The following is a 57,671-nucleotide window of genomic DNA, read 5'->3' as shown; positions in this document are numbered from 1 at the left end:
AACAGGTGGCCGGGGTGGACGCCGTGATCCATCTGGCCGCCCTGTCCAACGACCCCCTGGGGGCGCTGGCGCCGGAGCTCACCTACGACATCAACCACCACGCGTCCGTGCGGCTGGCCCGACTGGCCCGCGACGCCGGAGTGCAGCGCTTCCTGTACGCGTCGACCTGCTCGGTCTACGGCGCCGCCGGCGGCGGCGACCTGGTGACCGAGGACGCCCCGCTGCGCCCGGTGACACCGTACGCAGAGTCCAAGGTGCGGGTGGAGGACGACCTGCACGCGCTCGCCGACGGCGACTTCAGCCCGGTGTTCATGCGCAACGCCACCGCCTTCGGCTACTCGCCCCGGCTGCGCGCCGACATCGTGCTGAACAACCTGGTGGGCCACGCACTCCTGTCCGGCGAGGTGCTGGTGCTCTCCGACGGCACCCCCTGGCGCCCACTGGTGCACGCCGCCGACATCGCACGGGCCTTCGCGGCCGCACTGGTCGCGCCCCGCGAATCGGTGCACGACCGGGCGTTCAACATCGGCAGCGAGATCAACAACGTCACGGTCGCCGAGATCGCCGAGCAGGTCGCCGAGGCGGTCACCGACTCGCGGGTGGTGATCACCGGGGAGACCGGAGCCGATCCGCGGTCGTACCGGGTGGACTTCTCCCGGTTCCGCGCCGCGGTGCCCGGCTTCGACTGCGAGTGGACCGTGAAGCAGGGCGCCCTCGAACTCGCCGACGCCTACCGGAAATACGGGCTGACCCGGGAGGACTTCGAGCGACGCTTCACCCGGCTGGCCGTGCTGCGCGCGGCATCCGAATCCGGCGCCGTCGACGACACCCTGCGGCGGCGCCGATGAGCGCGGCCGGCGAAGAGATGTACGCGCTGGTGGAGCGGTTGTACCCGCTGTGCCGGAGCATCACCGGCGACGGAGTGCGCGCCACCCTGGAGATCATCGACGAGTACGTGCCGCTGCAGGTGCACGAGGTGCCGACCGGAACCCAGGTGCTCGACTGGACGGTGCCGCAGGAGTGGAACATCCGGGACGCGTACATCGCCGACACCGCCGGCAACCGGGTCGTCGACTTCGCCGCGTCCAGCCTGCACGTGCTCGGCTACAGCGTGCCGGTGTCGGCGACCATGTCGCTGGCCGAGCTGCGTGGGCACCTGCACACCCTGCCGGACCATCCGACCTGGGTGCCGTACCGCACCAGCTACTACAAGCCGGAGTGGGGCTTCTGCCTGGCCCAGGAGACCTTGGACGCCATGCCGGACGGCGAGTACGAGGTGCGCATCGACTCCACCCTCGCCGACGGCCACCTCACCTACGCCGAGCACGTGGTGCCCGGGCAGGTCGCCGACGAGGTGATCGTCTCCTGCCACGTCTGCCACCCGTCGCTGGCCAACGACAACCTGGCCGGCATCGCGGTGGCGACGTTCCTGGCCCGGGCGCTGGCGGAGCAGACACCGTGGTACACCTACCGGTTCCTGTTCGCACCCGGCACCATCGGGGCGATCACCTGGCTGGCCCGCAACGCGGAGCGGGTGAAGGGGGTATCCCCCGCTCATGGGGATACCCCCGCGCGAGCGAAGCCGAGCGTGGGGGAGGAGCCGGGGGCTGGGGGAAGGGTCAAGCACGGGCTGGTGCTGGCCTGCGCCGGTGACCCGGGCCGGCTGACGTACAAGCAGAGCAGGCGCGGCGATGCGGAGATCGACCAGGTGATGCGGCACGTGCTGCTCGCCTCCGAGCGCCCGCACCGGGTCGTCGAGTTCACTCCGTACGGCTACGATGAGCGGCAGTTCTGCTCGCCCGGGTTCGATCTCGGCGTGGGTTCGCTCAGCCGGACCCCGTACGCCGGCTACCCCGAGTACCACACCTCGGCCGACAACCTGGACTTCGTCTCCCCCAAGGCGATGGCAGACACGCTCGTCCTGTGCCGCGAGGCATTCACCGTGCTGGACCGCAACCGACGGTACGTCAACCTCAGCCCCTACGGCGAGCCACAGCTGGGCCGACGTGGCTTGTACGACTCGCTCGGCGGCCGCAGCGACGCGAAGCAGGCCCAGATGGCCATGCTCTGGGTGCTCAGCCTCTCCGACGGCGAGCACAGTCTGCTGGACGTCGCCGAGCGGTCCGGATTGCCGTTCGACACCGTCGCCGCCGCGGCCGACGCCCTGCACGGCGCCGGGCTGATCAAGGCATGACGCCGATGACCACCGGGGGGGAGAGGGCGACGGCATCGGCGGATCCGGCCAGAGGCGCCCGGCGGACCGCCAAGCGGGCCGTCGTCGGCCGGCTGTCCTGGGGGCTGGCCGACCAAGCGGCCTCCAGCATGACCAACTTCGCGGTGGGGATCTACGTGGCCCGCTCGCTCGGACTGGCTGCGTTCGGCGTGTTCAGCCTGGCCTGGGTGACCTACGGCGTGGTGCTCAGCGTCTCCCGCGGGTTGGCCACCGACCCGCTCGTGGTGCGTTTCAGCGGTGTGTCGGACGCCTCCTGGCGCGGGGCGGTGGCCCGGTCGTCAGGTACCGCCCTCGGCGTCGGCGCCGCCATCGGCGGGGCATGTCTGGTGATCGGGCCGGCTCTCGGCAGCCGCGTGGGGCCCGCGTTCGCCTGCCTCGGCGTCATGCTGCCGGGGCTGCTGTTGCAGGACGCCTGGCGGTACTCGTTCTTCGCCGCCGGTACCGGGCGCAAGGCGTTCGTCAACGACCTCGTGTGGGGCGTCTCGCTCGTCCCGGCCATGGTGGTGGCGGCCCGCGCGGGCAGTGTGCCCGCCTTCGTACTGGCCTGGGGCGCGTCCGCCGCGGTGGCCGCGGTGTACGGCTGCTTCCAGTCCGGGATCATGCCCCGCATGACCGGAGCGCGCGAGTGGCTTCGCGAGCACCGTGACCTCGGCTACCGGTATCTGGTCGAGAACACCTGTGTCAGCGGCGCGAGCCAGCTGCGGGCGTACGGGCTCGGCGCGATCGTCGGGGTTGGCGCGGTGGGTGCCATCCGGGGCGCCGAACTCCTGCTCGGCCCCTTCCTCGCCGTGCTGATGGGGCTGTCACTGGTCACCGTCGCGGAGGCGGCACGGGTGCTGCGGCGGGCCCCGCACCGGCTGGGCCCGTTCTGCCTCCTGCTGGGCGGCGGGCAGGCCGTCGCCGCGCTGCTCTGGGGCGCCGCGCTGCTGCTGATGCCGGACCGCGCCGGCGCGTTCGTCCTGGGGGACGTCTGGCACTCCGCCTCCCAGCTCATCGTGCCGGCCACGCTCGGCGTGGCCGGCGCCGGCCTCGGCACCGGCGCGGCGGCCGGGCTGCGCGCGCTCGCCGCGGCCCGGCGCAGTCTGCGCAGCCAGTTGATCGCCTCGGCCTGTTACGTCACCGGCGGGCTCGGCGGGGCAGCCGTGGCCGGCACGGTCGGCTCGGCCTGGGGCGTCGCCGCCGCGACCGTCGGCAGCTCGGCCGTGTGGTGGCTGCAGTTGCGCTCCGCCCTGCGCGAGCGCCACCAGAACCCGATCAGTGAAGTGAGGACGTCATGACCACCCCGCCCCGGTTGAGCATCGGCCTGCCCGTGTACAACGGCGAGGAGTACCTCGCCGAGTCGCTCGACGCCCTGCTCGGCCAGACCTACGAGGACTTCGAGCTGGTCATCTCCGACAACGCCTCGACCGACGGGACCCAGGACATCTGCCGCCGGTACGCCGCACGGGACTCGCGCATCCGGTACCTCCGGTTGCCCCGGAACATCGGCGCTGCGCCGAACCACAATTACGTGTTCACCGAGTGCCGCGGCGAACTGTTCAAGTGGGCCTCGCACGACGACCTGTACGCCCGGGACCTGCTGCGGCGCTGCGTCCAGGCGCTGGACGAGCGGCCGGACGTGGTCCTCGCGCACAGCGGCCAGGCGGTCATCGACGGCGACAGCCAGGTGAAGGTCCCGTACGCGTACGGGCTCGCCACCGACTCGCCGCACGCGCCGGAGCGCTTCCGCAGCCTGCTGTTCGAGCCCGGCGGCGACGACTTCTACGGGGTGATGCGGGCCGACGTGCTGCGCCGGGTGAAGCCGCACGACAGCTACCACCACGCGGACCGCACGTTCGTCGCCGAGATCACCCTGCACGGGCGCTTCCACCAGGTGCCGGAACTGCTGTACTTCCGCCGCGACCACCCCACCCGCGCCGAGCGGGCGAACCCCAGCAAGCGCTCCCGCTGCGTCAACCTGGACCCGCGCCGGGCAGGCCCGCTGCACCCGACGCCCCGGCTGCTCGCCGAGTACGTCTGGGGCTTCGTGACGGCGATCCAGCGGGCGCCGTTGTCCCCCGCCGACCGGCGCGCGTGCCACCGCCACCTTCTCGCGTGGATGGCCAGCCGGGTGCGACCGGGCGCCGGCGAGCGGGTCGAGGACCGCGCCCCGGTCGACCCGTCCTTGCACACGGTCTCCGTCGACGCCCTCGTCGCCGGCCGCGAGGGGAGGCCGGCATGACGTCCGCGAACGAGACTCCGGTGCGCGTCGGGGTGTTCGGCCTGCTCGGCTCCGGCAACCTCGGCAACGACGGGTCGCTGGAGGCCGTGCTCGGCTACCTCCGCACCGCACACCCGGAGGCGGTCGTGGACGCGCTGTGCGGCGGACCCGAGGTCGTCACGACCCGGTACCGGATCCCCGCGACGCGGCTGCACTGGTACCGCGGGGAGTACCGGACGGCGTCGCGGGCGGGCGCGATCGCGGCGAAGGGTCTGGGCAAACTCGTCGACGCCGTCCGCACCGCTGCCTGGGTACGCCGGCACGACGTGGTGATCGTGCCGGGCATGGGCGTCCTGGAGGCCACGCTACCGCTGCGGCCGTGGGGCTTCCCGTACTCGCTGTTCCTGCTCTGCGCGACCGCCCGGCTGTTCGGCACCCGGGTGGCGCTGGTCAGCGTCGGTGCCGCCGCGATCGGCGACCGGCCGACCCGAGCACTGGTGCGCTGGTCGGCGCGGCTGGCCACCTACCGGTCGTACCGGGACGCCCTGTCCCGCGACGCGATGCGGGAGATGGGCGTGGACACCACGCGCGACGAGGTCTACCCGGACCTCGCCTTCGCCCTGCCGACGGTGCCGGCGAACGCGCCCTCCGGCCCGCCGGGCCCGGTTTGCGTCGGTGTCATGGCCTTCCACGGCGGCAACGACGACCGTGCCCGGGCCCAGGAGATCCACCGGCGCTACCTCGACGGGACGATCCGCTTCGTCCGCGCGCTGGTCGCGGACGGCAGGCCGATCCGGCTGCTCACCGGCGACGGGTGCGACGAGCCGGTGGTCGCCGCGATCCTCGACGCGGTGGACTCGCCGCTGGTCACCGCTGCCGAGGCGGCCTCGCTGGCCGACCTGATGAAGGAGGCGGCGGCTGCCGACACCGTGGTGGCGACCCGCTACCACAACCTGGTCTGCGCGCTGAAGGTCGGCACGCCGACGCTCGCGCTCAGCTATGCGGCGAAGAGCGACGCGCTCATGGCCCGGATGGGGCTGGAAGCGTACTGCCACCCGGCTCGTGAGGTCGACGCCGACCGGCTGCTGGAGCAGTTCCGGGCGCTGGAGAAGCGATCGGCGGAGCTGCGGCGGACCCTCGCCGAGCGGAACCTGGCCGCCACTCGCCACCTCGAACGCCAGTTCAACACTTTGACCGCGGCCCTCTTCCCGGCGGCCGGCCACGCCCACACCCATGCCCTGCGGGAGGCTCCATGAAAGCGCTCGACGTCCCGGCGATCGCCGGCGCGTACCTGTTCGAGCCGACGCCGTACGCCGACGAGCGCGGCTTCTTCTGCCGCACCTTCGACGCCGACGTGGTCCGTTCGGTGGGCCTCGACCCGGACGCCTTCGTCCAGGACAGCCTGTCCCGCTCGGTCCGTGGAGTGCTGCGCGGCCTGCACCTGCGCTCCGGCGCCGGCGAGGCCAAGCTGGTGCGGTGCTCGTACGGGAGGATCTTCGACGTCGTCGTGGACCTGCGGACGGACTCGCCGACCTACCGCAACCAGGCGTATTTCACGCTGTCCGACGAGACGCAGGTGACCCTGTACGTCCCGGCGGGGTGCGCGCACGGCTTCCAGGCTCTGACCGAAACCGCCGACGTCTCGTACCGGATCGACCGCCCGCACGATCCGGCCGAGGACGTGACGATCGCCTTCGACGACCCGGAGCTCGCCGTTCCCTGGCCGCTGCCGGTCACATCGATGTCCCAGCGGGACCGCGAGGCGCCGAGCCTCGCCGAGGTTCTGCAGCGAAAAGAGAGTTGAGGACGGCGTGAACGACAAAGCCACCGAAGCCGCCGAAGCCGCCGCAGAGTTGCTCCTGCCCCGGTCGCGGAGGGCGAACGAGCGGCTGCACGCCGTGATCCCCGGGGGCGCACACACCTACGCCAAGGGCGATGACCAGTACCCCGAGGACCTGGCGCCGGTCATCAGCCACGGCCGCGGTGCCCACGTGTGGGACATCGACGGCAACCGCTACGTCGAGTACGGCTCCGGTCTACGATCGGTCAGCCTCGGCCACGCCCACCCCCGCGTGATCGAGGCGGTGCGGCAGGAACTCGACCGTGGCAGCAACTTCGTCCGGCCGTCCATCCTGGAGGTCGAAGCCGCGGAACGCTTCCTGACCACGGTGCCGACCGCCGAGATGGTGAAGTTCGCGAAGAACGGCTCCGACGCCACCACCGCTGCGGTGCGCCTCGCCCGCGCCGCCACCGGGCGCCCGCGGGTGGCCCTCTGCGCCGACCATCCGTTCTTCTCCGTCGACGACTGGTTCATCGGCACCACGCCGATGTCCGCCGGTGTTCCGGAGGCGACCAACAACCTCACCCTGACTTTCCCTTACGGCGACCTGGCCGCCACGGAGGCGCTGCTCACCCGGTACCGGGGCGAGGTCGCCTGCCTGATCCTCGAACCCGCCACCCACACCGGATCCTCCCCAAGCTCTCACCTTCGTTCGAGCAAGGCAGACCCCACCACCGAGTACCTCGCCGGACTACGTGAGCTGGCCGACCGCCACGGCTGCGTACTGGTCTTCGACGAGATGATCACCGGCTTCCGCTGGTCCGAGGCGGGCGCCCAGGGCCTGTACGGCGTCGCCCCCGACCTCTCCACGTTCGGCAAGGCGCTGGGCAACGGATTCGCCGTCTCCGCGCTGGCCGGGCGCCGCGAACTGATGGAACAGGGCGGACTGCGTCACTCCGGCGACCGGGTGTTCCTGCTGTCCACCACACACGGTGCGGAAACGCACTCCCTGGCAGCGATGATGGCCGTGCTCACCACCTACGCCGAAGAGGGCGTCACCGCGCGGCTGCACGCCCTCGGCGAGCGGTTGGCCGCCGGTGTCCGCGAAGCCGCGGCCGGTATGGGAGTCGGCGACCACGTCATCGTCCGGGGCCGAGCGAGCAACCTGGTCTTCGCCACCCTCGACGAGAACCGGCAGCCGTCGCAGCAGTTCCGCACGCTGTTCCTGCGCCGACTCCTCGCGGGCGGGGTGCTGGCCCCGTCGTTCGTGGTGAGCAGCGCGCTCAGCGAGGCCGACATCGACCACACCGTCGATGTGGTGGCCCAGGCGTGTGCGGTCTACCGGAAGGCACTGGACGCCGCCGACCCCACCCCCTGGCTGGGCGGACGACCGGTGAAGCCCGTGTTCCGCCGCCTGGCTTGACGTGACGTGTCCTCAGCGGCGCTCCCACCGGCCGGCGTCGGCCATCCGATCGTCCAGCCGGTCAGCCGTCCGGTCGACCAGCCACGCGGTCGCCGGTATCACCGCCAGCGCGGTGCACCAACCGCCGAGGACGTCGGTCGGATAGTGCGCGCCCAGGGCGACCTGCGCCCAGCCCATGGCGGCGCCGGCCACCAGCGCCGCGGCGAGCACGAGCAACATGCCGGCCGAACTGCCGAGGCCGAGCCGGCCGGTCGCGAGCAGCGCCAGCACGAGGGTGAGCGCGGTGGCGAAGGCGGTGTGCCCGCTCGGGTAGGACAAGTTCCCGTCGTGGATGGTGCGTCCCACCAGAACCTTGAGCAGCGTCGCCGTCCCCACGGTCATACCGGTGCCGGCAACGACGAGCACCGCTGCGCGAGGGTGCCGAAGCAGCAGGCACCCCGTCACGGTGACCAGGACCAGCGTCGCCGCGCCCGCCGGCTCCCCCAAGAAGTCCATGGCCAGCGCGACGTGCCTCCACGCCGGCCCCGCCCCGTCCACTGCCCTCCAGATCCGCGCGTCCGCCCCGCCGGGCTGGCTGTCGTCGGCGTACAGGAACCCGAGCGCGACGACCACCAGCGCGGCGAGGACCGCATGCAGTCCGAGCCACACGCGCAGCGACGGGGGCAGCACCGCGGGCGCCGAGCGGCGGGTCACACGCCCACCGCGTCCGGTCGACCCGTCGTGCGGTGCCGTGGTCGGTGGAAGGTGTTCGTGTTCCGGGTCTCGACTTCCCGGGGCGAGGTGGGCGTGCGGTCCCTCATCCGACCGATGGGCAACCATGAATCAGCGGCCTCCTGTTTCCCCTGCGTCAGGCCCTCGTGAAGACTGCACGGCCTGCTGTGGTGACCTTTTGTCCACCCTGCGCGGCAGTGGTTCGTGTCCCGGTCCGCTCCCCGTGGGGTCCCGCGCCCAACGACCGGTGGATCGGCTTGCTGATGCCCGCGCCGGCGGTCGCGCCCCACGACGGTGGGGCCTTGTTTCCGGACGACTCCGGTGACCGTGTGTCCGGGCACACCACGGCCCAGGCGTTCCGTCAGCACCCCGGCTCCCACGGACGGGTCGGAATCGGCATCGCCGCGACCACCACCGCCCGGGCCGACGGGCGCGTGCCCTCCCAGCTGCCTCCCAGCCTGCCCCAGGAACCCGCCGATCCGGCGTTTCGCACCAGGGGCCGACCGGCCGTCCGCCATGCGGTCCGGGCCTGCACCGCATCCATCGCGTCAAAGCCACGTCGACCAGGGCTTCTGCCGGTGCCGACTCCCCACCAACGAGCCCCCCGTCGTGTCTGACATGGCCCCCACGGGAGCCATCGGCCTGTGCAGCCCCGAACTCGTCAGCCTCTCCATGACCCTGGTCAAGGGCATCGGAATCGGCCTCCACTCGCCACCCTAGCCAACAATGCGGTTGCGGCACACCGCCGTTGGAGGGTCCGAGGGTCAACTCTCCTCGACATGTGGCCCGGATCGCTATGTGGCCCGGATCGCTTTTCCGTGCCGGAGCCACGGATGCCTCGGTGGCCTTCTCCCCCTCGCTGGTGGTATTGACGAACCGGCTGTTGGGGAACGAGGTGTTGCGGGGCGGCGGAGGCGCAGTGGGCGGCGGCCCGGCTGACCGAGGAGCTGGGAGACCCGTTGCCGCGCTGCAGGCCGTTAGCCTGTCGGTATGTCAGAGCGTGTCATGCCCGGTCGCACGGACGGCTTGATCACCCTGGGCGCCGCGGACGCTCTGTGGGCCGATGTGACGGCCGACAGTGCCGTGCCGACGGTCTCTGGGGCATTCACCTACTCCCCCGCCCATGCCCGCGCGGGGTACGTCCTGCTCGGCGGCCATGCGGTGACGACCGTGCGGGCGAGCGGCGGTCAGTGGCGTGTTCCGGAAGTCGAGGTGCGCCGGGCAGCCGCGGAACTGAACGCGGTGGGAATGGATCGGCAGGACCTGGTCCGCATCGGTCCGTTTCGTGGGACGTCGAGGCAGGAGTGCAACGAGGAAACGCCGCTGCGTTGGCGCCAGCGCATCGCGCGGGAACTGCAGCAGCTGGGCGGCCCCGAGCGGGCAGCACGACGTGACGACGGCCGGCCGCACCACCTGGCGGGGATCGACTGGCGACAGCTGCTCGTGGAGCAGGCCCCCGACGGGACGCAGCGGACGTGGTGGCTGCCGCGCGCTGCGGTCAGGCTGCTGGACGCGGCTGAGCACACCGAAAGGCAGTGGGTGCGAGCCGAGCGGACCCGCCAGGCAAGCACAGCCGTCACCGAGTCGCCCTCCCGGCCCCGGCGGGCCCGAAGCGCCGGCGGCCAGCAGACGGCGGAACCCGGGGGGCCCACCGCCGCGCTGCGCCCGTACAACGGGGAGCTGGAAGGCCAGCTTTACTCGGTGCTCAGCAGAAAGCCCGGTACCTCCCGCAAGGTGGCCGGGTGGGCGTGCGCCGTCTGCCACACCGCGCACGCCGCCGTCCTCGACCACTGCCACGAACACGGCTACGTCCGCGCCCCCGTCTGCCAGTCCTGCAACACCCTGGAACGCCCCGACCACCTGTACGGCAACGACATCCGGGTGGCGAACCGCTACACACGCCTCTTCCGCATCGACGCCGACGATTGGCTCCGCCACTGGCACCGCTGCCCCGGCTGCCGCGCGCGCACCACCCTGCCCCTACCGCACCTCGCCGGATGGACCGCCCACATAGCCTGCCGCTCGCTGCGCCCGACCCACCGCGCCCCCCGCGGGCGCACGCCCTGCGGCATCCTGCGCGTGTCCTGGACGGGCAGCCAGAACACGCCCCGTTCCTGCCTGCTCACGGTCGCCGTCGACTGCTGCCCCTCCGGCGAGCACCGTGTCCTGGCGCGAGTCCCCTACCGCGAAGCCGCCGAGCGGTTTCGCACCTGGTTGGCCGAGACGGCCCCTGCCGTGGCCGCCGCGGCCGGGCCTGACCGTCTGGACGGCCTCCCCGCCCAGTCCCGGCCGGTCATCGTGGACACCAGCGGCGGGGGCCTGGCACTGTTCTGAGCGAGCGCCGAGAGACCCGACGTCCCGACGCCACCTGGCAGCCGCCGGCCCCGACACACCCCGCACGTCCCAGCGACATGGCGCCGCCGGTGCCCGCGGTCACCGGGCCGACTGCCGGCACTGCGCCGATGGCGGGGGCACCCGCGGTGAACGCCGTCGCGATCTTGATGGTGCACTCCGTGGCGGACCCCCCTTGAGTCTGCGGGAGCGTCTTCCGTACCGCACCATCACGGTCGCCCCATGCCCTGCATTCGCCGTGGGGTGTGTGCGGAGACGACCGCCGGGAGGGTTGGGCCCGTTCGGCCCTCCCAGGGACATGCGCGTGGCGCGTAGAGGTGGGGCATGGCCGCCACCGTGCTCGTCCCCGAGGACGGGGAGGAGATCCGCGAGCTGCTGCGCCGTTGCCTGGAACGCACCGGTGACGAGGTGCTGACGACAGGGTCGGGCGCCGAGGGCGTACGGCTGCTCGGCGACCGCGGGATCGACCGTCCGTGGCGCGGGGCCCGCGTTCGCGCCGGAGACAGTGGCGGCCTCGGCCTCGCCATGGCCAAGGAGCCGGTCACCGCGCACGGCGGCAGGGTCACCGTGGGCTCCGGACCGGGCGGCGGGACGCGGATGACGCTCCCGGCTGCGCGGGGCCGTGACCGACGGGTCACGGCTCGTTTCCGACCCCAGCGCGGGGTCGGGAGTTACCTCTCAGGCAAATACCCCCGGGGGTATTTGACGCTGTCCTCCCGACCACCGTACTCTCGCCGGAGAGATACCCCCCGGGGTAATTGAGGAGGCAACGAAGTGGCTCGTGAAGTGACCCCGGAAGGGTTTGCGGCGGCCTGGGTCGACGGCGCGCTCGTGGTCGACATCCGGAAGGCGGACGAGCACGCCGCCGGACACGTGCCCGGCACCCGTCTGATGGCGCTGCGCACCCTGCCCACACGGTGCGGCGAACCGCCGCTCGGCCGCCCGGTGTTCGCGAACTGCGCCAGCGGCAACCGCAGGAGGACCGTCGCGGACCGACTGAACTCCCGCGGCTTCGACGCCTACTCGGTGACCGGCGGCACTGGTACGTGGGTCCGCGCCGGCCGCCCCGTCGCGGCCGGTTCATACGCGCACGCCGCCTGACCCCCGTCCACCCCCGCACACCGGCCAGCCGGAAGGGAGCACCACCTTGGCCGCCATACCCTCTCCCTCCCCCAAACGCTCGGCTTCGCTCGCGCCCGGGGGGACCCCCATCACCCCGATCTCCGGCCGCCACCGCGTCGCCATCATCGGCGGCGGTAGCGCCGGCATCAGCGTCGCCGCCCGCCTGCGCCGCGCCGGCGTCAGTGACATCACCCTGGTCGAACCGTCCGACACGCACTGGTACCAGCCGCTGTGGACTCTGGTCGGCGGCGGCCAGGCACCCCTGCGCGTCACCCGCCGTCCTGAAGGGTCGGTCATCCCGGACGGCGTGCGGTGGATCCGTCGCCGCGCCCTGGCCGTCGACCCCGAGAGCCGCACCGTGACCCTGTCCGGCGGCGCCGAACTCACCTATGAACACCTGGTGATGGCACCGGGACTTCAGCTGGACTGGGACGGCGTCCCCGGCCTCGGCGAGGCCGTGGGACACGATCGGGTGAGCAGCAACTACGCGCCGGAGTACGCCCCGCGCACCTGGGAGCTGGTCCGCGAGATGCGCTCGGGCACGGCCGTCTTCACCCACCCGGCGACCCCGCTGAAGTGCGGAGGCGCACCACAGAAGATCGCCTACCTGGCCGCCGACCACTGGCGCAGGCGCAAGGTCCTCGACGACATCCGTGTCGTCCTCGTCCTCCCCGATCCGGCGATGTTCAAGGTGCCCGCCTGGTCGCAGGTCCTGGAGGAGGTGGCCGCCCGCTACGGCATCGAGGTGCGGCTGCGCTCCGAGATGACCGCCGTCGACGGCGACGCCCGCAAGCTCACGATCACCGACCACGCGCACGGCACCAAGGAGACCCTCGGCTACGACCTCCTGCACGCCGTGCCGCCGCAGAGGGCCCCCGACTGGGTCAAGGCGAGTCCGCTCGCCGACCCGGCCAGCCCGCAGGGCTTCGTCGCCGCCGACAAGCACACCCTCCAGCACCCCTCCTACGGCAACGTCTTCGCCCTCGGCGACGTGGCGAACCTGCCCACGTCCAAGACCGGTGCCGCGGTGCGCAAGCAGGCCCCGGCAGTGGCCGGCAACCTGCTCGACGTCATGAACGGGCGCTCCCCCTCGCACCGGTACGACGGCTACACGTCCTGCCCGCTGGTGACGGCCCGGGACCGGATGCTGCTCGCCGAGTTCGACTACGACCTCAACCCCACACCCTCCTTCCCGCTGCTCAATCCCTTCAAGGAGCGGCGCTCGATGTGGCTGTTCAAGCGGTACGGTCTGCCGCCGATCTACTGGCACGGCATGCTCACCGGCCGCCTCTGACTGGTCGGCCCTGGCCTCCCCCGGCCCGGGCCGACCACCACACTCCGCCCTCCGACAAGGGCGGACCAGACCCTTCTGCATCCCCCAGACATTTGATCCCCGTCCCACGTGGAGGTCACCGGACCATGTTCTTCGCCCAGTACTACCTCGACTGCCTCTCCCAGGCGTCGTACATGATCGCCGACGAGAGCACGGGCAGGGCCGTCGTCGTCGATCCCCGCCGCGACGTCTCGGAGTACCTCACCGACGCCGCCGCCCACGGTTTCACCATCGAGGCCGTGATCAACACCCACTTCCACGCCGACTTCCTCGCCGGCCACCTGGAGCTCGCCGACCGCACCGGCGCCTGGATCGGCTACGGACAGCACGCCGTGGCCGAGTACCCGATCCACAAACTGGTCGACGGCGAACGCATCAGCCTCGGCGACGTCCAGCTCCAGATCCTCGAAACCCCGGGCCACACCCCGGAGTCGATCAGCGTCCTGGTGTACGAGCACTCCGGCGACGCCGTCCCCTACGGCGTGCTCACCGGTGACGCGCTGTTCATCGGCGACGTCGGCCGGCCCGACCTGTTGGCCTCCATCGGCGTGACCGCCGACGAACTCGGCAAGATGCTCCACGACACCATCCAGAACAAGCTGATGGCCCTCCCGGACGCCGTGCGGGTCTTCCCCGCCCACGGCGCCGGCTCCGCCTGCGGCAAGAACCTCTCCACCCAGCGCCAGTCCACCATCGGCGCACAGCGCGCCACCAACTACGCGTGCCGGCCGATGAGCGAGGAGGAGTTCGTCGAGCTGGTGACGGCCGGGCAGCCGTCCGCGCCCGCCTACTTCGTCTACGACGCCATCCTCAACCGCAAGGAACACGGCCTGTTCGACGCGTCCGCCGCCCCCCTCCCGCTGACAACCGAGGAGTTCATGCAGCGACGCGCGGCTGGAGCCGTCGTGATCGACGTCCGCCCCCCGCAGGACTTCGCGCCCGGGTACCTGCGCGGCTCGGTCAACGTCCCCGCCGACGGCCGCTTCGCCGAGCAGGCGGGCATGGTCGTCGCCCCCGAGCAGGAGGTCGTCGTCATCGCACCGCAGGACCGGGAGGAGGAGGTGGTCACCCGGCTGGCCCGGATCGGCTTCGACAAGGTCGGCGGGTACCTGCGCGAGCCCGAGGGAGCCTTCCCGGCCCTGGCCGACGAGATGGAGCAGGCCAGCCGCCTGACCGTCGACGAACTCCGCCGGCTCCTGGACAGCGACGAACCGCCGCTGGTGCTGGACGTGCGCAACACCGCCGAACGTGAAGAAGGCTTCATCGAGGGTTCGCTGCACATCCCGCTGGCCGAACTGGCCCGCCGCATCAACGAGATCCCGGCCGGCCGGCCCCTGGTCGTGCACTGCGCAGGCGGCCACCGCTCCTCCATCGCCGCCAGCCTCCTGCGCCACAAGGGGCACACCGACGTGTCTGACCTACTCGGCGGCTACGGCGCCTGGCTCGCCCTGCCCGCACCCGCCGACGTGTGATCCCCCGCGCGACGGGCGGCGACCGCTGCAGCGGTCGCCGCCCGTCGCCACACAAGGACGCTTCACGGACCACCGGGAACACTCGATACCCGACCAGCCCACCGACACCGGAGGCGGAGCGACGCGCCCGCCAGGACGTCCAGGAGCGGCTCCTCCACCGCTTCCCGGATCTCCCCTCCGAGGCACTGGCGACGGCAGTGGCGGAGGCGTTCGCGTTCTTCGCCGACGCGCGCGTACGGCACTGCGTTCCCGTCCTGGCCTACGCACGTGCCTCGGGGCAGCTGTCCGAGCCCTTCACCGCCCTGGGTGTGAGTGCGAGAGGTGGCAAAACGTGAAACCGACCCCGAAGTGCGTCCTGGACCGATCCCGCCCCTGCAACGCCTGCATCGCCCCGGACTCGCGCAGCTGCCCCTACCCCTATCTGCTCGCAGGGGACGACACGATGGACCCGGACACCGACACCGACACCGACACCGACACCGACACCGACACCGACAACACCGACGACGATTCCGCGCAGGCGGAGAAATGAGGCGCAGGACATGGACGCGGCGAGCTGGGACGAGCGCTACCGCGGCGGCGAACTGGTGTGGAAGGCCGAACCCAACCGGTTCGTCACCGAGGAACTGGCCGGCCTGAAGCCGTCCGGTCGGGCGGTGGACCTGGCCGCCGGCGAAGGCCGCAACGCGGTGTGGCTCGCGGAGCGGGGCTGGGAAGTGGACGCCGTCGACTTCTCCGCCGTAGCCCTGGAGAAGGCTGAGCGGCTGGCCGCCGACCGGGGGGTAGGGCTGCGCACCGTCCACGCCGATCTCACGCTCTGGGCGCCTGCGGAGGCGACGTACGACCTGGCGCTGATCGCGTACCTGCACCTGCCGTGGCCGGACATGGCCCGGGTGCTGCCCCGGGCCGCCGCTGCCGTCCGCTCGGGCGGCACCCTGCTGCTCGTCGGCCATGACGCGGCCAATCCCGAGCGGGGATACGGCGGCCCACAGGATCCGCGCGTGCTCTACACCGCCGAGCAGGTCGCCGACCTGTGGCGGCCCTACGCCGACATCCTGCGGGCCGAGACCGTCACCCGGCCGGTGGCCCACGCCGAGGGCGACAACCGCACGGCCCTCGACGCGCTCGTCCACGCCGTGCGGAGATGACGCCGGCCCGCGCTGTCCGGCCGCTGTACCGGGTTTGGTCGCCAGGTACCAGTCGGCGAGCTTGGCGCTGTCCTCGGCCAGTCGTCGGCGAGTCGTCGGCGAGTTCGGTGAAGGCGACGAACGCGGTTGGTGCCCGCCGGGGTGAAGTCCGCCGGGTGGCTGAAGAAGCACCCGCACCGGACGGCGTAGTCGGACAGCAACCAGACGGGGCCGTGGGCGGTCCCGGCCTCGAAGTCCGGCGCCGTGTCGCCGGTGGGCGGCAGGCCGACGGGGTGCAGCCGGGGCCGTTCGGTCCTCGTGCCTGATTGCGAGGCGGTATGCCCAGCCGGGCATGTTGCCAGGGCGTTCGTGGCGGGCAAGCGGGTCCCGGGGGTGGTAGGCCCGACCGAAGACATACCCGGGTGGGTACTCCAGTGGGGACCAGCGGCCCCTGTCTGGCCGCCATCTCCCGCACCACAGTGAGGTCATGGGCAAACACATCGTGATTCTCGGCGGCGGGACCGCCGGCACCATGACGGCGAACCGCCTGTGCCGTACGTACGACGACCGGCGCGAGTGCCGGATCACGGTCGTCGACCAGGACGACGACCACCTCTACCAGCCCGGCCTGCTGTTCGTGCCCTTCGGCCTCGCCCAGCCCGACCACCTCGTCCGCCCCCGTCCCCGGCAGCTCGACGCGGCCGTCGACTACAAGCAGGCGCGGATCGAGCGGGTCGACCTGGACGCACGGACGGTGCACCTCGCCGGTGGCATCAGGTTGCCGTACGACGTCCTCGTGGTCGCCACCGGAGCGAGGCTGCTGCCGGAGGAGACCGAGGGGCTGACCGGTCCCGGCTGGGGTGAGAAGGTCTTCACCTTCTACGACCTGCCCGGAGCCGTGGGCCTGCACGAAGCCCTGGAACGCTTCGAGGGCGGCCGCCTGGTGATCGATGTCGCCGACCTGCCTCTCAAGTGCCCTGTTGCACCACTGGAGTTCGCCTTCCTCACCGACTGGTACCTGCAGCGCCGAGGCATCCGCGACCGGGTCGAGCTCACGTACGCTACCCCGCTCGACGCGGCCTTCACCAAGCCGGTCGCGGCGAAGGCGCTGGGCGGACTCCTCAAGGAGAAGGGAGTCGAACTGGTCACGGAGTTCACGCTCGGAGAGGTCGACGGCGAACGCGGGCGGCTGGTGTCGTACGACGAACGGGAGGTGCCCTTCGATCTGGCGGTCGTGGTGCCCCTGCACGGCGGAGCAGAGTACGTGGAGCGCTCCGAGGGCCTGGGTGACGAACTGGGGTTCGTCCCCGTCGACCCGCACACGCTGCAACTCCCGGGTCATCCTGCGGTGTTCGCGATCGGGGACGCGGCCGGACTGCCCGCCTCCAAGGCCGGATCGGTGGCCCACTTCGAGGGTGAGGTGCTGGTGCACAACATCGGCCGTCACCTTGCCGGGCAGCCGCTGGACGCCTCCTTCGACGGGCACGCCAACTGTTTCGTGGAGACCGGCTTCCACAAGGCGCTCCTCATCGACTTCAACTACGACACCGAGCCGCTGCCCGGCCACTTCCCGGGCCCCCTCGGCCTGCCGCTGCTGAAGGAGTCGCACGCGAGCCATCTCGGCAAGCTCGCCTTCGAGTGGCTTTACTGGCACAGCCTGCTGCCGGGCCGGGAACTGCCCGGCATCGGCTCGGCCATGCCCGAGCACGGCAAGAACCGAGCATCGGCCTGAGAACCGCGTGCCCGTCCGAGGCCACGTGTCCGTCCCAAGGGAGAGGGATCGTCATGCCCACCACCACCTACGCCGGCAGCGCCGTCCCCGTCGACGACGAGGGTTTCTTCACCGACCCGGCCCGCTGGACCGAGCCGATGGCCGAGCAGATCGCCAAGGAGGCCGGCATCGACACGCTGACCGACCGGCATTGGATCGTCATCCGCTTCATGCGCGAGCAGTACGCGGCCAAGGGCACCGGCCCCACCGTGCGCGTGCTCGGCAAGACCTCCGGCGTCAGCGTCAAGGAGCTCTACCAGCTGTTTCCCAAAGGACCGGCGAAGACGGCCGCGAAGATCGCCGGTATCCCCAAGCCCCGCGGCTGCATCTGAGAGGGAGCACAAGCTGCCATGGCCGACACCGCAACGATCGAGAAAGTCTCCATCATCGTCTCCAAGGGATCCCTGGAGGGGATCTACCCGGCCCTGATCATGGCCAACGGCGCCCGCGCCGAGGGCATCGAGGCCGACTTGTTCTTCACCTTCTTCGGCCTGGACGCGATCGCGAAGAAGCGCTGGGAGCACATCAAGTTGGCCACCGTCGGCAACCCTGGACTGCACCTGCCAACCCTGCTGGGCGGCATGCCAGGGGTCCCGGACCTGGTCACCCGGTACATGGAACGCAAGATGGACAAGCTCGACATCCCACCGATCCCGGAGTTCATCGAGATGATCGCCGACACCGGGGCAGGCATCTACGCCTGCAAGGCGTCCGTCGACCTGTTCGAACTCGACAAGGACGACCTGGTCGAGCAGGTCCACGGCATCATCACGGTCGGCGAGTTCTATGAGCACGCGGCCGGCGGCCAGATCATCTATACCTGAGATGGCCGGCGCAGGCGCCGGGCACGGGCTGCCGGGCGGGATGCGGCGCGTGCCGGCGGTGGTCGCTCAACCCTAGGGCGACCAGCGCGAACGCCAGCAGGTATCCGCTACTGATCCGCTGCACGGTGGCCCGCGAGCTGCCGAAGTCCCAGCCTCGCGCCCGCCGCTGGAGTCCGCGTGACGCGCGGGTGGCCCCGTCGGGGCCCGCCGCCTGGCGCGGCCTTCGGCATGCTGGAGCCCGCCCTCAGCTCCTACTGCGTACGGGCCCGGTAGGGGATGTTCCTCCGGCTCGCGACCCTTCGGGCCGCGGGGCCCCGCGGGAAGCGCGTGGAGGAAACACCGGTGGACGCCGTGCCGTCCGGGGCCGTCGCCCGGGTGGACCGTGGCGGTGGTGGCCGGTGCCGCCCGGTTCGTGGTGGTGCTGGACACCACCGTCGTGAACGTCGCCCACTTCCTGATCCCGAGGTGGACTCCGGTCGGCCCATGCACATCGCCTCGTCGCCCTCCATCCCCGGCGCGGCCTCAGCCCCTCAGGTCAGCCGAACTCTCTGAGGAACCATCTCGACCGCTGTCCCCCATGCGCCAACTCATGCTTCTATGGCGGAAGTTGTGGCGTTACGGGGAAGCCGTGAAGAGTTCACGCACGGTTCTCGGCACTCGGTCACAGCAGCGGAAACTCGAAGAGCCCACTCGGCGCTTCCGGACACATGGGGCGCCACCCATACGAGGGGAGAACGACCAACGATGTTCAGCCTGGTACGGAACAGAGTGCGGACGGCCGCACTCACACTCTCGGCCGTCACGGCCCTCGCCTTCGGCACAACCGGAGCCTCAGCGGCCCCCGCTCCTGCTCCTGCTCCTGCTCCTGCCAAGCAGGGTCCGACCTCGGTGGCGTACATCGAGGTGAACAGCAACAGCATGCTCAACGTCGGCAAGTACACGCTCGCCAACGGCGGCGGCAACGCCTTCGACGTCGCCGTGATCTTCGCGGCGAACATCAACTACGACACGAGCACGAAGGCGGCGTATCTGTACTTCAACGAGAACGTGCAGCGCGTCCTCGACAACGCAGCCACGGAGATACGGCCGTTGCAGCGGAAGGGCATCAAGGTCGTACTCTCGGTGCTCGGCAACCACCAGGGCGCGGGATTCGCCAACTTCACCTCTCAACAGGCGGCTTCGGCGTTCGCGAAACAGATGTCGGACGCCGTGGCCACCTACGGTCTCGACGGCATCGACTTCGACGACGAATACGCTGAATACGGCAACAACGGCACGACCCAGCCCAACGACAGCTCGTTCGTGTACCTGGTGACGGCATTGCGAGCGAACATGCCGGACAAGATCATCAGCCTCTACAACATCGGCCCCGCAGCATCGCGCCTGTCCTACGACGGCGTCGACATCTCCTCCAAGTTCGACTACGCCTGGAACCCGTACTACGGCACCTGGCAGGTCCCCGGCATCGCACTGCCCAAGTCGAAGCTGTCCCCGGCGGCGGTTGAGATCGGCCGCACCGCACAGAGCACGGTCGCCTACCTCGCCCGCCGCACCGTCCGCGAAGGGTACGGCGTCTATCTGACGTACAACCTCGACGGCACCGATCGAAGTGCCGACGTCTCCGCATTCACCAGGGAGTTGTACGGCAGTGACGCCGTCTACACGCCGTAGGGTGCCCGCGCGCCCCGGCAGCCGCCGCTCCCCTCAGCGAGCCCGCCTCGCCCCATAGCGCCACGCCTCGTACGGACGCGACGACAACGATGTCAAGGATGCGGATCGCACGCCCGCCTGCTGCCCCACGACGGGGCGGCAGGCGAGCCCATCCCCACCCGCGAGATGCGCGATGACCAGCACGGCCAGACCGGTCACGAACGCCCGACGACCCCACCACCCGGAGAGGTCGGCGGGGCCGATGCGGAGCCCCACCACTCACTCATCACACAAGGACAACTACTGTGAGCAGGAGCCGGGCATCCTTGGTGCAGCTCACGGAAGACTACTGATGGCCAAACCCCCTCTCGGACCCCTTCCCGAAAACGAGCACCTCGGTGGACGCGATGCCCATGGGTGCCAGGAAGCTGGCCTCCAAACTGCAGCCGAGGCTCGCGAAGAGGTCCACGCAGGTCTGGCGCGGCATGGCAGCCGGGTAGGAGTCGTGCCCTGCGCCGCCCTTCGTCGCCCATGCGTGCACCGAGGCCGGATCCAGACAGGTCTCCGTCATGACGTCGAAGACGATCCGGCCACCGGGTCGCGTCACGCGCGCCATCTCGAAGAAGTAGCGGGAGGCACCGAGGAAGGTCACCGTGTTGAAGACCTTGTGGGCGTGCACGAGGTCGATGCTGTTGTCAGGCGTCGGAGCGAGCGTGAATCCCGCGACCGGCTGGGCGACCACACCGAAGGTGTCCACCAGATAGTCGGCCCAGGGCGCCGCCGTCTCGTAGACCTCGTAGCGGCCCGGTGAACACTCCCTCAACGTCTTCTCCAGATACCGCCCCGACCCTGGCCCGATCTCCAGAACCGTCTCGGGTCGGGCGGCGAAGACGCCCAGAGCACGCAGCTCGTCGATGGTGGACTGGGTGGCGCCCGGCGTCCCGCTCATGACCTCGTCGATGTAGTCCCCGATCGGCAGACCGGCCGCCCGCGCGGCCCGCATCGTCGCCTCGAACGGGATGAAGTCGTCAACGCCACCACGGTTGTTGATACTGCGTACGATGTCGAACCCGGCACGCCGCAAGAGGCGCCTGGCCCCCGACTTCACCACAGACATTCCCTTTCCTGCCGCGCCCATCAGCCCTGCCCCTCCCGCTGCGCCGTTGCCACCGCGAGCCGGGGCGCGGCGAACCCCGTTCCACAGGTGAACCGCAACAGCGGCCCGAACGTCGCCGCCGCTGGGGTCCCGGTGGAGTACAAGCTGGGTACCGAGGACCTGACCCCGGCGTCGAGGTGCGGACACCTGGCCCTACGGACCAGTCGGGTCCGCAGGTCGGGGGCCAGGAAGTCGACCGCTTCCGGGCTCACCCGGCGGCCGGTGGCCACCACGACGTGGCCGGTGCACAGACTGCGCGTACGACGCTGACCGTTCCGCATCGTCACTTCGACGCCGTTCCCCTCGGCTCGCGCGCCGATGACGTGCTGCCTGGGGGACATGGGTGCCACACCCCCCGGACACGGCGTGAGCCACCACGACCCGAACGGCGCGAGCACCCGCCGCCACGGCTTCAGCCGCACCTGCTGCGACACACACCGGAAGGCGGTCCCGTGACGCACCACCCCGTACGAGCCCCACGACCGCCCCAGCGGCGTGTCCGGCTGCCGATGCGGAGGCGGCGTCGACCCGCCGCCGAACCCATCGGATACCAACTGCCCGCCGGACCCACGCCCGTCACGGACGAACGGCTCCACCGGCACCTGGTCGTGACCGCTCAGCCGGCTCTCTCCCACCTGCCGGCAGTAGACGTCCGGCGTGAAGCCACGCCGCCGCCCACCGAGCATGGACACACTCGGCGGGGACTTGAGCAACTTCCCCTCGGACATGTTCCGGTCCCAAGCCACCATCGGTGAACCTAAGACCCTGACGTTCAGGCCACCCGCCGTCAGGCGCGCGGCAGTGGACAGGCCGCGCGGGCCCGCCCCCATCACCACGACGGGCGCGAGTGCGCGCGTCGTACCAGATATGCGAGACAAGTGACTTCCCCCTGGCGCGGGACTCGCATAGAGCCCGCTCCGGAATGGCGAATGGAACCGCCCTCGTCGTCGAAGAGCGGGTGGACACCAAAAGCCGTACGCGTGCCGCGACGACAGATCAGACAGCGGCGTACGGCAGGGGAAGGAACGGCGGGCCACGGCGAACCACCGCGCCCACGAGCAGAGTCGATGCGGGAGGAGCCCGGGTCGGCCCGGGGATCAGGTGCCGGGCAGCACCGGCCCCGGTCAGCTCGTACGAGGTGCAGACGGGGGCGAGGAGCCTGCGCAGCAGTGCGCGCAACGCGCCCCACTCTTGCCCGGCGACGTACCGCACCCGGCGCCGGCTCCTGTCGAGGCCGTGCAACAGGACCGCGCACAGCAGGGTCAGCGCAACATGGCCGACCACCACGCTCCATCCGGCATGCACGGCTGTCGGCAGCAGGGCGTGCGCCCGGAATTCGACCGCGCTGTCGGCGAGTACGAACCAGTATCCGACAGCGGCCTGACAGCCGAACGCCAACGCCACCTGTTCACGAAGGGACTTGTCGCCCCCGGCCCCCGGCAGCGCCACGGCGAACAGGAAGCACACGGCCAGCACCTTGACCAACCACGACGGGCTCGACGCGAAGGCCAGATGATGGACGATCCCCGTGACAGCGGTTCCCAGCACGGAGAAGATCGCAGCTCGGGCAACAGCCACCGGCACCACCCGCGGCATGCGACCGCGACGGCGCAGACCGGATGCGCGTGTCGAACCCCCCATCACCTACTCATGATGGGGCATATGTCGCGCGCTGTCACCACCGCGCACAGTGGTCGCGGCACGTCGTTAGGACCGGTCGGACCACGACAGGGCGGCTTTCGGCCGACCGCACCCGCGTCCCACGGACTGGTCCGAGGGTCACAGGTCCACAGCTCCACAACTACGAGTCAGCAACCTGGTTCGACGCCAACGACCGTTAGATCGCACCCGACTTCAACACCTACGGCCACTGCCAGACCAAGCAGGACTACCTCGACCTCATGGCCCACCTGGAAGGCCCGGAGCACACCACGCCCCCCGAGGGCTACCAGGCCCCCTTCTACACGGCCGACCGCGAAACCGAGATACGGGCAGCGCACCCGCACTTCCATACGCGGCTGGAAGCGGAGATCGCCGCCGGACGCTGGACTCCCCCATTCGCGAGGAAACGGAGGCCTGACCGACTGGGCTCAAGCCACACACGGGTCTGCCACAGGGTTGGAACCGGGGCAGACCTATCGCCTACTGAGCCGCGAAGCTCACGAACGCTGTCCAGGCAGCAGTGGCGACCGAGAAGGCAGGTCGGCTTGTGTCTTTGGAGTCACGGACGCAGATAGCACGGACGCAGTCGGCGACCTCGACGCACTCTCCGCCAGCCCCACCGCTGTAACTGCTCTTCCGCCAGGACAGTTCCTCCGCCGCACTCGGGGTCTCGTTCACTTCACACCTCTCCAAGCAGCTTCTCGATGAAGTCCAGCGACTCTCGCGGGGTGAGAGCCTGAGCACGGATGATGCCGTACCGCGAGGCGATCCCCTGAACTTCTCGCCGGTCACTGACCATTGTGCTGCGTCCCTGAGCTTCCAGGTAAGCCACCTGATCGCCTCCGGCCCGATACAGCAGGGTGAACGGACCGTCCACCCCAGCGTTGTCCTCCCGGTCGAGCGGCATGATCTGGATCTCGACGTTCCGGAAGGCACCGACCAGCATCAACTGCTCCAGTTGACCCCGCATGACCGTCCAGCCACCCAAGGGCCGACGCACAACCGCCTCATCGATCACGAAGCTCAGCAGAGGCGCAGGTCTGCGCTCGAAGACATGCTGCCGCGCGAGTCGGGCCGCGATCCGCTGTTCCACGGTCTCCTCGTCCAACAAAGGACGCCACATGCCGAACACCGCCCGCATGTACTCCTCCGTCTGAAGCAGTCCAGGCACCGCCTGAGTTGCGTACACCCACAGCTCAACCGCCTCCCCCTCCAACCGCGCCGCGTCCCGGAAGAACGCCGGATACTGGGCCCGAGCCACCTCCTCCTTCATCTCCTGGAGGACCCCGCCCGCGTCCAGCACCTGGTCCGCCTGGTCGATGAACCTCGGTGGCGGCACCCGGCGCCCCTGCTCGTACGCGGCGATGGTGGAGACCGAGTACCCCGTCACCGAGCCGAACTCGGTCCGCTCCAGGCCCGCCCGCAGCCGGAACCGCTTCAACTGGCGCCCGAAGACCCGCAGGACACCGGTACCGGCGTCCGGTCCCGGCCGCCGCTCGTCACCGTCACCGTCGCCGCACTCGGACGCCTCGTCCATCAGCCCCGTCGGTTCGCTCATCCCCGTACCACCTCCCCCGGTCAACGCGTCCCCGCGCCGGCCGTCACGCTCCGTCCCGCCTACACCCGCGTACCGCACGCCTACAGCCACTCTCCGTGTGCGCGTCGTATCTGTTCACGCTAGGACGGCATCGACAGCGTGGACCACATGAACAGCCGAACTTCCCCCGCACGGCGTCCCGAAGCCGGAGCCGGAGCCATGGATGCATCCGAGACCAGGACCGAGGCGGCGTCCGAGTCCGGGACCGCTCGCCCCCTCCACGAGTTCGCGATGGCCTTCACCTCCTCCCCGCGCGGCGCGCGCCTCGCCCGCAGGCTGGTCTCCCACCGCCTCGACGCGTGGGGGCACCCGTACGGCAGCCGGGTCAACGACACCCTCACGCTGATCACCGCCGAGCTGACCGCCAACGCCGTACGGCACGGGCACGTCGTCGGACGGGACTTCCACGTCCGGCTCATCCAGGGCACCGACACCCTGCGAGTCGAGGTCACCGACACGCGGACCGAACGCGTCCCCCTGCTCTCCGACCGGGAACCGCCCGGCGACGCGGAGGCCGGCCGGGGTCTGCTGATCGTGGCGGGGCTGGCGACCCGCTGGGCGGTCGCCCCGCGCGTGGGCGCGCCGGGCAAGACGGTCTGGGCGGAACTCTGTCCGATGTGAGGTGCACGCGACTCGGCCATCGTCGACCGGTTTCACGCCAACGACCGGGACGGCCAACCCTCGTGGGCGCCCGGTGTCAGTGGCGGGCGTTAGTGTCGTTCGCCCGGCAGGGAGCCGGTCAACCCAGGGGGAGCACGAGAGCATCATGCCCGACCACCACACCGGATACCGGATCTCCGTCGTCGACGAGGACCCGCTGCGCGCCCGCAAGGAGGCGCGCGAACTGCTCTCGGCGCTCGCCGAGGCGGACTCCACGGCCACGCTGGACCTGCCCGAACCGGGCAGCCTGGCAGGGGTCGGTGACAAGGGTGCCCCGTCCGCCGAGACCGTCGGGCTGCTGCTGAGCGCCGGTTCGTTCGTCGCCGCGCTGGTGCAGACGTGGCTGGCCCGGGTCCCCCAGCGCACCCTCGTGGTCAAGCGGCCCGACGGGGCGACCCTGCACATCACCGGCAAGGAGGCCCGCGAGGACGACACGCTGGTCGAGCGGTTCCTCGCGGACGACGGCGACGACGGCACCACGGCGGGCTGAGCGGCCATGACCGACAACGACCGGCACGCGTTGCTCGTCGGCGTCTCCACGTACGACAGCGAGAAGTACCGGGACCTCCCGGCCGTACGGGCAGACCTGCACTACATGCGGGCGGTCCTGGAGAACACCGAGATCGGTATGTACAACGAGTGCGCGTCGGCCGCCGAGCCGACGCGCGCGGAGATGCTGCACGCCGTGGAGACGTTCCTGGAGGCCCGGCAGCCCAGCGAGACCGCGCTGCTCTACTTCAGCGGGCACGGCGAGTACTGCGAGCAGGACGGGCAGCTGTACTTCCTGACCCGGGACACCGACCCGGCCGACCTGCCGGGCACGGCCGTACCGGCGGAGTTCCTGGAGCGGATGCTCCAGTCCTGCCGGGCCGCCTCCAAGCTCGTCCTGCTGGACTGCTGCTCCAGCGGTTCCGTCGTCCAGGGCTGGACCGCCAAGGGCCCGTCGGGGGAACCGGACCGGCCCGCGCCGAGCACCCTGCTGCGGCCGACCGGCGTGTACTTCATCACCGCGTCCGACGCGCTCCAGGCGGCCTCCGCGATGGCGCCGCCCGGGTCGAGCCTCGGCACCTCCCGGTTCACCGGGGAGATCGTCGAGGGGCTGCGCAACGGCCGGATCAAGGAGGGCGGCTGGATCACCCCGGACGACCTCTTCGACTACCTGACCGCCCAGATGACCCGCGACGGAGTACCGGAGGAGCAGCGGCCCACCAAGTCCACGATCAGGGCCACCCGTTCCCTCCCCTTCGCCCGGTCGGTGGCCCGGCCCGTGCGCCTTCCCGCGCTCCCCCACGACGCCACCGAGGCCGCCCGGCGCTCCCCCGCCCTGCTGAAGGCCCGGGAGCTGGCCGAGGCGGACGAACGGGACGGCGTCGACCGGCAGCAGCTGCTGCGGTACTACGCGGATTGCCTCACCGCGCAGGCGGCGGCCGGCATGCGACCCGACCGGGACGCCGGCCGCGACAAGAAGTACTTCCTGCTGGCCCGGGGCGAGGAGACCGTCCAGTCGGGCCGCGGACCGCACATTGTCGCGCCCCGATCCCTGCCCCGGCCCCAGGACGGGCGGACCGGCTCGGGCACCGAGGCGGCCAGCCGGCAGGAGTACTGGTACGGCTATCCGGCGATCACGCTGCCCGCGCGGGACGGCGGCCGGGGGCGGCGCGCGACGGTGGAGCTGGCGCCGCTACTCATCCAGCAGATGGAGCTGGCGCCGGACGAGGAGGGCCGGGACGTGCTCCGGCCCAGCGGGGTGCCGTCCCTGCACAGCGGGGTCGTGTCGGAACTCCTGGACGCGGGCGACGCCGCCGACCTGGTCGCCCGCTGGCAGCCGGCCTGGCAGGAGGGCAACGACGCCCAGATGCTGCGCGCCGTACGGGAGTTGCTGGAGGAGCTGGGGCTGCCGGAACTCGAACCGCTGGACCCGTCCGCGCTCAGCGACCGCACCGTGATGCAGGCCCTGCGGCCCGGCGCGCACAACGCGGCCGTGCTGCTGGTGCCTTCGGGCGCGGAGGCCATGGCCACCCAGGCGCTGGTGGACAACCTGCTCCAGATCTCCACCCGGACCGCACAGATCGCGGGCACCGCCCTGGACGCGCTGCTGAACGGCGGGGCCCGGCAGGCGCCGGCCACGACCGCCACCCCGGCGAACCCGGTGACGCCCATCGCTCCGGGACCGTGCAATGAGAGCCAGGAGCAGGTGATCTCCTCGGCGATGACCCAGCCGCTGACGGTGGCGACCGGGCCGCCCGGCACGGGCAAGAGCGAGGTCGTCACCGCGGTCGTCACCACCTGCGTCGCCGCGGGGCAGTCGGTGCTGGTCGCCTCCACGAACAACGAGGCCGTGGACGTCGTCGCCCGGCGCTGCGACGACATCGCGCCCGGCCTGCTGATGCGGACGGGCAACAAGGAGGCGCTGGAGCGGGAGGCGGCCGCACTGGAACGGCTGCTCGCCGAACCGCCCGGGGCACCGCGGCGCGGATCGGCCACCGTGGGCGGCGAGCTGCGCAACACCCGGGGGGCGGCCGACCGGCTGCGGGCGGAAGCGGCACACCGCGTCGGCGAGGAGGAGCGGCTGCTGGACCTGTTCCGCGACCGGGAGGAGCGAGCCACCGCGCTGGAGCTGCCCCTGTCCCTACTCGAAGGGGCCTGGGCGGCGGACGCGGACGGCGTGGCACCGCTGGGCCGGTGGGCGGAGCGGGCACGGAAGACGGCCGGGGCCCGCTGGTGGCAGCTGGGGGCATGGCGGCGTGGGCGCGCGCTCGCCGCGCTGGTCTCGGCGGTGGCGGAGCACCCCGAGGGGGCAGGTCCGGCATGGCCCGACTGGGCGGCGGAACGACCGGCGCCGCCGGGGCTGCTGGAGTCCCTGGCCGGGGTCGTGTCCGTGGAACGGGAGGTGCGGGAACTCGTCCGCAGGCACGAGGAGTGGGACGAGGAGGGGCTCAAGGAGTCCCGGCTCACGACGGCCGGGGCCCTGTCCGACCTGTCGGTGGAGCTGTCCCGCGCGCTGTCCGCCGAGACTCTCGGCCGGGCCACCGGGCTCATGAACCAGCGGCTCCAGGCGCTGCGCCGCCGCTCCGGCTACCAGCGCAGCCAGAAGAACCTGATGGCGCACATCAAGGGATGGGCCGTCAGCACCCACTCGGTGCGGCAGCTGGAACTCGCCCCGCAGCTGTTCGATCTCGTCGTCATCGACGAGGCGAGTCAGTGCTCCATCCCCGCGGTGCTGCCGTTGCTGTTCCGGGCCCGCCGGGCACTGGTCATCGGTGACCCCATGCAGCTCGGGCACATCCCCGGCGTCTCACCGCAGCAGGAGCGGCAGGCACGGACGCGGGCCGGACTCAGCGCCGCGCAACTGGAACACCACCGCCTCACCTACCACGTGCACTCCTCCTACCACGCGGGCGAACAGCACGGCGACCGTGCCCTGCTGCTCGACGAGCACTACCGCTGCCACCCGCGGATCGCGGACGTCGTCAACGGCCACTGCTACGGCGGCCGTCTGCGCGTGCTCACCGACGTACGGCGGCAGGTGCCGGCGCACGACCCGGTGGGAGCGGGCGTCCCGCCGCCAGTGCTCGGCTGGGTCAACGTGCCGTTCGGGGAGTCGGCGCGCGGCGGCGACGGGCAGTCCTGGCGGAACACCGTGGAGGCGGAGGCCGTCCGGCGCGTGGTCGACGGACTGCTGGCGGGACTTCCGCCGGACGCGACGGTCGGAGTGGTCACGCCGTTCCGGGCGCAGAAGGAGAACCTGGCACGGATGTGGCGGGACGACGACCGGGTCCGGGTCGGCACCGTCCACACCTTCCAGGGCGGACAGCGCGACGTGATGGTGCTCAGCCCGGTGGCGGCGCCCAACACACCGCCCCGGACCACGCACTGGGTCGCGAGCCAGGTCAACCTGTGGAACGTGGCGATCACCCGGGCCAAGTCGCAGCTGATCACGGTGGGCGGCCATGCCTTCTGGCAGGACCAGAGCGGCCTGCCCGCCCTCCTCGCGGCACGCTCGGCACCGCTGGGAGCGGGCGACGACGGCACGACGGCCGAGGCCGACCGGCCCGGCCCGGTGACCGAGGCCCGCGCGGACCTCGCCGACCGGCTCCAGCAGTACCTCACCGGGCGCGGCGTCACCGATCTGGAGCGGGCCGTGCCGGTGGGCGGACACCCGGTGGACCTGCTGTTCACCGACGCCGGGGAGAACACGGCGGTGCTGATCGACCCCGGCCCGGGGCCCGGCGAAGACCCGGCACGTCACCTCCGGCTGACCCACGTGCAAGGCGACCTGCTCACCGGACTGCCCTCGGGCGGCTGTGGTGCCAAACCCGGCCCGGTGAGCCGGACGGTGCGGGTGCCCGCCTGGCGGATCCTGGCGGGCGAGACCGCGCTGGCACCACTGTTCGGCTGAGCCCCGGACCGGATTACTTCTTCGCCTTCGTCCTCTTCGCGGGCTTCAGCACCGCGCGCTTGGCACGTCTGGACGATCGTCCCGGAGACCGAGCCGGGCCTGGCCGGTGTCGCGTGCACGCTGGACGACCACCTCGCCGGCATGGACGAGGGCCTGCGCAGGCTCGCCGCCGGCACGGGCGAGCGCGAAGTGGTGCTCACCGGTCTGCTGGCCCGCATCGCCGAGTTCGACGCCCTGATGCACGACCACCTCAGGCTGGAGGAGCGCACCATGGTGCCGGTCCTGCGGGAGAAGGTGACCGCCGAGGCGTACCGGGCGATGCTCGCCTCCCTCGCCTTGGGACACGACCCCATGGACTTCGTGCCGACGATGCCGCTGCTGCTGGAGCAGGCGGTCCCCGACGCCCGGGAGTTCATGCTCGGCGGCATGCCGCCCGCCCTGCGGGCCCGTTACGATGCCGAGTTCGAGCCCGCCTACCGGGCGCTGGTCGCATCCTTGCCCTCCGGCTGAACCCGCCCGGCACAGCTTTCTTCACAGGTCTTCAACACGAAACGGTGTATCTGGCATGAGACTTCTGGTCATCGGAGGAACGGTCTTCCTGGGCAAGGCCTTCGTGGCCGGCGCCCTCGCCCGCGGCTGGGAGGTCACCACCTTCCACCGCGGCCGCTCCGGCGCCGACCTGCCCGGCGTGGAGACGATCACGGGCGATCGCGAGAACGAGGCCGACCTCGCGCGGCTGGCCGCCGCGGGGCCCTGGGACGCGGTGGTCGACGTGTGCGGGTACGTGCCGCGCACGGTCGGCGCCTCGGCCCGGGCGCTGAGCCCGCAGGCCGGCACCTACCTGTACATCTCCTCCATCAACGCCCTCCAGCCCTGGCCCGCGGCCCCAGTGGACGAGTCCTCGCCGCGTTTCGCCTGCTCCCCCGACGCCGGACCCGACCACGGCCAGTACCCCGCGCTGAAGGCCGGCTGCGAGCGCGCCGTCGAACGGGACTTCGACGGCCGGGCGCTGGTGCTGCGCCCCGGCGTGGTCATCGGCCCCGGCGACCGCATGCGGCGCATCCCCTACTGGCTGCGGCGGGCCGCCCAGGGCGGGCCGATGCTCGCCCCAGGCTCCCCCGGCCGCACGATGCAGCTGATCGACGCCCGGGACATCGCGGCCTTCGGTCTTGACCGCATCGCGGCGGGCGGCTCCGGCACCTACCTCACCACCGGCGAGCCCTCCAACGCCACCTGGGGTCAGCTCATCGACTGCGTGGTGTCGTTGACGGGCGCCGGCACCGAGCCGGTGTGGGTGGAGGACGCGTTCCTCGCCACCCAGCAGATCCCGCCGTTCGTGACCGTGCCGTTCTGGGCGCCGCCCATGGAACAGCTTGCCGGCGTCTGGGGCTTCTCCTCGAAGAAGGCGCTGGAGGCCGGGCTGCGCTGCCGCCCCTTCGCCGAATCCGTGCGCGACACCTGGACCTGGATGACGGAACAGGGCGGCATGGAGGAGGCGTTCGCAGAGTACCGCTACCCGGACCAGACGCTGACCCGTGAACGGGAGGCGCAAATCCTGGCAGCCTGGGACGCGCGCGAGTCCGGCTGACCTCCGGCGGGCCGGAGAGACCTGTCGGGGAGACCGAATCCCAGCGCCACGTCGCGGCGGAACACCGGGCGCAGCATCCGGGCAAGCACATCGGCCCGGCCAGCCGCCCGCCGAGCGCCACGGGGACGAACTCGGCACCGAACCCGACCGCGTCCAGCCGCCGTTCGGCCTCGGCCGACAGCTCAAACCTCTCGTCCGCCGCGAGCAGGGCGACGAATCCGACCGGGTTCGCGGCGTCGTCAGGGTCCCCGAAGGCGTTCTCCACTTCCGTGATCCGGCGCCGCACCCCGGCCTCGGCTTCCGTCACTGCCTGGCTCACCAGAAACTCCTCGTCGGAAGCCACTCGCGCAGCTTCGCCCATTCCCTCGCGAGTTCCCGCTCCACCGCGCTCAGCGGGACATCGGGCCGCAATCGCTCCGGATGCCCGGGCAGCGGCTCGGCGAGCGCCTCCCGCTCACCGCCCTCGGGAAATCCGCCCAGCAGCGTCTCGCCGAACGCCACCAGCCCGCGCCACACGCCCTTCGTCCCGCGTACGGCCCACCGGGCCACCCAACGCCTGACACCTCGGAAAGCCAACCGGCTCACCCCCAATCCCCCGCCACCCTCACTTCACCGGCTAGCCCCCCGCTCGACCACGGGACTCGGCCGGCTCGTGCGGGGCCGAGGCTTGCTCGCAGGTGCCCCCGGGGAACACGAGAAGACCTGGCCGCCAAAGCGACCAGGTCTTATGACGATGTGTCCCCGACGAGGACGATCGGGCTGGTGTCGGGGGCGTCGCGCAGGCGGTGAAGGCGACGGTGTAGCGGACTGCGATACCCCCGGTGATGACGATGGCGAGACCGATCCCGGCGCTCGACGGCCTCCATGACGGCCGGCATCGCGAATCAGATCGGAAGGTCGTCGGGCAGCACTCGGAACACCTTGTGCCGGCCCCATGGGCGCACAGCCCGGAACACGGTTTGCACCGCGGTCGCTACACCCTCCTGAATCCGCAGGTCAAGCGACCTTCGCAGACGATCGACACCGTTCATCCGCTGGCCGGGCGGAAACAGGTCGAGTAGCCGAGGAACGCCGCAAAACCGCAGGTCAGGCGTCCTTCTTCACCGGCTCCAGAATGGCGACACACTCCACGTGGTGCGTCATCGAGAGCACGTCGGGGAAGCGGGATGCCGCATGAGCGCAGGTCAGCGCGGGTGTCAGCCACATTGCGTGGCCTGGGAAACGCCCGGAGCGTCAAATGCACCGCGAAGGGCCACCGCTCGCAGCACCGTCACGGCACTGAGGTCACCAATTCCCGTAGTCCTCCTCCAGCCGTGCCAGAGGCTCGCGTGGTCGGGCTGCAAGCTCGGCCTGGTGTTGTTCGTGCCACAACAGGCCGAGCTCTGCGCCCAGTTCAGCGATCACGTTGACCGAAGGCCAGTGATCCTCCGGTCGCTGATGATCGCTGCGCGGGATGCGTCCCCCGCCACGTCTCCCCGCTCACCGTGCACGAGCTCGTCAGCTGCGCCGAGGGGCAGGTTCTCGCCGAGCGGTCGACATCTCACATGCCGAGGAGCCCCGACTCCATGGCCCGGACGACCGCCAGAGTCCGGTTCGGGCAGTTGAGCTTGGCCAGAATGATGCCGACCGTGCGCTTGACCCCGTGTTCGGAGACACTCAGCGATCGGGCGACCTGCCGGTTGCTGAGCCCCTCGGCGATCAGGCGCAGCACCTGATGTTCACGTGCCGTCAGGGATATCGCCGACGCGCGCTTCGAGGTGCTTCCGTCCCCGACCTGGTCGGACGCCGTAACGGACCGTCGGGCCAGGGTCGCAGACACATGGAAGCGTCCGGCCTGCACATCGACGATCGCCGCACGCAGGGACTCGGGGCAGAGATCCGCCCAGTCCAGGAAGCCGCTCGCGTGATCGGCCCAGGACTGCTCGACCACGTCCGACGAGTCCACCAGGATCAGTACGGGCGTGTTTTGCCTGCGCAGCCTTTCGGAGATCTCGTCAGGTACGGACTCCAGGGCAGTACTGTCCGAGATGACCAGCCAGCCGTTGGAGAAGGACGAGAGATCTTCGGCATTCGTCACGGATTGAACGGTCAACTGGATGTCGAGTGAACCAAGCATTCCCTCGATACTGTATCGACGGATTTCTTCTTCGATGATCAGCGCTATAGCGGTACGTGACCAAAGCCGTCCGGTGCGCAGGGAAGCTCGTTCGTCACGTACGTCAGGCGCCACGTCATCTATCCGAATGCTGTAGTTCTCGCACTTCCTGTCACTCGATATCGGTTGCCAAAATAACCTGTTCTTTACGCTGCCCATGTCAACGATTCCCCCGTTACCCATGTCACTTCCCCCGTTTATTTATGCCGCAAATCCGGAAGGTTTACTTCCTGATACGTGAGCATGGCACGGAGTGACGCTGACTGTCTACTCCACAGTGATCAGCCCCGTTCGATCCCTCGGGGCTGCGGGGCTGTTTGCCGCGTTCGTTGGTCCCGACCTGATCGCGTATGCGCCTATGCCGGGTTCATCCCGACGATTCGGGGGGCGTGCGGTGCACCGGGAGAGGGTGGGGGCGGCCTCGACGGCCCGGACGTCGTGCGTCATGGGGGCCTGTCGGGTGTGGCCGGCGACATGCCCGTGGACAGTCGGGCAGAGGGTTTCGGGCGCGGAGTCGGTCTCGGACTCGGACCCGGCGTGTACGAGCGGGAGCGCGACGGTCGGCTTCACCCGGCTGTGGAGGGGAGCGGGACATCGTCGGCTCGGACCGCACCGTGGGCGGCCGGGCGCGCGCGGGAAGGCGGCGAGCGGCCCGGCGGGGGCGGGGCGGTGATCGTCCCGCGCCGGCGGCGCCCGCGGTGACACCGCGGGCGCCGCGTGTTCAGGCGGGCTGGACGGTGATGGTGCAGAGGCGCTTGGTCGCGCGGGTCAGGGCCACGTACAGGTCCCTCTCCCCGCCGGGGCGAGCCGTGACGATCTCCTCAGGGTCCACGACGACGACCCCGTCGAATTCGAGGCCGCGTGCTTCGGACGCGGGCACGATGCGTGCGTGGTGACCGATGCCCCGGGCCGTCAGTTCGTTCACCCTGCTGTCCGCGCAGATCACACCCAGGAGCTCGCCCGGATACGTGGTGCTCTGCGCGCGGAGTTCCTGGACGGCGGCGGTCACCAACTCGTCCGGGGGGGTGGTCACGGTGCGAGGGCTCTCACCGCTCCGCAGTGACCGTGTGGGCTTCTGGTCGGGGGCGATCCGCGTGAGCAGATCCCGGACGCTCTCCAGGATTTCCTGCGTGGTGCGGTAGCTGACGGTCAGGTTGTAAAGCTTGAACCGAGGTCTGACATGAGGGCTCAGCGCCTCCTTCCAGTCGCATGCGGTCGCGACCGGGCCCGCCTGGGCGAAGTCCCCCACCAGCGTCATCGCCCTCGCCGGGCAGCGGCGGACGATCATCCGCCACTGCATGGCGGTCAGTTCCTGGGCCTCGTCGACGACGACGTGCCCGTACGTCCGCTCCGGGGGGCCGTCGACCAGGCTCGCCGCCTCGTCCAGCAAGGCCACGTCCGCATCGGTCCACGGGTCGTCCTGGCCGCGCAGCAGAAGGGACCGCTCCTGGGCGGTCAGGCGGGGCAGGTACTCGGCGAGAGCGTCGGCATCCGTCAGGAGCGCCTTCACGAGGTCAGCCGGTACCAGCCGTGGCCACAGCGTCTCGACCGCCCGGTCGACGCCCGCGTCGTCGAGGAGATCGTCCCGGATGGCGTCCAGGTCCAGCTCGTGGACCGGCCCCGGGTCGTCTGCGCCTTCGGCACGGCGCTGAGCGACGCCCGTGAACCGGTCGAGGTTGATGCCCGTCATCCTCTCGGCATCGGCGTCGATCTGTTCGAGGACCTCGCTCATGTCCCGTTGCATCGCGTCGGTGACGGTGTCGACCAGGAGTTCCTTGAACGCCTGGCGCGCGGAGTTGTGCCCCGGTACGGCTCGGACGGCGGCCTCACGTGCCATGGCGACCTCCTCGCCGGAGAGATGGACCCGTTCCTGTCCGACCCGCACGGTGAAGTCGCCGGCAGGAGCCTGGTGGACGCGCAGCAGACCGGCCAGCGCGTCGGCGAGGTCGGAACCGCCCTTGAGACGCGCCCTGTCGAACGGGTCCACCGCGTCCGTGGAGACCCCGGCCAGTTCCTGGCAGGTCGCCAGGACGACATCGTTCTCGCCCAGCGAGGGGAGAACCTGGGAGATGTAGTCGAGGAACCGGGCGTTCGGCCCCACCACGAGGACGCCCTCCTCGGCGGCGCGCGGGAAGGCGTACAGGACGTAGGCCGCCCGGTGCAGGGCGACCACGGTCTTTCCGGTGCCAGGGCCGCCCTGGACCACGGTCACCCCACGGTGGGCGGAGCGGACGATCTCGTCCTGCTCGGCCTGGAGCGTCGCGACGGCCGCCTGCATCATGCCCGTACGCCGTGCCGACAGAGCCTCGGTCAGCGGACCGTCCCCCACGACGTCGTCGTCGGTGGGGGCGGTCCCGTCCAGGAGCTCGTCGCTCACCGAGATGACCGTGCGCTCCTCCAGACGCAGGTGCCGGCGCCGCCGCAGATCCATCGGGTGGACCGGTGTCGCCTCGTAGAAAGGACGTGCCGTATTCGCACGCCAGTCCACGAGCAGAGGCAGGTCGTCCTCCTCCGTCTGCAGTCCGATGCGGCCGATGCGCAGGGCCGTGCCGTCCGTCCAGTCGATGCGCCCGAAGACCAGCCCCTTCTCGGCGCCCTCCAACCGGCCGATCTCCTTGGACAGCCGCTCGGCGGCGATCTCTCTCTCGTATACCTCACCCGCACTTTCCGCCTTGGCCCTCAGCACGCTCGCCCGGCTCTCGCGGGCCTCGGAAAGCCGCTCGGTGAGCAGCGCGTACAAGGAGGAGACGTAATCCCGCTCCGCTTCCACCGCACGCACAGCGGGATCATCCATGGTCGACAACCGGGGGCTCCTTCGGGTCGGGCGAGACATACGGGGTGAGATCTTCCGCCGGGAATCGGACCGCTCCGCCGGGCGACGGACGGGTGGACTCGCAGCCCGCTCGCCGCGGTGCGGCCCGGCGGCGGGTGACCGACAGTCCCTTCGCGGCGGCGGCCGTCCGAGTTCCCTCCGCGTTCCCGCCCGGGTTCCCGTCCGCGTCCACCCCGTCAGGCGGTGGAAAGAGGCTCGGCGCTGCGGGCCCCTTCGTACTCCGGTTCCGGTGCCGGGTTCCTCTTCTTTCCGGCAGCGGGCAGGGCGATCATCAGCACGACCACCGCGACGAGCGTGATGAGCATGATCCAGACCGCACCGACGTGCATGGCGTGGATGAACGCCCGATCGGCGGCCCGTGCGAGAGCGGGCTGATCGATCGTGGCGGCCACATGGCGGGCCTGTTCCGCGGAGACCCGGGAGTTGTCCCGCACCGCCTCCGGGACAGCTCCCAGCGAGGGTTCGATCGCGTCTCGGTACGCGATCGACATGATCGTGCCGCCCACCGCGATCCCGATCACGCTGCCGACCTGCCGCGCCGTGTTGGTGACGGCCGACCCGGCACCGGACCGCTCCAGCGGCAGGCTGCTGAGCAGTGCGCCGGTCACCGGGGCCATCACCATGCCGACGGAGAGGCCCTGCGCCAGCAGCAGGAGAGCGATCCAGACGAGCGGGGTGTGCAGATCGAGGAATCCGACCGCGCCCATGGTGAGCGCCGCCACCGTGAGCGCCGGCACGGCGACGGGGCGCAGTGACAATCGGCTGACGAGACGTGCGCCCAGGGGCGCGCCCACGACGGCGCCGACGGCCGTCGGAACATTGGCCAGACCGGCCTTCATCGGCGAGTAGCCCAGCGCTCCCTGCATGTAGAACGCGTTGTAGAAGGTGATGGCGGCGACGGAGAAGAACAGCAACGCCATGGATGCGTTGCCACCGCCGAACATCCTCTGGGCGAGCAGCCGGGGATCGAAACTCGGTGCCTCGGTCCGCAATTCGACGAGCACGAAGACGACCAGCAGGACGATCCCGGCCGCGGTCGGCGCCCAGACGTCCCAACGGGTCCAGTCGTCCACCTGCCCCGCACGGATCACGCCGTAGGTCAGCGCCGCGAGTCCGGTGATGGACAGCAGGATCCCGGCCGGGTCCATCGGCCGCACGGAGGGGCTGCGGAAATTGGGGACCAGAAAGACGATACCGGTCAGTGCCACCACGATGATCGGGACGTTGACGAGAAAGACCGAACCCCACCAGAAATGGCCGAGCAGAAGTCCCGCCAACACCGGGCCCGCCGCCATTCCGACACCGGTGGATGTCGAGGAAATGGCGATCGCGGTTGCCCGCCCGGCGCCGGTGAAGGTCCACAACAGAATGGCGAAGTTGGCCGGCATGATCAGTGCGGCGCCGACTCCCATCGCGGCCCGCGCGGCGATCAACTGGCCCGCATCGCCCGCGTACGCCGCCCAGATCGAGGCCCCGGCGAAGATCACCAGGCCAACGGCGAGCACATTCCGGTGGCCGAAGCTGTCGCCCATCGCACCGGCGGTGAACATCAGGGTCGCGAAGACCAGGGTGTAGGCGCCGGTGGCCCATTGCAGCTCGGCCGGGCTGGCACCCAGACCCTGGACCGGGTCGGCGAGGGTCTCCAGAGTGATACTGAGAACGGTGTTGTCCAGCCAGATCAGCAGCGAACACACCATGAGTACGGCGAGAATTAACCGTTGCCTGGATTTCGGCAACGTCGGAGGCGCGGTCATGACCACCTTCGAATATCGATCGGCGGAAACTTGAACGACGCGACTATAAACAGGCCCTACAACACTGTCAAGCTCAGAATTTCTCGCCGACACGGTTGCAACCGGGCGGCCCTTATGCCTCCGGCGGATTTGCACACCGCGCCATCCTGTGCCTCCACCGAATTTGCGGATCGAATAGTTTTCTGCCTCCGGTGGATTTCCGAGCCGGAGGAATTCACCTCCCTCGGTGGTTGCGGCCGAGGCAATTCTTTGCCCTCGGTGACCTGAACTGTCGCGCGGCGTCCCCGCAGCGGACGGACGAGCCCGAGCCCGAGCGCGCCGCGCGGGCGGCGTGCTCGGGCTCGGGCTCGGGCAGAGCTGTCAGGCGCTTCGTTCCCCCGTTGCGACGGTCCGGCCCTCACCGGCCGCCGAGCGAGTCCAGCCAGCGCCGCAGATGCGCGGCGGTCTCCGGCGCCCGCTCCTCGATGATCGAGAAGTGATCCGCCTCGATGTACTCGATCGGTCCACGGTGCTGCCAGTCCGGGACGGGATCAGTGTCTCCGAAGGTGCTCAGCGTCAGGGTGGCCCGCAGATTCAGTGTGGGTGCGGCGATCGGTTCGGCCTCGCGATCGGGGTAGATGCGCACATAGCCGCCCATGGCGAGCAGGCCGTGGTCGTCCACGGGGGTCAGAGCGTTGTTCCGGGACAGGATCTGCCCCAGCGCGTCGGTGAGCACGCGGCGGTTGAGTTCGATGTCGTCCGGGGAGTAGGTGTCGATCATCGCGACGCCCGCCAGCGTGCCTCCGTCGTCCTCGATCCGCCGGGCGACCGCATGGGCGATCGCGCCACCGGCCGAATAGCCGATGAGCGCAACCGGGCTTCGGTCGAGCTCCGCCGCGACGCTCGCGGCGAGGCTCTCGACCGCCGCCGTCCAGGTCGGTGGCAAGTCGTCACCCGTGCGCGTGCCGGGCAGCCGCAGCGCGCTGACCCGCCGCTCGCCGCCCAGTTCACGGGCGAGGCGCGCGAACTGGTGGGAGCCCGATCCCGCGAGGAACGAGGGGATGCAGACCAGTGCCGGTGCCGTGTCGCCACGCGCCAGGAGCTGCGCGGCCGGGCGCCGGGTGGCGGCCTCCTCGGCGGAGTACCGGGGCATCAGGGCGGCGCTCGCGCTCAGCAGCGGCATCGCCCCTGCCAGCTCACCGCGGCGATGCGCCGCCGACACCAGCTCGGTGATCGTGCCGCGCACGCCGGCCGGTACCTGCTCGGCCACGCCGGTGCCGGACTCCTCGATCCTCGACCGCACCAGTTTCGCCACATCGGCGGCGGTCGGATGGTCGAAGATCAGCGTCGACGGCAACGTCAGCTCGGTCAGCTGTGCCAGCCGGTTCCGGAACTCGACGGCACCGAGGGAGTCGAACCCCAACTCGGTGAACGGCGCGTCCGGGTCGATCGCGTCACCGGAGAGGTGGCCGAGGACCGCGGCCGCGACGTGGCGTACCTCGCGCAGGACCGCGGCGTCCAGGTCGGCGTCGGGCAGGGTGGCCAGCTGCCGCGCCAGGCTGACACCGGCGTTCCCGGTGACCCGGGGGACCCGGATCATGCCGCGCAACACCGCGGGTAGTGTGCCGCCGCGGGCCAGGGCGGTGAACGCCGCAGTGTCCAGCAGCGCCGTCATCGGTGTCGCCCGGTCGGTCTCCAGCGCGTGGTCGAACAGCGCCATCCCGGAATCCGGGTCGATCGGGACCAGGCCCAGCCTGGCCCGGATCTGGCGGGCGTACTGCTCGGCACCGTCCCCGCCGAGCGTTCCTGCCATGCCGACGGTCCACAGCCCCCAGGCCAGGGAGTGCGCGGGCAGGCCCGCGCCGCGCCGCAGGCGTGCCAGGGCGTCCAGGGCGCTGTTCGCGGCGGCGTAGTTGCCCTGTCCTTGTCCGCCGAGCAGCGGGGCCGCGGACGAGAAGAGCACGAACGCCGACAGATCCAGATCGCGCGTCAGCTCGTGCAGATGCAATGCCGCGTCGATCTTCGGCGCCAGCACCCGTGTCGTCCGCTCGGCGGTCAGGGTGTCGAGTGTGCCGTCGTCCAGGACGCCCGCCGCGTGGATGACTGCGGTCAGCGGCGCGTCGGCGCCGATGCCGGCCAACAGGTCCTGGACCGCGGCGCGTTCGGTGACGTCGCACGCCACGACCTGGACGTGGGCGCCGTGGCCGGTCAGCTCGGCGGTCAGTTCGGCGGCGCCGTCCGCGGCAGCGCCGCGTCGCGACACCAGCAGCAGCCGCCGTGCGCCGTGCGCCGTGACCAGATGCCGGGCGACGATCGCACCGATGCCGCCGGTACCGCCGGTGATGAGCACGGTGCCCCGGTCGAACGACGGCGGCGCTCCCGCTCCGGTGGCGGGCAGCGACCGCAGTCGCGGTGCCAGGAGCCGTCCCCCGCGCACGGCCAGGTGCGGTTCGTCCTGGGCCACGGCGTCGGCGAGCGAGGTGAGCGGCAGGGCGTCGCCGTCGTGGTCGATGAGCAGGAAACGGCCCGGCTGCTCGGCCTGTGCGCTGCGCACGAGGCCCGCCACGGCGGCCCCGGCCAGATCGGGCTCCTCACCGGGCAGCCCGGCGGCCGTGCGGGTCACGATCACGAGCCGGCCGGGATGAGCGGCGCCTGTCCAGCCCTGCAACAGCGCGAGCGTCGTCAGGACACCGGTGTGGACGTCCGCCGCGCCCGCCCCTGTCCCCTGGGGCGCCTGCCATACCACCGTGTCGGGAACGTCCCCCAGCCCGGCGAGTCCGGCCAGATCGGCACAGCTCGTCACGAGCTCCGGGGCGTCGACGGACGCCGGGTCACCCAGTACGACGACGCGCCCCGCGTCCGCCTCGGGGGCGGCAGGCACGGCGACCCATTCCACGTCGAACAGCGGTGCCGCGCCGCGCAGCTCGGCCAGCGCCTGCGGCTCGATCGGGCGGGACCGCACCGATTCCACGCTCAGCACGAGGGCACCGGTCGCGTCGGCCGCGTCCACGCGCAGGGTGTCCGGTGCGATGCGGGCGATACGGACGCGCAGGGCGCCCACGCCGGACTGTGCCACCTGGACACCGTCGAAGGCGAAGGGGAGGGGCAGCCGGCCGTCGGGCCCGCCCTCGACGAGGGGTCCGACCGCCGCGTGGAACACCGCGTCCAGCAGTGCCGGGTGCAGCCCGAAGTCGGTGGCGCGCGCCGCGCTGTCGGTGTCGAGCGCCAGGTCGGCGAAGACTTCCTCCCCACGGGTCCACGCGGCGCGAACACCCTGGAACACCGGGCCGTACCCGAAGCCGAGGTCGCCGAGCGCGCGGTACACCTGCTCCCCGTCGACCGGCTCGCCCGCGGCCGGAGGCCACGCGCGGGACCAGTCAGGTGCCAGGACCGGTGCGGCGGGCGTGAGCAGGCCATGGGCGTACGGCACCCAGGCGTCGGCGACGCGGGCGTGGACGGCCACGGTCCGGTGCCCGGCCGCGTCGGGTTCGCCCACGGCGAGCTGGAGGTCCGCGGTGCCGTCGGCCGGGAGGACCAGCGGCGCCGCGAGGACCAGTTCGGCCAGCCGTGGCACGCCGAGCTGGGCGCCGGCCGCCAGGGCCAGTTCCACGAATCCGGTCCCTGGCATCATGACCGTGCCCAGGACCGTGTGGTCGGCGAGCCAGGGGTGCGTGCGCAGCGAGAGCCTGCCGGTGAACAGCCATTCGTCCCTGCCGGCGAGCTGCATCTGGGCGTGCAGCATCGGATGGCCGACGGAGTCGGCGCCGGCGAGCGGCGCTGCGGCCTCCGCGGGCAACAGCCAGAAGCGTTCGTGCTGGAAGGGATAGGCGGGCAGCGTGATCCGTGCCTGCGGTCGCGGTCCGAAGTAGTCGGACCACCGCACCGGCCGACCCGCGCAGTGCGCGGTGGCCAGCGCGGCGACCAGCTGTCCGGGTTCGTCGACGGTGCGGCGGGACGCCGCGACCACCGAGGCGCGCGCCGGGACGTCGGCCGCCGCGGTGGCGCGGGTCATGGCCGTCAGCACCGCGTCCGGGCCGAGCTCGACGAACAGGCCCACGCCCGAGTCGAGCAGGGACCGCACCGCCGGGGCGAAGCGCACCGCCTCGCGCACCTGCCGTACCCAGTACTCGGGCGTGCCCACCTCGGCGCCGGCGAACGCGCCGGTGACCGTGGAGCACAGAGGGATGCGCGGCTCCCGGTACGTCAGGCCGGCGGCGATCTCCGCGAACTCGGCCAGCATCGGGTCCATCAGGGCGGAGTGGAACGCGTGGCTCACCCTCAGCCTGCTGGTCCTGACGCCTTCGGCCACGAGCCTCGACTCGACCGCCGAGACCGCGTCGGCGTCTCCGGAGAGGACCACCGCGTCGGGGGCGTTCACCGCGGCCAGGGAGACCGCGCCGACTGCCGGACCGGCGTCGGCCGCCGCCAGCAGCTCCAGGGCCCGCCCCTCCGGCACCGCGGCGGCCAGCATGCTCCCGCCTCCCGGCAGCGCCCCCATCAAGCGGCCTCGGGCCGCGACGAGGGTGCACGCGTCCGGCAACGACCACACACCGGCCACGTAGGCCGCGGCCAGCTCGCCGATCGAGTGCCCGGCGACCACGTCCGGCGTCACGCCCAGCGACTCGACGAGGCGGTACATCGCCACCTCGAACGCGAACAGCGCGGGCTGGGTGTACTCGGTGCGGTCGAGCAGCGTCTCGTCGGCCGCGCCGAACATCACGTCCCGCAGCGCGTGCCCCAGGTGGGCGTCGAACTCCGCGCACACCTCGTCGAGCGCCGCCGCGAAAGCGGGGAACGCCCGGTACAGCCCGGCGCCCATCCCGGTCCGCTGGGCGCCCTGACCGGTGAACAGGAACGCGGTCGTCGCGGTCCGGCCAGCGTCGTCGGCGATGCCCGGTCCCGGCTCGTCGGCCGCCAGGCGCGCCAGGGCGGCGAGCAGTGCTTCCCGGTCCTGGCCCACGGCGGCCGCGCGCCGGTCGAACCGCGCGCGGTGCAGTGCCAGCGTCACCGCGACATCGGTGAGGTCGAGCTCCGGACGTTCGCTCAGCACGTCGTGCAGACGGCGCGCCTGGGACCGCAGCGCGGCAGGTGTCCGCGCGGACAACAGCAGCGGCACGGCCGGCGGGCGCGGTGGATCGACCGGCCTGGGCGGGGCCGGAGGCGCCTCCTCCAGGATCACGTGCGCATTGGTCCCGCTGATCCCGAACGACGACACCCCCGCCCGGCGCAAGCGACCGCCGGCGGGCCACGGCTCGGCCTCGGTCAGGATCCGTACCGCGTCCGCCGGCCACTCCACGTGCGGTGACGGCTCGTCGACGTGCAGGGTGGGCGGCAGCGTCTCGTGCCGCAGCGCCTGGACCATCTTGATCACGCCGCCGACACCGGCAGCGGCCTGCGCGTGCCCGAGGTTCGACTTCAGCGACCCGATCCGCAGCGGCTCGGCGCGGTCCTGGCCGTAGGCGTTGATCAGTGCCTGTGCCTCGATCGGGTCACCCAGCGTGGTGCCGGTGCCGTGCGCCTCCACGGCGTCCACCTCGGCCGCCGACACCCCTGCCCTGGCCAGTGCCTGGGCGATCACCCGCTCCTGGGAGGGCCCGTTCGGTGCGGTCAGGCCGTTGCTCGCGCCGTCCTGGTTGACCGCGCTACCGCGGATCACGGCCAGCACGGGGCGCCCGTTGCGCTGCGCGTCGGACAACCGTTCCAGGGCGAGCACGCCGACGCCCTCGGCCCACGCGACACCGTCCGCGGCGCTCGAGAACGCCTTGCAGCGCCCGTCCGGTGACAGGGCCCGCTGCCGGGAGAACTCCTGGAACAGCATCGGGGTGGACATGACCGTCACCCCGCTGGCCAGGACCAGCGACGTCTCCCCTGCGCACAGGGCCTGCACCGCCAGGTGCAGGGCCACCAGCGACGACGAGCACGCCGTGTCCACCGTCACCGCGGGTCCTTCCAGACCGAGGGCATAGGACACCCGGCCGGAGACGACGCTGCCGCCCGATCCGGTCGCCAGATAGCCTTCCGCGGCACCGTCGGCGGCCTCGCGCGCCGTGTAGCCGTAGTCCTGGTACATGACGCCGGCGTACACCCCGGTGTCGCTGCCGCGCAGGGAGGCCGGGTCGATACCGGCGTCCTCGAGCGCTTCCCAGGACGCTTCGAGCAGCAGCCGCTGCTGCGGGTCCATCGCCGCTGCCTCACGGGGGCCGATGCCGAAGAAGGCGGCATCGAAATCACCCGCGCCGCGCAGGAATCCCCCTTCCCGTGTGTACATCTTGCCGGGAGTGCCGGGGACGGTGTCGTACAGGTGGTCGATGTCCCAGCCGCGGTCATCGGGCATCGGGCCGATCGCGTCCACGCGCCCGGCGATCAGGTCCCAGAGCTGGTCGGCGTTCTCCACGCCGCCGGGGTACCGGCAGCTCATGCCGACGATCGCGATCGGCTCGTCGGCCCTGGCCCTGGCCCTGGCCCTGGCCCTGGCCGTGGCGGGGCGCGACCTTGCCGGCGCCGCGCTGTCGACCCTGGTGCGCAGGAAGTCCGCGACGGCGGCGGTGGTCGGATAGTCGAACACCAGCGTGGACGGAAGCGGGACACCGGTGGCGGCAGTCACCTTGTTGCGGAACTCGACTCCGCCGAGCGAGTCGAAGCCCAGTTCCGTGAAGGGCGTTTCGGGGTCGACGGCGTCGGCCGACTCGTGGCCGAGCACCCCGGCGGCGATCGCGCGGACCTCGTCGCGGATCAGCGCCTCCCACCGATCGGCGGGGGCGTCCAGCAACCGCCGGCGCAACGGGCTGTCGGCGGTCCGGCCGCGCGACGGCACGTGGATCAGACCGCGCAGCACGGCGGGCAGCGTGCCGAGCCGGCCCAGCGCGGTGAGCGCCTGCGTGTCGAGCAGCGCGGTCATCAGCATCGGTTCGCCGGTGGTCAGCGCGTCGTCGAGCATCCGCATGCCGGTGTCCGGCTCGATCGGGGGCAGGCCCAGACGCGTGCGGATCTGACGGGCCAGGTGTTCGGCGCCCGCCTCGTTCAGCGCCTCGGCCATGCCGCGCTTCCACAGCCCCCAGGCCAGCGAGTGTGCGGGCAGACCGGCACTGCGGCGCAGCTGGGCAAGGGCGTCCATCGTCGCGTTCGCCGCCGCGTAGTTGCCCTGGCCCTGCCCGCCGAGCAGCGGCCCGGCGGAGGAGAACAGCACGAACGCCGCCAGGTCCATGTCGCGGGTGAGTTCGTGCAGATGCCAGGCGGCATCGGCCTTCGGGGCGAGCACCCGGTCCACCTGCTCCGCGGTCAGGGTCTCGACGGTGCCGTCGTCGACCACGCCTGCGGTGTGCACGACAGCGGTCACCGGTTCGTGCACGGGTACGGATTCCAGCAGCGCCGCCACATCGGAGCGCTTGCTGACATCGCAGGCGGCGACGCGTACGTGGGCGCCCAGCGCGGTCAGTTCGGTGACCAGCTCCGCGACCCCCGGCGCGGCGGAGCCCCGGCGCGAGACGAGCAGCAGCCGGCGCACCCCGTGCCGGGTGACCAGGTGGCGTGCGGTGACGGCGCCCAGTCCGCCGGCGCCGCCGGTGATCAGGACCGTGCCGTCACCGAAGGGCTCGCCGGCCGGCGCGGCGGTGGCCGCACGGACCAGCCTCGGTGCCACCGTGGCGCCGACACGGATCGCGAGCTGGGGTTCGTCCATGGCGGCTGCGGCGGCGATCCGCCGGTACGGGTCCGCGAGGTCGTCGTCGTCGAGGTCGACACTCACGATGCGCCCCGGATGTTCCGACTGCGCGCTGCGCACCAGGCCACGGACGGCCGCCGCCGCGAGATCCGGCGTCTCACCGGGCAGACCCGCCCCGTTGCGGGTCAGCACGATCAGCGTCGAGTCGGCGCAGCCCGGTTCGGCGAGCCAGTCACGCAGCACCGCCAGGGCGCTGTGCACGGCGGTGCGGACGGTCGCCGGGACGTCGGCGCCGTCCGCCGCCGCCGTCCCGGGCGACCAGACGACGGCCGCGCCGGTGGTGTTCCCGCCTGCCACGAACGCCGTGACATCCTCGAACGTCTCGGCGCAGCCCTCGACGGGCCGCCCCAGGGCGACCAGGGGCCGGTCCGGCACCTCGGTCGCCGTCACCGGCGTCCAGGCGATCGTGTGGAGCGGGGCGCGGGCCCCGGCGAGAGCGCGCGCGTCGGCGGGGCGGGCGAGCACGGCGTCGATCGACAGCACGGCGGCGCCGGTGGCGTCGCAGGCGTCGATGCGCACTTTCTCGGAACCCGACCGGATGATGCGGGCGCAGACCGCGCTCGCGCCGCGCCGGAAGACGCGGACGCCGCCGAAGGAGAACGGAAGCGGCAGCCTGCCGTCGGGGAGGTCGTCGGCGAGTACGTCGATGGCGGCGTGGAAGATCGCGTCCAGCAGCGCCGGATGGACCCCGAAGGCCGCCGCCGGGCCCGCCGTCGTCTCGTCCAGGGACACCTCGGCGAAGACGTCGTCACCGCTGCTCCAGGCGGCGCGCACGCCCTGGAAGCTCGGGCCGTAGCCGAATCCCAGGTCGGCGAGCCGGTCGTACAGCCGCGTTCCGTCGATCGGCTCACCGTCGGCCGGCGGCCAGTCGGGGTCGGTCCAGGCCGGTGTCACACCGTCGGCGGGAGCGAGGACGCCAGTGGCGTGCAGCGTCCAGTCCGGCTCGCCCGGGTGGGACGGCGCGGTGCCGGTGGCGGCACGCGAGTGGACCGACAGGCGCCGTCGGCCGGTGTGGTCGGGCTCGGTCACCGACACCTGTACGTCCACGGCGGCGGTCCCGTCGAACACCAGCGGTGCCTCCAGGACGAGTTCGTCCACGACGGGCAGGTCCAGGCGGCTGCCCGCCACCGACGCGAGCTCCACGAACCCGGTGCCGGGCAGCAGCATCGAACCGAACGCCGTGTGGTCGGTGGTCCACGGCTGGTCGGTGGTGGAGAGCCTCCCGCTGAAGAGCCATGCGTCACGCCCGGCGAGCGGCGCGGCGACGCGCAGCATCGGATGGTCGAGCGTGGACAGCCCGGCGCGGCCCAGGTCACCGAGCGCGCCGTCCTCGGGCTGCACCCAGTAGCGGCGGTGCTGGAAGGCATAGACCGGCAGGTCGAGGTGGGTGACCGGCCCTGCCGGTGACAGCGGCGACCAGTCGACGGTGACGCCCGAGCAATGGGCGGCGCCGAGCAGCCGAAGGAACTGGCCGGCCTCGTCGACGCCCCGCCGTGACGTCGCCTCGACCAGCGAGCGCTGCGCCACCTCGTCGTTCAGCGTGTGGCGGGTCAGCGCCGCCAGCACCGCGTCCGGGCCCACCTCGACAAACCGGCGCACCCCGGCGTCGGCGAGCGACCGCACCGCCGGGGCGAACTGCACGGCCTCGCGCACCTGCCGCACCCAGTACTGCGGCGTCAGCAGCTCGGGACCGGCCGGCACACCGGACAGCGTGGAGCACACGTCCATGCGGGGCTCCCGGTACGCGACCGACCCGGCGACCTCCTCGTACGCGGCGAGCATCGGCTCCATCAGCGACGAGTGGAAGGCGTGACTGACCGTCAGCCGGTTCGTCCTGACGCCCTCGTCCTTCAGCCGCTCCTCCAGGGCGGCGATCGCCGCCGTGCCGCCCGAGAACACCACGGCCGTGGGCCCGTTCACGGCCGCCAGCGAGACCGGCCCGGTCGCGAGCAGGTGCCGCGCCCGCTCCTCCGGCACCGCGGCGGCGAGCATCGCTCCGCCGGTCGGCAGCGCGCCCATCAGCCGCCCGCGGGCGGCGACGAGCCGGCACGCGTCGGCACGCGACCACACCCCGGCCACGTAGGCCGCGGCCAGCTCACCGATCGAATGCCCGACCACCACGTCCGGCGTCACGCCGAACGACTCCAGGAGGCGGTACATCGCCACCTCGAACGCGAACAGCGCGGGCTGGGTGTACTCCGTCCGGTCGAGCGGGGCGCTGTGCCCGGTGTCGCCGGCCCGGCCGGACATGACCTCGCGCAGTGACACCCCCAGCAGGGCGTCGAACTCCGCGCAGATCTCGTCGAGGGCGGCGGCGAACACGGGGAACGCGGCGGCCAGCCCTTCGCCCATGCCGACGCGTTGCGCGCCCTGGCCGGTGAACAGGAAGGCCGTGCCGCCGGTGGCGGCGGCACCCGACACGAGCTGCGGGGACTCCGCGCCCTCGGCCAGGGCCGTGAGGCCGGCGAGCAGAGCGGCCCGGTCGGCGCCGAGCACCGCGCCGCGCCGCGCCAGCTGAGCGCGCCCGGTGAGCAGGGCGGCGGCGACATCAGCGTCATCCGCCTCGGGGTGCGCGGCGAGCCAGTCCCGCAGCCGGCCCGCCTGCGCCTGGAGCGCGGCTTCCGACTTGGCGGACAGCAGCCACGGCGCCGGCAGCGCCGGCCGGCCCGGCTCCGGCCGCTGTGCGTCGTCCGCCGGTCCAGTGCCACGGGCGCGTGGCGCCTCTTCGAGAATCACGTGAGCGTTGGTCCCGCTGATCCCGAAGGACGACACACCCGCCCGGCGCGGACGGCCGAGCTCCGGCCACCACTGAGTCCGCGTCAGCAGCCTCACGGTGCCCGCCGACCAGTCGACCTCGGGGGTCGGCTCGTCCACGTGCAACGTCGGGGGCATGACCCCCTCGCGCATCGCCATGACCATCTTGATCACGCCCGCGACACCCGCCGCGGCCTGCGTGTGACCGATGTTCGACTTCACGGAACCCAGCCACAGCGGGTTGTCGTCCGCCCGGGCCTGGCCGTACGCGGACATGAGCGCCCGCGCCTCGATCGGATCGCCGAGCCGTGTACCCGTACCGTGCGCCTCCACGGCGTCCACCTCGGACGCCGACAGCCGCGCGTCGGCCAGCGCGGCCCGCATGACCCGCTCCTGCGACGGCCCGTTCGGTGCGGTCAGCTGGCTGCTCGCACCGTCCTGGTTCACCGCCGAGCCCCGCATCACCGCCAGCACCCGGTGCCCGGCGCGCTCCGCGTCCGACAGCTTCTCCAGCACCAGCACGCCCACGCCCTCGGCCCAGCCCGTGCCGTCCGCCGACGACGAGAAGGCCCTGCACCGCCCGTCCGGCGACAGCCCGCGCTGCCGGGAGAACTCCACGAACGTGCCGGGTGTCGCCATCACGGTCACACCGCCGGCGAGCGCCATCGAGCACTCACCCTGGCGCAGCGCCTGCGCGGCGAGGTGCAGCGCGACGAGCGAGGAGGAACACGCGGTGTCGACCGTCACCGCCGGCGCCTCCAGGCCGAAGGTGTAGGCCAGCCGGCCCGACGCGACGCTGCCCGCGCTCCCGGTCAGCATGTAGCCCTCGAAGCCCTCGGGGGTGTGGGGGCGGGAGCCGTAGTCGTCGTACATGACGCCCATGTACACCCCGGTACGGGTGCCCCGCAGCGTCGTCGGGGCGATGCCCGCGTGCTCGAAAGCCTCCCAGCTGGTCTCCAGCAGCAACCGCTGCTGGGGGTCCATCGCCGCCGCCTCGCGGGGGCTGATGCCGAAGAACTCGGCGTCGAACCGGTCCGCGTCGTACAGGAAGCCGCCTTCGCGAGCGTACGAGGTGCCGAGGTGGTCGGGGTCCGGGTGGTACAGGTTCTCCAGGTCCCAGCCACGGCCGTCCGGGAAGGAACCGACCGCGTCACGTCCGGCGCTCAGCAGCTCCCACAGGTCCTCCGGGGAGGCGACACCGCCCGGCAGCCGGCAGGCCATGCCCACGATCGCGATCGGCTCGTGTGCGCGCTCCTCCAGATCCTGCACCCGCTGCCGGCTCTCCCGCAGATCGACCGTCGCCCGCTTGAGGTAGTCGCGAAGTTTCTGCTCGTTGTCCATGTCTACCTGCCGAGTTCGTTGTCAAGTGCTGCGAAGAGTTCGTCGTCGGTCGCCAGGGCGATGTCGGAGCCGTCGGGGCCGCCGTCCACCGTCCGGAGGAGACCGCGCAGTCGCGTGGCGTACGTTCCCGCCGGGCCGTCGCCGTCCGAGGGTCCGGCGGCCGAGAGCGCGGCCTCGAGGGCGTCCAGGGCCGCCTGGACCGGGTCCGCCGCTTCACCGGCCAGCTCGCCCCGCAGGTGTTCGGCGAGAGCCTGAACGGTCGGGTGGTCGAAGACGAGCGTGCTGGGCAACCGCATTCCGGTGACGGTGTTCAGCCGGTTGCGCAGTTCGACCACGGTCAGGGAGTCGAAGCCCAGGTCCAGCAGTCCGCGCTGGACGTCGATCGTCCGCGGGGCCGGGTGGGCCAGCACGATACCGACCTGCTCCCTGACGAGGTCGAGCAGTCGCTGCCGCTGTTCCTCCGCGTCCAGGCCCGAGAGCCGTTGCGCGAGGGGGATCTCCGCCGGGGCGGAGGCTCGCCGGCCGGTGCGGGGCCCGGTGCGCACCAGGCCCCGGTACAGCTCGGGCAGAGCGTCCCCGAGGCTCCGCAGGGCCGCGAGGTCGAGGGCCACCGGTGCGAGCACCGGTGGCGCCTCGGCTCCGGCCAGGGCCGTGTCGAGGGCGGCGAGCGCCCGGGCGGCCGGCATCGGCAGGATCCCGTTGCGTGCGAGCCTGGCCCGGTCGGCACGGTCGAGGTCGTTCGCCATGCCGTCCTGCCACATTCCCCAGGCGAGGGACACGGCGGGCAGGCCCTCGGCGCGCCGGTGTCCGGCGAGCGCGTCCAGGAAGGTGTTGCCGGCGGCGTAGCCGGCCTGTCCGGCGTTGCCCACCAGACCGGCGACGGACGAGAAGAGGACGAAGTGCGTCAGCTCCAGCCCGGCGGTCAGCTCGTGCAGGTTCCAGGCGGCTGCCGCCTTCGGCCGCAGGACCCGGGAGAGGCGCTCCGGGGTCGTGGCCTCCAGCATGGCGTCCTCGACGACTCCGGCCGCGTGCACGACCGCGGTGAGCGGGTGCTCGTCCGGGATCGAAGCGAGCAGCGCGGCCAGCGCGTCGCGGTCGGCCGCGTCGCATGCCGCGACGCGTACGTCCGCGCCGAGCGCCGTCAGTTCGGCGACCAAATTCCGCGCCCCGCCTCGCCGGCTGGTGAGCAGCAGGCGACGGGCGCCGTGGGCGGTCACCAGGTGCCGGGCGACCTGGGCCCCGAGGGCGCCGGTGCCCCCGGTGACCAGCACCGTGTGCTCCGGGTCGAACGCGCCGCCGGTGTCCGGGGCCGGGTTCGGGACCTTGGCGAGCCGGGTTACGCAGGCCAGCCCTCCGCGCAGTTCGATCTGCGGCCGGGGGTCGGCCAGGGCCGCCTCGAGCAGGTCGCCGCCGGCCGGGCGGCCGTCCGTGATCACGTGCTGGAAACGTCCCGGGTGTTCCGACTCCGCGGTCCGCATCAGCCCGGAGAGCGCGCTGTGCGCCAGTTCCCCGGTGCTGACCACGGCGAGCCGCGCTCCGGCCGCCGGGTCGGTGGCGAGCCACTGCCGCAGGACCGTCAGCGTCTCCTCCGTGACCCGGCCGGTCTCCTGCGGGGTGGCCGGGCGTACCGGAAGGACGACCACGTCGGGTACGGGCGCGCCGTCCGCCGTCGAGGCCGCCAGGCCGGCGAGGTCGGCGTGGTGCCGGGCGGCGAGTCCGAGGGTGGTCCCGCCGAGGACCGCGAGGCTCATGTCACCGCCGGTGGCAAGTTCCACAGCGGCCCGCTCCACCGCGTAAACGAGCGGCTCCGAGGGGCGGGTCGGCGAGGTCCCCGCCGGCAGGGCCCGCACGGCGAGCGAGGCGACGGTGGCGACCGGCGCGCCCGTCCCGTCGGCGACGGCGACCGTGACCGTTCCGTCCGGGCGGGGTGACAGCTTGACCCGCAGGGTGCCGGTCGCGGTCCCGGTCAGCTGGACGCCGCCGAAGGAGAAGGGCAGCCGTAGTGCGGCAGGCTCCTCCAGGAGCAGCGCGTGCAGCGCGGCGTCGAACAGGGCCGGGTGCAGGGCGAATCCCTCATCGAGGTCGACGGGCAGCCGTACCTCGGCGTAGAGGTCCTCGCCCGAGCGCCATGCCGCCCGGAGGCCCTGGAAGGCGGGTCCGTAGCCGTAGCCCCGGTCGGCGAGGCGGTCGTACAGGTCCTCGACAGGCTGGGGTTCGGCGCCGGCCGGGGGCCACGGGACGAGGTCGGGGCCCAGGGTGCCGGGGACGGCGGCCACCACGGTTCCGGTGGCGTGCCGGTCCCAGACGTCGCCTTCCTGGTCCCCGCGCGAGTGGATGGCGACGGGCCTGCGGCCGTCCCCGTCAGGGCCGCCGACCGTGATCTGGAGCTGGAGCGCGCCCTCGTCGGGGAGGACCAGGGGCGCCTGGAGGGCGAGTTCCTCCAGCCGCTCGCAGCCGAGTGCGGCGCCCGCGTGGAGCGCGAGCTCGACCAGGGCCGTGCCGGGGACCAGCAGGGTGCCGGCGACGGCGTGGTCGGCGAACCAGGGGTGGCTACGGGCCGATATCCGGCCGGTGAACAGGACACCGTCGGAGTCGGCGAGCGGGACCGCGGCCCCGAGCAGCGGGTGCCGTGCGGCGTCGAGCCCGGCCGAGGTGACGTCGCCGCCGGGCCCCTCCATGAGCCAGTAGCGCCGGCGCTGGAAGGGGTAGGTCGGCAGTTCCGCTGCCGGTCCCGTGTCCTCGCCGAACAGAGCGCGCCAGTCCACCGGCACAGCCCGCACGTGTGCGTGGGCCAGGGCGGTGACGGCTGTGTGCGGCTCGGGGCGCCCGCCGCGCATCACCGGGACCAGGAGCGATCCCGCGTCGAGGAAGTCCTGCCCCATGGCGCTGAGCACACCGTCCGGGCCGAGCTCCAGGAAGGTCCGTACGCCTTCGGCCTCCAGGGCGCGGGCCGCGTCCAGGAAGCGCACGGGGCGGCGGGCGTGCCGGACCCAGTACTCGTACGTGGTCAGCTCCTCGGCGCCGGCGAGCTGCCCCGTCAGGGTGGAGACGACCGGGATGGCGGGCGCGGCGAAAGTGAGCCCCTTCGCGACCATCTGGAATTCGTCCAGCATCGCGTCCATGTGCGGCGAGTGGAAGGCGTGGCTGACGCGGAGCCGCTTGGTCCTGCGTCCCAGAGCGGAGAGTTCGGCTCCGACGGCCTCCACGGCCTCCTCGTCGCCCGAGAGCACCACGGAGGTGGGGCCGTTGACGGCGGCGATGTCCAGCAGGTCCTCCCGCCCGGCGAGCAGCGGCAGCACCTCCCGCTCCTCGGCCTCCACGGCGAGCATCGCGCCGCCGCCGGGCAGCGCCTGCATCAGCCGGCCGCGGGCCGCGACAAGCTGCGCCGCGTCCGCCAGGGAGAGGACGCCGGCGACGTGCGCGGCGGCCAGCTCACCGACGGAGTGTCCGGCGACGAAGTCCGGTCGCACGCCCCAGTCTTCGAGGAGCCGGAAGAGCGCGACCTCGGTGGCAAAGAGGGCGGCCTGCGTGAAGCCGGTCCGGTCCAGCGGCGCCGGGTCCGTGCCGAAGAGGACGTCGAGCAGCGGCTTCTCCAGCCACGGGTCGAGCTCCTCGCACACGGCGTCCAGCGCCGCGGCGTAGGCGGGGTAGGCGGTGTACAGCTCCCGTCCCATGCCGAGTCGCTGGCTGCCCTGGCCGGTGAAGAGGAAGGCCGTACGGCCTTCCACGGGGGTGCCCCGCACGGCCGGTGCCGCGCATCCGTCGACCGCTTCGGTGACCGTGGAGGCCACCACGACGGCGCGGTGCGGCAGTCCGGCCCGTCCGAGAGCCAGGGTCCGGCCCGCCGACGCCAGGTCTCCACGCGCGGCGCCGGCGAGGGCAGCGCCCACCCGGTCCGCCTGCGCGAGCAGAGCCGCGTCGTTGTGCGCGGACAGCGGCAGGGGCACGACCGGCATCGGCGCGGCGGGCGGGGCCACCCCCTCGGCCGGCGTCTGCTCCACGATGACGTGGGCGTTGGTACCGCTGATGCCGAAGGAGGACACGCCCGCCCGGCGCGACCGGTCGGACTCGGGCCACGGCACCGCCTCGGTGAGCAGTTCGACCGCCCCGGCGGACCAGTCCACGTGCGGGCTGGGCTCGTCGATGTGGAGGCTCCTGGGGAGCACCCCGTGCTCCATCGCCATGACCATCTTGATGACCCCGGCCACGCCGGCGGCGGCCTGGGAGTGTCCGATGTTGGATTTCAGGGAGCCCATCAGGAGGGGCGCCGTACGCTCCTGCCCGTACGTGGCGAGTACGGCGCGGGCCTCGATCGGGTCGCCCAGCGTGGTACCGGTGCCGTGGGCCTCCAGTGCGTCGACGTCCGCGGTGGTCAGGCCCGCGTTGGTCAGGGCCTGGCGGATCACCCGCTCCTGCGAGGAGCCGTTGGGGGCGGTGAGGCCGTTGCTCGCACCGTCCTGGTTGACGGCGGTTCCCCGGATCACGCCGAGGACCCGGCGGCCGTTGCGCCGGGCGTCGGAGAGCCGTTCCAGCAGGAGGATTCCGGCGCCTTCGGCCCAGGCCGCCCCGTCCGCCCGGGCGGAGAAGGACTTGCACCGGCCGTCCGGTGCCAGGCCGCGCTGCCTGCTGAACTCCACGAACAGAGTGGGCGCAGCGAGGACGGTCACCCCGCCGGCCAGGGCCAGCCCGCACTCACCGTTCCGCAGCGCCTGGGCGGCGAGGTGGAGGGAGACGAGGGAGGAGGAGCAGGCGGTGTCGACGGTGATCGCCGGTCCCTGGAGGCCGAAGGTGTAGGCGACTCGGCCGGAGGCGACACTGACCGTGCTGCCGACCGACAGGTAGCCCTCCAGGGCCTCGGGGGCGTCCTTCAGGCGTGCCGCGTAGTCGTTGGCCATGACACCGGCGAACACCCCGGTCCGGCTGCCCTTGAGTGAGGCCGGGTCGATGCCCGCGCGTTCGAATGCCTCCCAGCAGATCTCCAGCAGCAGGCGCTGCTGCGGGTCGATGGCGGTGGCCTCACGGGCGCTCACCCCGAAGAGCTCGGGGTCGAACTGCGGTGCGTCGTAGAGGAACCCGCCGTGCCGGGTGTACGAGGTGCCCATGTGGTCGGGGTCCGCGTCGTACAGGCCGTCCAGGTCCCAGCCGCGGTCGTCCGGGAACGGGCCGATGGCGTCCCGCTCGTCGGACAGCAGCGCCCACAGCTCCTCCGGCGAGCTGACCTCGCCCGGATAGCGGCAGGCCATCGCGACGATCGCAATCGGCTCGTCGGAGGCGTCGACGGCCGGTTCGGCCTCGGCCTGTGCGGCGGCCCGGCCGAGCAGCTCGGTCCGCAGAAAACCGGCCAGTTCGACCGTACTCGGGTGGTCGAACACCAGCGTCGCGGGCAGCTTCAGACCTGTGGCCGCGTTCAGCCGGTTGCGCAGTTCCACCGCCTTGAGCGAGTCGAAGCCCAGCTCGTTGAAGGCCCGGTCGGGCGCGACCTGGCCGGCGTCGGTGTGCCCCAGCACGGAGGCCACCACGCCGCGGACCAGCTCCAGCAGCGCGCGCTCCTGGTCCTGGGGGGCCATGGACGCCAGGCGTTCCCGGAGGGAGTTCCCGCCCGCCCGCTCGCCGGCGGCGGTGCGCTGCGCTGGGCGCACCAGGCCGTCGAAGATCGCGGGCAGGGTGCCGTCCTCGCGCCGGGCCCGCAGTCCGGTGTGGTCGAGCAGCGCCGGGACGAGCGCCGGGCGGCGGGTCGCGAGGGCCGCGTCGAACAGCGCAAGCCCCTGTTCGCTGCCGAGTGGGGCGATGCCGCCCCGGGCCATGCGGGCGAGGTCGGCGTCGGTCAGGTGACCGGTCATCCCGCTGCCCTCGGCCCACAGACCCCAGGCCAGCGACGTACCGGGCAGGCCGAGGGTCTGGCGGTGGTGCGCCAGGGCGTCCAGATAGGTGTTGGCCGCGGCGTAGTTGGCCTGCCCCGCCGTGCCGACCGTACCGGCGAGCGAGGAGAACAGGACGAACGCGTCCAGGTCCAGGTCGGCCGTCAGCTCGTGCAGGTGCCGGGCGGCGTCGACCTTGGGACGCAGTACGTCGTCGAGCTGCCGGGCAGTGAGGGCGTGCAGCGTGCCGTCGTCGAGGACACCGGCGGTGTGCAGGACGGCGGTGAGCGGGTGCTCCGAGGGAATCGTGTCCAGCAGCGCGGCGACCGCCGTGCGGTCGGCAGTGTCGCAGGCGACCACGGACACCGCGGCTCCGTGGGCGGCGAGTTCGGCCTCCAGCTCCGGCATGCCCGCCGCGTCCCGGCCGCGGCGGCTCACCAGCAGCAGGTGCCGTACGCCGTGGGCGGTGACGAGGTGGCGGGCGAACAGCCGGCCCAGGGTGCCGGTGGCGCCCGTGACGAGCACGGTGCCCTCGGGGTCCAGGGCGGGCACGGTGTCGTCGCCAGCCGTGGGCGAGGTGACCAGCCGGGGTACGAGCAGCGCCCCGTCGCGCAGGCTCACCTGCGCGTCCGGTACGGCCAGCGCGCGGCCGAGCTCGGCCTCGGAGACGTCCCAGTCCGTCAGGTCCAGCAGCCCGAACCGGCCGGGGTGCTCGGCCATGGCGGTCCGCACCAGCCCCCAGACGGGAGCGGAGCCGAGTCCGGCCTCCGTGCGCGCGGTGGTCGCGTCGCGGGTCACGAAGACCAGGCGCGAATCGGCGAACCGCTCCTCGGCGAGCCACTCCTGGGCCAGCCGCAGAGCCCGGTGGACCACGGCGCCGGGGCCGTCCTCACCGGAGAACGGGACCACCACGATCGGCGGGGCACCGACCGTGCCGGCGAGGTCCGGGTAGTTGCCCAGAGGGGCCGGCAGACCGTGACCGGCGGCGCCGACGACGGCCCACCCGGTGGCCGGAGCGGCCTCCGGGGCGGTCGTCCACTCCACCTGGAGCAGCGGCCGGCGGGGCGCGCCCGAGCCGGCGATCCGCGCGGGGTCCACGGCCCGCAGGCCGAGCGTCCTCACCGACGCGATCGGCGCACCGCTCGCGTCGGCGAGGGAGAGAGCGGCGCCCGAGCCCTCCGGGGTGATCCGTACGCGCACCCCGCCGGCGTCCACCGCGTACAGCCGAACGCCGGTCCAGGAGAACGGCAGCGCCAGGTGGCCGTCCTCCGCGAGCGCCAGCGGGTGCAGGGCGGCGTCGAGGAGGGCCGGGTGGATCCCGAACTCGCCCGGGGCGACGCCCTCCGGCAGCGCGACCTCGGCGAACATCTCCCGGCCGGCGCGCCACAGCGCCCGCAGGCCCTGGAAGGCGGGCCCGTACTGGAAGCCTCGCTCGGCGAGCGTGTCGTAGGCCGCCGTCAGGTCGACCGGTTCGGCGCCGGCCGGGGGCCACGGGGTGCCGGCCTGTACTGCCGGACCTTCCTTCGCGTGGCCCAGTACGCCGGTGGCGTGCAGGGTCCACGGGTGGACGGCGGCGGCGTCGGGCTCGGATTCCGGGCGGGAGTGCACGGACAGCGCGCGTCGGCCCTCCTCGTCCGGGGCGTCGACCACGACCTGGAGCTGGACTCCGCCACGGCCGGCCAGCACCAGGGGGGCCTGGAGGGTCAGCTCGTCGAGCTCGTCGAGGCCGGTGTGGTCACCCGCCCGGATGGCGAGGTCCACGAAGGCGGTACCGGGGAGCAGCACGGTGCCGGCCACGGCGTGGTCCGCGAGCCAGGGCTGCGTGGTCAGGGAGATCCTGCCGCTGAGGACCAGCTTGTCCTGGTCGGCCGTCCAGAGCGCGGCGCCGATGAGCGGGTGCCGCTCGGCGGCCATGCCGAGCCCGCCCGCGTCCCCGGCCGACGCCGGGCCCTCCAGCCAGTGGCGCCTGCGCTGGAAGGGGTAGGTCGGCAGGTCGACGACCGCGCCGGGCCCGCCGACCACCGCGGTCCAGTCGATCGGGGCGCCCGAGACGTGGGCCTGCGCGGCGGAGGCGAGGAAGTCGTCGATTCCACCCTCGTCACGGTGGAGCGAGGGCACGGTGACGGCACTGTCGTACGGCGTATCGTCGATCGTCTCCTGGAGCGCGACGGTCAGCACCGGGTGGGCGCTGGCCTCGATGAACACGCGGTGGCCCTG

Annotated in this window: 35 protein-coding genes and 1 pseudogene (2 of these 36 only partly in view); 24 read left to right on the top strand and 12 right to left on the bottom strand. The window is 72.1% G+C overall.

What is annotated here, in order from left to right; all coding sequences use genetic code 11:
* The 7 genes in view from LK06_RS25860 to LK06_RS25830 are tightly spaced (at most 7 nt apart) and all read left to right on the top strand, a layout consistent with a single transcriptional unit that may run on beyond the window.
* Positions 1-848, top strand: the 3' portion of a protein-coding gene (locus tag LK06_RS25860) for an NAD-dependent epimerase/dehydratase family protein (protein ID WP_039656775.1). Its footprint begins 178 nt before the window's first position; the window shows 848 of its 1,026 coding nt (coding positions 179-1,026); the start codon falls outside the window, past its left edge; its stop codon occupies positions 846-848.
* The gene (locus tag LK06_RS25855) at positions 845-2,194 is read left to right on the top strand and encodes a DUF4910 domain-containing protein (protein WP_043406653.1); all 1,350 of its coding nucleotides are present in this window, start codon (positions 845-847) and stop codon (positions 2,192-2,194) included. Before LK06_RS25860 ends, LK06_RS25855 begins: the two co-directional genes overlap by 4 nt.
* On the top strand, positions 2,191-3,510 hold the full coding sequence (locus LK06_RS25850) for an MATE family efflux transporter (protein WP_078858730.1): 1,320 nt from the start codon (positions 2,191-2,193) through the stop codon (positions 3,508-3,510). Before LK06_RS25855 ends, LK06_RS25850 begins: the two co-directional genes overlap by 4 nt.
* Positions 3,507-4,454 (top strand): glycosyltransferase family 2 protein, encoded by a 948-nt coding sequence (locus LK06_RS25845; protein WP_039656781.1) that lies wholly within the window; start codon positions 3,507-3,509, stop codon positions 4,452-4,454. The genes LK06_RS25850 and LK06_RS25845 overlap by 4 nt, the downstream gene beginning before the upstream one ends.
* Positions 4,451-5,689: a polysaccharide pyruvyl transferase family protein gene (locus LK06_RS25840; RefSeq protein WP_043432527.1), complete on the top strand. Its 1,239-nt coding sequence runs from the start codon at positions 4,451-4,453 to the stop codon at positions 5,687-5,689. Before LK06_RS25845 ends, LK06_RS25840 begins: the two co-directional genes overlap by 4 nt.
* The gene (rfbC, locus tag LK06_RS25835; protein WP_039656784.1) at positions 5,686-6,237 is read left to right on the top strand and encodes a dTDP-4-dehydrorhamnose 3,5-epimerase; all 552 of its coding nucleotides are present in this window, start codon (positions 5,686-5,688) and stop codon (positions 6,235-6,237) included. Before LK06_RS25840 ends, rfbC begins: the two co-directional genes overlap by 4 nt.
* 7 nt (positions 6,238-6,244) lie before the next feature.
* Positions 6,245-7,636, top strand: coding sequence for a glutamate-1-semialdehyde 2,1-aminomutase (locus LK06_RS25830; protein ID WP_086083509.1), 1,392 nt, complete (start codon positions 6,245-6,247; stop codon positions 7,634-7,636).
* A 12-nt stretch (positions 7,637-7,648) separates the two neighbouring features.
* On the opposite strand, the gene LK06_RS25825 is transcribed toward LK06_RS25830, so the two are convergent.
* The gene (locus LK06_RS25825; protein ID WP_043406661.1) at positions 7,649-8,329 is read right to left on the bottom strand and encodes a phosphatase PAP2 family protein; all 681 of its coding nucleotides are present in this window, start codon (positions 8,327-8,329) and stop codon (positions 7,649-7,651) included.
* A gap of 1,008 nt (positions 8,330-9,337) precedes the next feature.
* Between LK06_RS25825 and LK06_RS25820 the strand changes: the two genes are divergently transcribed.
* The 12 genes from LK06_RS25820 (at position 9,338) to LK06_RS25765 (ending at position 20,019) form a co-directional block, all read left to right on the top strand.
* Complete coding sequence (locus LK06_RS25820) at positions 9,338-10,681, top strand: endonuclease domain-containing protein (RefSeq protein ID WP_043432524.1); 1,344 nt, start codon at positions 9,338-9,340, stop codon at positions 10,679-10,681.
* Positions 10,682-11,023: 342 nt separating this feature from the next.
* On the top strand, positions 11,024-11,461 hold the full coding sequence (locus LK06_RS34560) for an ATP-binding protein (RefSeq protein ID WP_043432523.1): 438 nt from the start codon (positions 11,024-11,026) through the stop codon (positions 11,459-11,461).
* A 12-nt stretch (positions 11,462-11,473) separates the two neighbouring features.
* Entirely contained in the window at positions 11,474-11,800 is a 327-nt protein-coding gene (locus tag LK06_RS25810; RefSeq protein ID WP_039656791.1) for a rhodanese-like domain-containing protein, read from the top strand.
* A 46-nt stretch (positions 11,801-11,846) separates the two neighbouring features.
* Entirely contained in the window at positions 11,847-13,115 is a 1,269-nt protein-coding gene (locus LK06_RS25805; RefSeq protein WP_275674144.1) for an NAD(P)/FAD-dependent oxidoreductase, read from the top strand.
* Positions 13,116-13,240: 125 nt separating this feature from the next.
* The gene (locus LK06_RS25800; RefSeq protein WP_043406672.1) at positions 13,241-14,626 is read left to right on the top strand and encodes an MBL fold metallo-hydrolase; all 1,386 of its coding nucleotides are present in this window, start codon (positions 13,241-13,243) and stop codon (positions 14,624-14,626) included.
* Positions 14,623-14,961, top strand: a complete 339-nt coding sequence (locus tag LK06_RS33445) for a three-helix bundle dimerization domain-containing protein (RefSeq protein ID WP_086083507.1) — start codon at positions 14,623-14,625, stop codon at positions 14,959-14,961. The genes LK06_RS25800 and LK06_RS33445 overlap by 4 nt, the downstream gene beginning before the upstream one ends.
* Positions 14,958-15,158 carry a hypothetical protein gene (locus tag LK06_RS33440; RefSeq protein ID WP_043432521.1) on the top strand — a complete coding sequence of 67 codons (201 nt, stop codon included), beginning with the start codon at positions 14,958-14,960 and terminating at the stop codon, positions 15,156-15,158. Before LK06_RS33445 ends, LK06_RS33440 begins: the two co-directional genes overlap by 4 nt.
* Before the next feature lie 10 nt (positions 15,159-15,168).
* On the top strand, positions 15,169-15,774 hold the full coding sequence (locus LK06_RS25785) for a class I SAM-dependent methyltransferase (protein ID WP_039656795.1): 606 nt from the start codon (positions 15,169-15,171) through the stop codon (positions 15,772-15,774).
* 466 nt (positions 15,775-16,240) lie between these two features.
* Positions 16,241-17,485 (top strand): type III sulfide quinone reductase, selenoprotein subtype, encoded by a 1,245-nt coding sequence (gene sqr, locus LK06_RS25780; RefSeq protein ID WP_043406681.1) that lies wholly within the window; start codon positions 16,241-16,243, stop codon positions 17,483-17,485.
* 53 nt (positions 17,486-17,538) lie between these two features.
* Positions 17,539-17,856: a TusE/DsrC/DsvC family sulfur relay protein gene (locus tag LK06_RS25775; protein WP_039656798.1), complete on the top strand. Its 318-nt coding sequence runs from the start codon at positions 17,539-17,541 to the stop codon at positions 17,854-17,856.
* An 18-nt stretch (positions 17,857-17,874) separates the two neighbouring features.
* On the top strand, positions 17,875-18,348 hold the full coding sequence (locus tag LK06_RS25770) for a DsrE/DsrF/DrsH-like family protein (RefSeq protein WP_039656800.1): 474 nt from the start codon (positions 17,875-17,877) through the stop codon (positions 18,346-18,348).
* Between the two features lie 744 nt (positions 18,349-19,092).
* Positions 19,093-20,019, top strand: coding sequence for an endo-beta-N-acetylglucosaminidase H (locus tag LK06_RS25765; protein WP_043406683.1), 927 nt, complete (start codon positions 19,093-19,095; stop codon positions 20,017-20,019).
* A 325-nt stretch (positions 20,020-20,344) separates the two neighbouring features.
* On the opposite strand, the gene LK06_RS25755 is transcribed toward LK06_RS25765, so the two are convergent.
* The 5 genes from LK06_RS25755 to LK06_RS25730 all read right to left on the bottom strand — a co-directional run bounded on the left by LK06_RS25755 (position 20,345) and on the right by LK06_RS25730 (position 24,374).
* The gene (locus tag LK06_RS25755; protein WP_234367505.1) at positions 20,345-21,115 is read right to left on the bottom strand and encodes a class I SAM-dependent methyltransferase; all 771 of its coding nucleotides are present in this window, start codon (positions 21,113-21,115) and stop codon (positions 20,345-20,347) included.
* A 20-nt stretch (positions 21,116-21,135) separates the two neighbouring features.
* Entirely contained in the window at positions 21,136-21,495 is a 360-nt protein-coding gene (locus LK06_RS33435) for a hypothetical protein (RefSeq protein ID WP_159025210.1), read from the bottom strand.
* Between the two features lie 655 nt (positions 21,496-22,150).
* Positions 22,151-22,732, bottom strand: coding sequence for a hypothetical protein (locus LK06_RS25745; RefSeq protein WP_159025340.1), 582 nt, complete (start codon positions 22,730-22,732; stop codon positions 22,151-22,153).
* 564 nt (positions 22,733-23,296) lie between these two features.
* Positions 23,297-23,494 (bottom strand): DUF397 domain-containing protein, encoded by a 198-nt coding sequence (locus tag LK06_RS25735; RefSeq protein WP_078858728.1) that lies wholly within the window; start codon positions 23,492-23,494, stop codon positions 23,297-23,299.
* Position 23,495: 1 nt separating this feature from the next.
* Positions 23,496-24,374 carry a helix-turn-helix domain-containing protein gene (locus tag LK06_RS25730; protein WP_043432517.1) on the bottom strand — a complete coding sequence of 293 codons (879 nt, stop codon included), beginning with the start codon at positions 24,372-24,374 and terminating at the stop codon, positions 23,496-23,498.
* Positions 24,375-24,521: 147 nt separating this feature from the next.
* On the opposite strand from LK06_RS25730, the gene LK06_RS25725 reads away from it, so the two are divergent.
* The 5 genes from LK06_RS25725 to LK06_RS25705 all read left to right on the top strand — a co-directional run bounded on the left by LK06_RS25725 (position 24,522) and on the right by LK06_RS25705 (position 31,060).
* On the top strand, positions 24,522-25,034 hold the full coding sequence (locus LK06_RS25725; protein WP_039656892.1) for an ATP-binding protein: 513 nt from the start codon (positions 24,522-24,524) through the stop codon (positions 25,032-25,034).
* Positions 25,035-25,179: 145 nt separating this feature from the next.
* Entirely contained in the window at positions 25,180-25,563 is a 384-nt protein-coding gene (locus LK06_RS25720) for an effector-associated constant component EACC1 (protein WP_039656817.1), read from the top strand.
* Positions 25,564-25,569: 6 nt separating this feature from the next.
* Positions 25,570-29,472, top strand: a complete 3,903-nt coding sequence (locus LK06_RS25715) for a caspase, EACC1-associated type (RefSeq protein WP_039656818.1) — start codon at positions 25,570-25,572, stop codon at positions 29,470-29,472.
* Between the two features lie 141 nt (positions 29,473-29,613).
* Entirely contained in the window at positions 29,614-29,982 is a 369-nt protein-coding gene (locus LK06_RS25710; protein WP_043432515.1) for a hypothetical protein, read from the top strand.
* 55 nt (positions 29,983-30,037) lie between these two features.
* Entirely contained in the window at positions 30,038-31,060 is a 1,023-nt protein-coding gene (locus LK06_RS25705) for a Rossmann-fold NAD(P)-binding domain-containing protein (RefSeq protein WP_043432514.1), read from the top strand.
* Positions 31,061-31,375: 315 nt separating this feature from the next.
* Here the strand turns inward: LK06_RS25705 and LK06_RS25700 are convergent, their stop codons facing one another.
* The 6 genes and pseudogenes from LK06_RS25700 to LK06_RS25670 all read right to left on the bottom strand — a co-directional run.
* Entirely contained in the window at positions 31,376-31,609 is a 234-nt protein-coding gene (locus LK06_RS25700) for a DUF6059 family protein (RefSeq protein ID WP_043406697.1), read from the bottom strand.
* A gap of 991 nt (positions 31,610-32,600) precedes the next feature.
* Positions 32,601-33,137 carry a helix-turn-helix transcriptional regulator gene (locus LK06_RS25690; protein ID WP_217350001.1) on the bottom strand — a complete coding sequence of 179 codons (537 nt, stop codon included), beginning with the start codon at positions 33,135-33,137 and terminating at the stop codon, positions 32,601-32,603.
* Between the two features lie 799 nt (positions 33,138-33,936).
* Positions 33,937-36,009 carry a HelD family protein gene (locus LK06_RS25685; RefSeq protein ID WP_167747965.1) on the bottom strand — a complete coding sequence of 691 codons (2,073 nt, stop codon included), beginning with the start codon at positions 36,007-36,009 and terminating at the stop codon, positions 33,937-33,939.
* Between the two features lie 215 nt (positions 36,010-36,224).
* Positions 36,225-37,802: an MFS transporter gene (locus tag LK06_RS25680; RefSeq protein WP_052270356.1), complete on the bottom strand. Its 1,578-nt coding sequence runs from the start codon at positions 37,800-37,802 to the stop codon at positions 36,225-36,227.
* Between the two features lie 397 nt (positions 37,803-38,199).
* Positions 38,200-49,590 (bottom strand): annotated as a pseudogene (locus LK06_RS25675) (type I polyketide synthase); the annotation flags it as partial.
* An 8-nt stretch (positions 49,591-49,598) separates the two neighbouring features.
* A protein-coding gene (locus LK06_RS25670) for a type I polyketide synthase (protein WP_086083503.1) crosses the window boundary here: on the bottom strand, positions 49,599-57,671 show its final stretch. Its footprint extends 10,503 nt past the window's final position; only the last 8,073 of its 18,576 coding nucleotides appear in the window; its start codon lies off the right edge, out of view; the stop codon is at positions 49,599-49,601.

Origin of the sequence: Streptomyces pluripotens, assembly GCF_000802245.2 — a bacterium.
Classification (GTDB): domain Bacteria; phylum Actinomycetota; class Actinomycetes; order Streptomycetales; family Streptomycetaceae; genus Streptomyces; species Streptomyces pluripotens.
The sequence above is the reverse complement of the archived record's forward strand: the minus strand, read 5'-3'. Positions and strand labels throughout refer to the sequence as shown.

Excerpts from the sequence above, each read along its gene's own strand:
- LK06_RS25855 (WP_043406653.1), top strand. The coding sequence starts at position 845 with ATGAGCGCGGCCGGCGAAGAGATGTACGCGCTGGTGGAGCGGTTGTAC.
- LK06_RS25850 (WP_078858730.1), top strand. The coding sequence starts at position 2,191 with ATGACGCCGATGACCACCGGGGGGGAGAGGGCGACGGCATCGGCGGAT.
- LK06_RS25845 (WP_039656781.1), top strand. The coding sequence starts at position 3,507 with ATGACCACCCCGCCCCGGTTGAGCATCGGCCTGCCCGTGTACAACGGC.
- LK06_RS25840 (WP_043432527.1), top strand. The coding sequence starts at position 4,451 with ATGACGTCCGCGAACGAGACTCCGGTGCGCGTCGGGGTGTTCGGCCTG.
- rfbC (WP_039656784.1), top strand. The coding sequence starts at position 5,686 with ATGAAAGCGCTCGACGTCCCGGCGATCGCCGGCGCGTACCTGTTCGAG.
- LK06_RS25820 (WP_043432524.1), top strand. The coding sequence starts at position 9,338 with ATGTCAGAGCGTGTCATGCCCGGTCGCACGGACGGCTTGATCACCCTG.
- LK06_RS34560 (WP_043432523.1), top strand. The coding sequence starts at position 11,024 with ATGGCCGCCACCGTGCTCGTCCCCGAGGACGGGGAGGAGATCCGCGAG.
- LK06_RS25800 (WP_043406672.1), top strand. The coding sequence starts at position 13,241 with ATGTTCTTCGCCCAGTACTACCTCGACTGCCTCTCCCAGGCGTCGTAC.
- LK06_RS25785 (WP_039656795.1), top strand. The coding sequence starts at position 15,169 with ATGGACGCGGCGAGCTGGGACGAGCGCTACCGCGGCGGCGAACTGGTG.
- sqr (WP_043406681.1), top strand. The coding sequence starts at position 16,241 with ATGGGCAAACACATCGTGATTCTCGGCGGCGGGACCGCCGGCACCATG.
- LK06_RS25775 (WP_039656798.1), top strand. The coding sequence starts at position 17,539 with ATGCCCACCACCACCTACGCCGGCAGCGCCGTCCCCGTCGACGACGAG.
- LK06_RS25770 (WP_039656800.1), top strand. The coding sequence starts at position 17,875 with ATGGCCGACACCGCAACGATCGAGAAAGTCTCCATCATCGTCTCCAAG.
- LK06_RS25765 (WP_043406683.1), top strand. The coding sequence starts at position 19,093 with ATGTTCAGCCTGGTACGGAACAGAGTGCGGACGGCCGCACTCACACTC.
- LK06_RS25755 (WP_234367505.1), bottom strand. The coding sequence starts at position 21,115 with ATGTCTGTGGTGAAGTCGGGGGCCAGGCGCCTCTTGCGGCGTGCCGGG.
- LK06_RS33435 (WP_159025210.1), bottom strand. The coding sequence starts at position 21,495 with ATGTCCCCCAGGCAGCACGTCATCGGCGCGCGAGCCGAGGGGAACGGC.
- LK06_RS25730 (WP_043432517.1), bottom strand. The coding sequence starts at position 24,374 with ATGAGCGAACCGACGGGGCTGATGGACGAGGCGTCCGAGTGCGGCGAC.
- LK06_RS25725 (WP_039656892.1), top strand. The coding sequence starts at position 24,522 with ATGAACAGCCGAACTTCCCCCGCACGGCGTCCCGAAGCCGGAGCCGGA.
- LK06_RS25720 (WP_039656817.1), top strand. The coding sequence starts at position 25,180 with ATGCCCGACCACCACACCGGATACCGGATCTCCGTCGTCGACGAGGAC.
- LK06_RS25715 (WP_039656818.1), top strand. The coding sequence starts at position 25,570 with ATGACCGACAACGACCGGCACGCGTTGCTCGTCGGCGTCTCCACGTAC.
- LK06_RS25710 (WP_043432515.1), top strand. The coding sequence starts at position 29,614 with ATGGACGAGGGCCTGCGCAGGCTCGCCGCCGGCACGGGCGAGCGCGAA.
- LK06_RS25705 (WP_043432514.1), top strand. The coding sequence starts at position 30,038 with ATGAGACTTCTGGTCATCGGAGGAACGGTCTTCCTGGGCAAGGCCTTC.
- LK06_RS25685 (WP_167747965.1), bottom strand. The coding sequence starts at position 36,009 with ATGGATGATCCCGCTGTGCGTGCGGTGGAAGCGGAGCGGGATTACGTC.
- LK06_RS25680 (WP_052270356.1), bottom strand. The coding sequence starts at position 37,802 with ATGACCGCGCCTCCGACGTTGCCGAAATCCAGGCAACGGTTAATTCTC.